The organism is Acidovorax delafieldii (genome assembly GCF_007993815.1).
In the GTDB taxonomy this organism is placed as follows: Bacteria; Pseudomonadota; Gammaproteobacteria; order Burkholderiales; family Burkholderiaceae_C; genus Acidovorax; species Acidovorax delafieldii.
The window spans coordinates 224,715-281,405 of sequence record NZ_VJWE01000011.1 but is presented as its reverse complement, the minus strand read 5'-3'; the positions used below and the strand labels follow the sequence as shown (position 1 = coordinate 281,405).

Sequence of the window (56,691 nt, the reverse complement as noted above, 5' to 3'; positions counted from 1 at the left end):
TGGCGGGCATGGCGAACAAGGTCCTGGCCGGTGTGGCCGACCGCGTGTTCACGGCCTTCCCCAACGTGTTCAAACAGGGGCAGTGGGTGGGCAACCCGCTGCGCACTGCCTTCACGCAGCAGCCCGGCCCCTCGGAGCGGTTTGCGGGCCGCAGCGGCCCGCTGCGCCTGCTGGTGGTGGGCGGCAGCCTGGGCGCACGTGCGCTCAACGAGATCGTGCCCCAGGCCATCGCGCTGATGCCTGCCGACCAGCGCCCCACCGTGGTCCACCAAAGCGGTGCGGCGCAGATCGATGCGCTGCGCGCCAATTACGCCGCCGCCGGGGTCGAGGCAGAGCTGACGCCTTTCATCGACGACACCGCCAGCGCGTTTGCAGCGGCCGACATCATCGTTTGCCGGGCGGGGGCGAGCACCGTCACCGAGATCGCGGCCGTGGGCGCCGCGTCCATCTTTGTCCCCTTCCCGTCGGCCGTGGACGACCACCAGACCACCAACGCGCAGTTCCTCGTGAACGCAGGGGGCGGCTGGCTGGTGCAGCAGCGCGACCTGACGCCGCAAGGGCTGTCTGAAATGCTATTGAAATTAGAGCGGCCCACACTTGTGGATGTGGCGCTCAAGGCCAAAAACATGCAAAAAATCAACGCCACCCGCGAGGTGGTGACTGCCTGCGAGGAGTTGGCCCAACCATGAAACATGCGATTCGCCACATCCATTTCGTAGGCCTCGGCGGCGCCGGCATGAGTGGCATTGCCGAAGTGCTGTTCAACCTGGGTTACCGCATCTCGGGCTCGGACCTGGCCGACAGTGCCACGCTGCGCCGCCTGGCAGACCTCGGCATCAAGACCTGTCTCGGCCACGCGGCAGCGCACATCGATGGTGCCGATGCCGTGGTCACGTCCACAGCCGTCACTTCGGACAACCCTGAAGTGCTGGCCGCACGCGAAAAGAAGATCCCCGTGGTGCCGCGCGCACTGATGCTGGCCGAGCTGATGCGCCTGAAGCAGGGCATTGCCATCGCGGGCACGCACGGAAAGACCACCACCACCAGCCTCGTGACCAGCGTGCTGGCTGAGGCGGGGCTGGATCCGACCTTCGTCATCGGCGGCAGGCTTAACAGCGCGGGCGCCAATGCCAAGCTGGGCAGCGGCGACTACATCGTGGTCGAGGCCGATGAGTCCGACGCGTCGTTCTTGAACCTGCTGCCCGTGATGGCCGTGGTGACCAACATCGACGCCGACCACATGGAGACCTATGGCCACGACTTCGGCCGGCTCAAGGGCGCGTTTGTCGATTTCCTGCACCGCATGCCGTTCTACGGCACGGCCATCCTGTGTGTGGATAGTCCCGCCGTGCGCGACATCCTGCAGAGCGTGACCTGCCCCATCACCAGCTACGGCTTCTCGGAAGACGCGCAGGTGCGCGCCATCAACGTGCGCGCCGAGGCGGGCCAGATGCGCTTCACCGTGCAGCGGCGCAACGGCGTCACGCTGCCCGACATGGAGATCGTGCTCAACCTCGCGGGCGAGCACAACGTGCTCAACGCGCTGTCGGCCATTGCCGTGGCGGTGGAGCTGAACATCCCCGACGACGCCGCGCAGCGCGCGCTGGCTGGCTTCAAGGGCGTGGGCCGACGCTTCCAGCGCTATGGCGATCTGCCCGCGAAGGACGGCGGCACCTTCACCGTCATCGACGACTACGGCCACCACCCTGTGGAGATGGCTGCCACGCTGGCGGCCGCACGCGGCGCGTTCCCCGGGCGGCGCCTGGTGCTGGCCTTCCAGCCGCACCGCTACACCCGCACGCGCGATTGCTTTGAAGATTTCGTCAAGGTGATCGGCCATGCCGACGCGGTGCTGCTCACCGAGGTGTATGCCGCAGGCGAGGCGCCAGTCGTGGCCGCCGATGGACGCTCGCTAGCCCGTGCCCTGCGTGTGGCAGGGCGCGTGGAGCCGGTGTTTGTGGACAACGTGGCCGATCTGCCCCAGGCCATTGCCGACAACGCACGCGCGGGCGACGTGGTGATGTGCATGGGAGCCGGCTCCATTGGTGCCGTGCCCGGCAAGGTGGTTGAGATGCTACAAAATAATGAGCTGAAAGCGCATGGAGGGAGCGCACTATGACCCTTCCTAAATCGAATATCGATGTGAAGTCGCTGGGCAAGGTTGCCGTCCTGATGGGCGGGGACTCGGCCGAGCGCGAGGTGTCGCTGATGTCGGGCAGCGGCGTGCTGCAGGCGCTGCGCTCGCGTGGCGTGGATGCCCATGCGTTTGACCCCGCACAGAACGCGCTGGGCGACTTGAAGCGCGACGGCTACGCCCGCTGCTTCATCGCACTGCACGGCCGCCATGGCGAAGACGGCACGGTGCAGGGCGCGCTGGAGCTGCTGCGCATTCCGTACACCGGCCCCGGCGTGATGGCCTCGGCCATCGCCATGGACAAGGTCATGACCAAGCGGGTGTGGCTGGCCGAGGGCCTGCCCACGCCCCGCTATGTGTGGCTGGCTCCCGACCGGCAGCAGCGCGAGGTGGTGCGCACCGTGCCCGACGAGCTGGGCCTGCCGCTCATCGTCAAGCCGCCGCGCGAAGGCTCGTCCATCGGCGTGACCAAGGTGCGCGGCTATTCGGACATGCAGGAGGCCGTGCAGCTCTCTGCCCAGTACGACCCCGACGTGCTCTGCGAAGAGTTCATCGAGGGCGAAGAGGTGACCTGCCCCGTGCTGGGCCAGGGCGCCAGCGCGCGTGCGCTGCCGGTGATCCGCATCGTGGCGCCCGATGGCGCCTACGACTACCAGAACAAGTACTTCACCGACGACGTGAAGTACCAGTGCCCAAGCGGCCTGCCCGAGGCCGAAGAGCGCGAGATCCAGCGCATCGTGCTGGAGGCTTACCGCACCCTGGGCTGCCGGGGCTGGGGCCGTGCCGACCTGATGATCCGCGCGAGTGACCGCAAGCCCTTCCTGCTGGAGATGAACACATCCCCTGGCATGACGGGGCATTCGCTGGTGCCCATGTCGGCCCGCGCCTCGGGCATCAGCTACGAAGAGCTGTGTCTGCGCATCCTCGCCGATGCGGCCCTCGACACGCCCGCAAAACCAAAGGCCGCCTGATGACCCAGACGCTGCCCGCACCCCTGGACGTCAAGCTCATGAACCTGACCGCGTCGGTCCTGTTCGTGGGCTGCGCCCTGGCCGTGCTGGCGGCGGGGGTGGGGTGGGTGCTGCGCTACCCCGGCTTTGCCATCGCACGCATCGTGGTGCAGGGCGAGCTGGTGCACAACAACGCGGTGACCCTGCGGGCCAATGTGGCGCCACATCTGGTGGGCAACTTCTTCACCGTGGACCTGCGTGCTGCCCGCGAGGCCTTCGAGCAGGTGCCCTGGGTACGCCGCGCGCAAGTGCGTCGGGTGTACCCCGGCAGCTTGCGTGTGGAGTTGCAGGAGCATGACGCGGTGGCGTACTGGGGGCCGGACACCGGCTCAGCGCTGGTCAACAGCCAGGGCGAAGTCTTCGAGGCCAATGTGGGCGACGTGGAGCAGGAGGGCCTGCCGCGCCTGCAGGGGCCTACAGGCAGCTCGGCCGAGGTGCTGCAGATGTATGGGCTGCTGGAGCCAGTGTTCAAACCTCTGGGCCTGGACGTGGAAGAGCTGCAGTTGACCGGGCGAGGCGGCTGGCGCGCGACCCTCGACAGCGAGGCCGTGGTGGAGCTGGGAGGCGGTACGCCGCAGGAAGTGGTGCAGCGCACGCAGCGTTTTGTACGCACCCTGACCCAGGTGGCCGCGCAGTATGGCCGCCGCGTGGACGCGCTGGAGTCTGCGGACCTGCGCCACGCCGGGGGCTACGCCCTGCGCCTGCGGGGTGTGGCCACAGTGACTGCAGACGCAACCGGCGCGACGGCCGTGCGCAAGAGGTAATGGCATGAGGCAAGACAGAGCAAAACGCAGCACTCTGCGGGCCCCGAGAGGGCGGTGCGAGGGGTTGGTGGGACAGCGGGACAGAACCGAGAAGGGCAGAGACTGATATGGCAAGAGAATACAAAGACGTCGTCGTGGGGCTGGACATTGGCACCGCCAAGGTCATGGCTGTGGTGGCCGAGGTTCTGCCCAATGGCGAGCTCAAGCTCGCAGGCTTGGGCGTGGCCCCAAGCAACGGTCTCAAGCGTGGGGTGGTGGTCAACATCGATGCCACCGTGCAGAGCATCCAGCAGGCGCTGAAAGAGGCCGAGCTGATGGCGGACTGCAAGATCCAGCGCGTCTACACCGGCATCACGGGCAGCCACATTCGCGGTCTCAACTCCAGCGGCATGGTGGCGGTGAAGGACAAGGAAGTCACGTCGGCCGACGTGGCCCGCGTGGTGGAGACGGCCAAGGCCATCAACATCAGCAGCGACCAGCGCCTGTTGCTGGTGGAGCCGCAGGAATTCGTGATCGACGGGCAGGATGTGAAGGAGCCCATCGGCATGAGCGGCATCCGCCTGGAGGCCAAGATCCACATCGTGACCGGCGCGCAGAGCGCGGCCGAGAACATCATCAAGTGTGTGCGCCGCTGCGGCCTGGAAGTGGAGCAGCTCATGCTCAATCCGCTGGCCAGCAGCCAGGCGGTGCTGACCGACGACGAGCGCGAGCTGGGCGTGGTGGTGGTGGACATCGGCGCGGGCACGACCGATGTCGCCATCTTCACTGGCGGCGCGATTCGCCACACCGCGGTGATTCCGATTGCGGGCGACCTCATCACCAGCGACATCGCCATGGCACTGCGCACGCCGACCAAGGACGCGGAGGACATCAAGGTGGAAAGCGGCTACGCCAAGCAACTGTTGGCTGACCCCGAGGCGCAGGTGGAAGTGCCCGGCCTGGGTGACCGCAGCCCGCGCATGCTGAGCAAGCAGGCGCTGGCCGGTGTGATCGAGCCGCGTGTCGAAGAAATCTTCTCGCTCGTGCAGCAGGTGGTGCGCGAGTCGGGCTACGAAGAAGTGCTGTCGTCGGGCATCGTGCTCACGGGCGGCAGCTCGGTCATGCCGGGAATGATCGAACTGGGCGAGGACATCTTCCTCAAGCCCGTGCGGCGCGGCATGCCGAAGTATTCCAGCGCCCTGGCTGACATGGTGGCCCAGCCCCGTGCAGCCACCGTGATGGGGCTGCTTGAAGAAGCGCGCCTGGCACGTCTGCGCGGCTTCAAGGTGGCTCAGAAGAGTGGGTCCATGAAGACCGCATTCGGGCGCTTCAAAGATTTCATCGTGGGGAATTTCTGACCATGAAATACCCCCTGTGGCTAGCGCGTGGGAGCCCTCACCCGATACCGCGCGAGCGATGGCGATGTACAGGACCGCCGCGCACTACAAGAAAAATGATCCCATCTCTCAATTGGCAATTGCATACGAATTTAGAACCAGGAGCTCCAAGATGACCATCGAAATGATCGAAGCCGAAGAATTCAACCAGGGCACCCAGATCAAGGTGATCGGTGTGGGCGGTGGCGGCAGCAATGCCGTCGAGCACATGATTGCCCGCAGCGTGCAGGGCGTGGAGTTTGTCAGCGCCAACACCGATGCACAGGCGCTCACGCGCAGCTCGGCGCACCGCGTCATCCAGCTGGGCAACAGCGGCCTGGGTGCTGGGGGCAAGCCCGAGAAGGCCCGCGATGCGGCTGAGGCGGCGGTGGCCGATATCCGTGAAGCCATCTCTGGCGCCCACATGCTGTTCATCACGGCGGGCATGGGCGGCGGCACGGGCACGGGCGCTGCGCCCGTGATCGCGCGCGTGGCCAAGGAGATGGGCATCCTGACGGTGGGCGTGGTCACCAAGCCTTTCGACTGGGAAGGCGGTCGCCGCATGAAGAATGCGGACGATGGCCTGGCCGAACTGGAAGCCAACGTGGACTCGCTGATTGTTGTGCTCAACGAGAAGCTGCTGGACGTGCTGGGCGACGACATCACCCAGGACGAGGCCTTTGCGCACGCCAATGACGTGCTCAAGAACGCTGTGGGCGGTATCGCTGAGATCATCAACGAATACGGCCAGGTGAACGTGGACTTTGAAGACGTGCGCACCGTGATGGGCGAGCCGGGCAAGGCCATGATGGGCACGGCCACGGCCAGCGGCCCAGACCGCGCACGCATCGCAGCCGAGCAGGCCATCGCCTGCCCGCTGCTCGAAGGCATCGACCTGTCGGGCGCCAAGGGTGTGCTGGTGCTGGTCACGGCCAGCAAGGGCAGCCTCAAGCTGTCCGAGTCACGCCAGGCCATGAACACCATCAACGCCTACGCATCGACCGACGCGCACGTGATCTTTGGTGCTGCCTATGACGAAAGCCTGGGCGACGAGATCCGCGTGACCGTGGTGGCCACGGGTCTGTCGCGTGCCAATGCGCGCCGGCAGCCCATCTCGGTGGTGCAGGGTGGCCTGCGCACTGGTACGGACAACATGGCCTACCAAATGCCTGTCGCCGGTGTGGGTACGCTGGGTGGTGCCGTGGGCGTGCAAGGCGGCCACACGGGCAGCGCGCAGGCCGACTATGGCAGCATGTCGGTACCCAGCGTGTGGCGTACCAACCGCACGCAGGCCGCAGCCCGCGTGGATGCCCTGTCGTCCGGCGGTATGGATGACCTGGAAATCCCCGCCTTCCTGCGCAAGCAAGCGGACTGACAACCGCGCAGATCGCACCCTGCGGCCCCCTCCCGGAGGCTGCAAGACAAAAAGCCCTGCCGGCGCAAGCTGGTAGGGCTTTTTGACTGGGCGAACGTCAGCAGGCTCTCAGGCCTGGGCCGCCCCAGGCCTCTGAGTGGTCAGAAAGATTCCCAGTCATCGTTATTGTCAGCCGCAGGCTTGGGGCTGCTTGCCTTGGGGGGCAATGCCGCCGCTGGCGCGGGTGAAGGCGCAGCAGCACGAGGGGCTGCCGGCGCCTTGGCCAGGGCCGGGCGGGGCGCTGCCGCACGCACGGCAGGTGCCACGGCGGGGCGGGGCGCAGCTGCGGGGCGGCTGGCCGGGGCGGGCGCGGAGGTGCTGCCGTTCACGCGGAACAGCGCCACCACCTGGGTGAGCTTCATGGCTTGCTCGCGCAGGCTGTCTGCTGCTGCAGCCGACTGCTCCACCAGCGCTGAGTTCTGTTGGGTCATCTGGTCCAGCTGGTTCACGGCGGTGTTGACCTGGGCAATGCCCTGGCTCTGCTCCGAGGTGGCCGAGCGGATTTCTCCAATGATGTCCGTCACGCGTTGAACGCTGTCCACGATCTCGGTCATGGTGGCGCCTGCATTGCCCACCAGTTGTGTGCCCGATGCCACCTTCTCCACGGAAGCGTCGATCAATGTCTTGATTTCCTTGGCGGCTGCAGCGCTGCGCTGTGCCAGGCTGCGTACTTCGCTGGCGACCACCGCGAAACCGCGACCCTGTTCACCTGCGCGCGCTGCCTCGACGGCGGCGTTGAGCGCCAGGATGTTGGTCTGGAACGCGATCCCGTCGATGACGCCGATGATGTCGCTGATCTTGTTGCTGCTGGCGTTGATGTCCTGCATGGTGGATACCACTCGGGACACCACTTCCCCTCCGCGCGCCGCCACGGCAGCCGCTGAAGTTGCCATCTGGTTGGCGGTTTGCGCGGAGTCCGATGTCTGCTTCACGGTGCTGGTGAGCTCCTCCATGCTGCTGGCGGTGGTTTGCAGGTTGCTGGCCGTGTCTTCGGTGCGGTGGGCCAGGTCGTTGTTGCCCTGGGCAATTTCCCCCGACGCCGTAGCAATGCTGTCCGTGGCCGACCGTACCTCGGTCACCAGCTTGCGCAGCGAGGCCACCATGTGGGCCAAGCCATCGAGCATGGAGCCCGGTGGGGCGGCAGGGATCTGGGCGTCGAGGTTGCCTTCGGCCACTTCGGACATGATGGCAATGGCGTGGGTGGGTTCGCCACCAATCTGGCGCAACACCGAGCGCGACACCAGCAGGCCGATCACCCCCACCGCCACAAACACCGCCACCACCAGAGCAAGGCTCGACCACAGGGCCTGGCGCAGCATGGCATCGACGTCGTCCGTATACAGCCCGGAGCCCACCATCCAGTTCCAGCCGTCCACTTTGACGATGTACTGCAGCTTGGGCACGGGTGTCTGCTGGCCGGGGCGCGCGAACATGGTGGGCACAAAGGCCTTGCCGTCCTTGCTGCTGCGCATGCCGTTTACCAGCAGGCCGATGATGTCCACGCCCGAACCATCCTTGACCTTGCCGAGCATGTCCTGCCCGTCCCACTCGGTCTTGAAGGGGTGCATCACGCCCACGCCCTCGGTGGTCCAGATGTAGAAATATTCGGTCTTGCCCTCGGGGCCGCCGTAGCGTGCAATGCGCAGGGCGTCCTTGGCAGCCTTCTGCGCGTCTTCCACCGACATGGCGCCGCTCGCGGCCTTGGCCTGGTAACCGACCACGATGCTGTGTGCGGACTGGACGGCGGTGGTCAGCAGGTCCTTGCGGGACTCGGTGATCAGTCGCCGCTCCTGGAGGAGTGACAGGATGGCCATGATCAGCAGCGCCGTGAGCGCGGTGCCGATCATGAGCATGACTTTCATCTTGAAACTGAGTTTGCTCATGGGAGTCTCCTGTGGGGCGGGTGTCGTGTGTTCATGTTGTGGTTGTTAAGGCCCTCTGTACCAAATTGTGCGGCGAACCATGGGGCCTGCACAGTAGGTGAAAACGCGGCGGTAGCTCTACGTACGCGTTGCTTTGCGGAGCGACAAGACCTCGGCACGTGCGGGGCGGTGCCGCAGAAACTAAAATGCGCAGATGCTCCAGCAACGCACCCTCAAGACCCTGACCCGCGCCGTAGGCGTGGGTCTGCACAGCGGCCAACGGGTCGAGTTGACCCTGCGGCCCGCGCAGCCGGACACAGGCATCGTGTTCCGGCGGGTGGATCTGCCGCAGCCGGTGGACATTCCCATCCGTGCCGAGGCTGTGACGGATACGAGGCTGGCGTCCACCATCGCGGTGGGCAATGCCAAGGTGCACACGGTGGAGCACCTGATGTCGGCCTGTGCGGGGCTGGGCATCGACAACCTGTACGTGGACATCACGGCCGAAGAGGTCCCCATCCTCGATGGGTCTTCGGCCTCGTTTGTGTTCCTGTTGCAAAGCGCCGGGGTGGAGCTGCAGAACGCACCCAAGCGCTTCATCCGCGTCACCCGGCCCGTGGAGGTGCGCGAGGGCGAGGGCGCCAACGCCAAGTGGGCGCGCCTCACGCCGTACCACGGCTACAAGCTCAGCTTCGAAATCGACTTCGACCACCCGGCCGTGGACTCCACCGGCCAGCGTGTGGAGTTTGACCTGGGGCAAGGCAACTACAGCCGCGACATTGCCCGCGCCCGCACCTTCGGCTTCACCCGCGATGTGGAGATGATGCGCTCCAACGGCCTGGCGCTGGGCGGCGGGCTGGACAACGCCATCGTGATGGACGACTACAAGGTGCTCAACAGCGACGGCCTGCGCTATGACGACGAGTTCGTGAAGCACAAGATCCTGGATGCCATGGGTGACCTGTACCTCATCGGCAAGCCGCTGCTGGCCGCCTACAGTGCGTTCCGCTCGGGCCATGCCATGAACAACCTCTTGCTGCGCGAGCTGCTGGCCCAGCGTGATGCCTGGGAGGTGGTCACGTTCGAGGACGAGCGCCAGGCTCCCACCGGCTTTGCGCAGCCTGCGCGCGCCTGGTAGGGCCCGTTTGCCATGTTGATCTTTCGCTGGCTGGCCATGCTGCTGCTCCTGGCGGCGGCCGTGTCGTTCGCGTTTTACGCGGGCACAGGGCAGCCGCGCTACAAGCGCCTGGGGCTCGTCATCCTCAAGTGGACAGTGATTGCCGCCGTCTTTTTCTTTGCGGTGATCCTCATCGGCCGCCTCGCCTGATGCGCGGGCTCTGCACCGCCGTTTTTTCTCTGGCCTATACTCGCGCCTGCTCCGGGGTGTGCTGATGCGCTGAGATGCAAGAGTCCTGAAGGAATTCAGGCGAGCTTGCGAACCCGACGAACTTGATCCGGTTCATACCGGCGGAAGAAGAGCCGACCTCCTTGTCCCCGTGCCCGCACTCCCTGTGGACACGCCTTGCCTCAGGTGCTGCCATGCGCAGCCACCCGAGGGGCGCACAGGTCCATTCCGGAGCAGACCCACCGCCACCGGAACCAGGAGACCTGCCCATGAACGCCCCCGACCCCCACGCCACACTGGCTGCCCCTGAAAAGTTCGCCGAGCTGCTCGCACGCACCCGCGAACCCTTCCCCGCATCCCGCAAGGCCTATATCCCCGGCCATCTGCACACCGACCTGCGCGTGCCCGTTCGCGACATCGCGCTCACCAACGGCGAGCTGGTCAGCGTATACGACACCTCCGGTCCTTACACCGACCCTGAAGCCGTGATCGACGTGCGCAAGGGCCTGGCCAGCGTGCGCGGTAGCTGGATCGCCGGCCGTGGCGATGTGGAGCACTACGAAGGCCGCGCCCCCGTAGCGCTGGACGACGGCCAAAAGAGCGAAGATGCCACCCGCCTCGCCCAGCTGCGCGCCGAGGCCGCCGCCTTGCAGCGCAAGCCCCTGCGCGCCAAGGCGGGTGCCAATGTCACGCAGATGCACTACGCCAAGAAGGGCATCGTCACGCCCGAGATGGAATACGTCGCCATCCGCGAAAACGGCAAGCGTGAGTGGATGGAACAGTACATGGCCGACGCAGGCCGTGAAAAGCGCCTGATGGGCAACCCGATGGGCGCGAGCATCCCGCGCATCATCACCCCCGAATTTGTGCGCGACGAAGTGGCTCGGGGCCGCGCCATCATCCCCGCCAACATCAACCACCCCGAGGTGGAACCGATGGCGATTGGCCGCAACTTCCTGGTCAAGATCAACGCCAACATCGGTAACTCGGCTGTCACCTCCAGCATCGAAGAAGAAGTGGAAAAGCTCGTCTGGGCCATCCGCTGGGGGGCCGACAACGTGATGGACCTGTCCACTGGCAAGAACATCCACACCACACGCGACTGGATCGTGCGCAACAGCCCTGTGCCCATCGGCACGGTGCCGATCTACCAGGCGCTCGAAAAAGTGGGTGGCGTGGCCGAAGACCTGACCTGGGCGATCTTCCGCGACACGCTCATCGAGCAGGCCGAGCAGGGCGTGGATTACTTCACCATCCATGCGGGCGTGCGCCTCGCTTACATCCACCTCACGGCGCAGCGGCGCACGGGCATCGTCTCGCGCGGCGGCTCCATCATGGCCAAGTGGTGCATGGCGCACCACCGCGAGAGCTTTTTGTACGAGCACTTCGAAGACATCTGCGACATCATGAAGGCGTACGACGTGTCGTTCAGCCTGGGTGACGGCCTGCGGCCTGGCTGCGCGTCCGATGCCAACGACGAAGCGCAATTTGCCGAGCTGCACACGCTGGGCGAGCTGACCCAGGTGGCCTGGAAGCACGACGTGCAGACCATGATCGAAGGCCCGGGCCATGTGCCCATGCACATGATCCAGGCCAACATGACCGAGCAGCTCAAGACCTGCCACGAGGCGCCTTTCTACACCCTGGGCCCGCTGACCATCGACATCGCCCCCGGCTACGACCACATTGCCTCGGCCATTGGCGCGGCCATGATCGGCTGGATGGGCACGGCCATGTTGTGCTACGTGACGCCCAAGGAGCACCTGGGACTGCCCGACCGCGACGACGTGAAGCAGGGGATCATTGCCTACAAGATCGCCGCCCACGCGGCCGATGTGGCCAAGGGCCACCCCGGCGCTCGCTCGCGCGATGATGCGCTCAGCCAGGCGCGCTTTGACTTCCGCTGGCAGGACCAGTTCAACCTGGGCCTGGACCCTGAGACCGCCAAGGAATACCACGACGAGACCCTGCCCAAGGACTCGGCCAAGGTGGCGCATTTCTGCTCGATGTGTGGCCCCAAGTTCTGCTCGATGAAGATCACCCAGGAGGTGCGTGACTTCGCCGCCCAGAAGGGTGTGGCCGAGGCTGACGCCCTGGCCCAGGGCATGCAGACCAAGGCGGCGGAGTTCCAGAAGGGCGGGGGCGAGCTGTACATCCCGCTCAAGCCCGTGTGACAGCAGCGCAATAAGCGCAGCTACTGGCCCCGAGGATTCCCTGAAACAGGGCCCCGGGGCCGTGCTTACCCTGTGCGGTGGACCGTCTTGCCCGGCATATAGTCCCGCCCACCCCCGGCCCAGAAGGCGGGGGGTGTGTGTGGCACCAAATTTGCTATGCTGGACTGTCTGTTAAAAAATGTAAGGAAGAGCCATGAATGCTCTCGGCCGCTTCTCCATCCGCACGCGTCTCTACTTCGGAACCGTCTTTTCCCTGATCCTTCTGGTCGTCATTGGTGCCATGGGCTACGTGGCCCTGGACCGAACGCGCGGCACGCTGCAGGTGCTGTTTTCAGAACGCGTGCAGACGCTGACCGACATGTCCGAGCTGCGCACCACCCTGGGTGACCTGCGCCGGACCGAAAAAGACATCATCATCAACTTCAACAACTCGGTCGAGGTCTCTGCCCTGCGCGAGTCCTGGGCCAAAACCCTGACCTCCCTGCGCAAGCGCCTGGCCGATGTGCGGCAAGTGCAGTCGGGCGATGCCGAGTTTGTGGCCTCGATCGACAAATCGCTCGATGAGATCAAGCAGTACGAAACCGGCATCTCACCCATCTTCGAAAAGATCGAGGGCGCGCAGCTCGACGGCGCAGGGGGCGGCGCCTACGCCGACCGCCTGAAGGTCCACATGGAAGCCACCGACAAGCTGTTCTCCAGCCTGGCGGGTTCGGCACGTGCGCAGATGGACGAGGCCCGCGCGGGTGTCGAATCGCGCACCTCCACCATGGCCGCACTGATTGGTGTGGGCCTGGTGCTGGCGCTGGCGGTGCTGATTCCGCTCACGTTCTTCAGCGTGCGTTCCATCACCAAGTCCCTCGGACAGGCACAGGAGCTGGCCGAACGCATTGCCAGTGGCGATTTGTCGCGCGATGTGGCAGCCATGAACCAGGATGAAGTGGGCCAGCTGGTGGGCGCCATGGGCCGCATGCAGGACTCGTTGCGTGACCTGGTGCGCCAGGTGCAGGACGCGGCGGGCAACATCTCCACCGCCAGCTCCGAGATCGCCAGCGGCAACCATGACCTGAGCCACCGCACCGAGCAGACAGCGGCCAACCTGGAAGAGACCGCCTCGTCGATGGAGGTGCTGACCAGCACCGTGCAGCAAAGCGCCCAGGCCTCGCGCCAGGCCAGCGACTTTGCCTCGTCCGCCGCCGAGGTGGCTGCGCGCGGTGGCGCCGTGGTGTCGCAGGTGGTGACCACCATGGACCAGATCACCACCAGCTCGCGCAAGATTGCCGACATCACGGGCGTGATCGATTCGATTGCGTTCCAGACCAACATCCTGGCGCTCAACGCGGCGGTGGAAGCCGCCCGTGCCGGTGAGCAGGGCCGTGGCTTTGCGGTGGTGGCCAGCGAGGTGCGCAACCTGGCGCAGCGCAGCGCCGAAGCGGCCAAGGAGATCAAGGGCCTGATCGGTTCGTCGGTGGAGCGGGTCGAAGACGGCTCGCGCCTGGTAAGCCAGGCCGGCCAAACCATGACCGAGATCGTGAGCAGCGTGCGGCGCGTGTCCGACATCATTGCGGAGATCACCGCTTCGTCGGCCGAGCAAAGCGACAACATCGGCCAGATCAGCCAGTCGGTCACGCAGCTCGACCAGATGACCCAGCAGAACGCGGCACTGGTGGAGGAGTCCACCGCAGCGTCCGAGTCGCTGCGCGAGCAGGCGCACCACCTCAACAGCGCGGTCAGCCAGTTCAAGCTGCAGGATGGCGCGACGGCATCCCCGGCGTTTAGCACCTCGGCACCTGCAACGCCCGCCGCACCTGCGATGGCCCAGGTGGGGCGCCGGCCCGCGCTGCAGATCCGGTAGTTTGAAGTGTTTTTGGCTGGTAGCGCTAGTGCTTCATGCGCTAGCAGCTATCAAAAACGTAGCAAATCAGTCCCGCGTCACCCGCAGCACTTCTTCGCGGCTGGTGATGCCGGCGGCAATCAGGCGTTCGCCATCGTCCCGCATCAGCGCCATGCCACCCGCCAGCGCTGCGGTGCGGATGTCGGCCTCTGAGGCCTGGTTGTGGATCTGTGCCCGGATCGCGTCCGTGGTCACCAGCAACTCGAACACGCCCGTGCGGCCGGTGTAGCCCGTCTGGCCGCAGTGCTCACACCCGCTGCCGTGGCAGTGGCTGCAGAACTTGCGCACCAGGCGCTGGGCCAGCACGCCCAGTAGCGACGACGACAGCAGGAAGGGCTCCACACCCATGTCGGTCAGGCGCGTGACCGCGCTGGCCGCGTCGTTGGTGTGCAGGGTGGCCAGCACCAGGTGACCCGTGAGCGAGGCCTGGATGGCAATCTGCGCGGTCTCGAAGTCGCGGATTTCACCAATCATGATGATGTCCGGGTCCTGCCGCAGGATGGCGCGCAGCGCTTTGGCAAAGGTCAGCTCGATCTTGCTGTTGACCTGGGTCTGGCCCACGCCCGGCAGCTCGTATTCGATGGGGTCTTCCACCGTCATGATGTTGTTGCGCGTGGCGTCGAGCCGGCCCAGCGCCGCATACAGCGTGGTCGTCTTGCCCGAGCCCGTGGGGCCGGTGACCAGGATGATGCCGTGCGGCTGGCCGATCAGGCCCTCAAAGCGGCGCAGGGTGTCGCCCTGCATGCCCACGGCCTCCAGGCTGAGCTTGCTTTCACTCTTGTCCAGCAGGCGCAGCACAGCGCGCTCGCCGTGCGCGCTGGGCAGGGTGGAGACGCGCACGTCGATGGCGCGCGTGCCCAGGCGCAGGCTGATGCGGCCGTCCTGGGGCAGGCGTTTTTCGCTGATGTCCAGGTCGGCCATGATCTTCAGGCGCGAGATCAATGCGGCGTGCAGCGCGCGGTTGGGCTGCACCACTTCGCGCAGCGTGCCATCCACGCGAAAGCGCACGCTGCTGTGGCGCTCGTAGGGCTCGATGTGGATATCGCTCGCGCCGTCGCGCGCGGCCTGCGTGAGCAGGGCGTTGAGCATGCGGATGATGGGCGCGTCGCCGGCTGATTCCAGCAAGTCCTCGACGGCCGGCAGCTCCTGCATCATGCGCGAGAGGTCGGCGTCGCTCTCGACCTCGCTCACCACGGTGGCGGCGCTCGATTCGCTGTGCGAATAGGCCGCGCTGATGCGCTGGGCCAGGGCCGGGGCATCGAGCGCAAGCAGTTGCTGCACCGGGTGCTTGCGCAGCACTTCGGACAGCGCGCCCGCGTCGGGGCTGGGGCCGTGCCACAGCACCAGCTGGTGGCCGTCGTCCTCCAGCAGCAGCTGGGCGGTGCGGGCAAAGGCGTAGGGCAGGGGGTGGCGCATGGGTGGCGGCTCTTCTCTTCTTCAGCGTGGCGAAGTCTCTGCGGGCAGCGGGGCCAGCGGCTGCGCAGGCACCGTGGCTGCGCCGGGCTCTGCGCGCTGTGGCAGCGCGGGCAGGATGGGCGCGCCGGACACCGACTTCATCACCACGCTGGGCGCGGGCTGGGTGGTCTGCTGCAGCGCGCGGATGGCCTCGTAGCGGTCCATCATCAATGCGTCGCTGGTGGCGTTATCACGCACCACAATGGGGCGCAGGAACACCATCAGGTTGGTCTTGTTGCGGGTGCGGTTCTCGCTGCGGAACAGGTTGCCCAGCACCGGGATGTCCCCCATCACCGGCACCTTGTCCTGGCCTTGCGAGTAGCTGTCTTCCAGCAGGCCGCCAATCACGATGATGCTGCCATCGTCCACCACCACGTTCGACTCGATGGAGCGCTTGCTGGTGGTGGGGCCGTTGGCGTTGCTCAGCGTGGCGGTGTCGATCTTGGAGACCTCCTGGTAGATCGCCATCTTCACCGTGCCGTTCTCGCTGATCTGCGGACGCACCTTGAGCATCAGGCCCACGTCCTTGCGCTCCACCGTGGTGAACGGGTTCACCGTGCTGCTGCCGGTGCTGTTGGCGTACGAGCCGGTCACGAAGGGCACGTTGTTTCCGATGATGATGCGCGCCTCTTCGTTGTCCAGCGTCATCAGGTTGGGGGTGGAGAGCACGTTGGCATCGCCGCTGTTCTGCAGGAAGTTCGCCAGCGCGCCCAGGTAGTACTGGCCGTTGATGCGCGGTGCGAGCGCCAGGTTCAGGCCCTTGCCCAGCGAACTGGCCGCCGTCGCGATGGAGTTGGTGGAGCCCGAGGCCAGGGCGGCTGTCACGTTCAGAATGTTGGCACCGGCCGCGCCGGAGTTGGTGCCGATCACGCCCACGGTGCCATCGCCGTTTTTGCCCAGAATGCCCTGCCACTGGATGCCGAACTCGGCCACCTTGTTGGCAGAGACCTCGACGATCAGGCTCTCGACCAGCACCTGCGCGCGGCGGCCGTCGAGCTTGTCGATCACGTCGCGCAGCTGGCGGTACAGCGGCTCGGGCGCGGTGATGATGAGCGAGTTGGTGGTGGGGTCGGCCTGGATCTGACCGCCGGTGGAGGGCTGGTTGTTGTTGGTGCTGCTGGTGCCCATGGCGCTGGTGCTGGATCCCAGGCCGCCGCTGGTGCTGCTGCCGGACGAGCTGCCGTTGGTGGACAGCATGCCCCCGGTGCTCAGCCCGGTGCTGGGTGCGGGCGAGCTGGCACCGCCACCGCTGCTGGCCGCACCGCCATTGCCGCCACCCATGGCCGCCATGGCGGCGCGCAGGGTGGTGGCCAGCTTGGTGGCGTCGGCGTTCTTGAGGTAGACCACATGGATGTTGCCGCTGGCCGCGCTGCTGCCGGGCGCGGGGGCCTGGTCCAGCTGGGCCACCAGTGCGCGCACCTGGGCCACGCGGGCCGGGTTGGCGGCACGCAGGATCAGCGAGTTGCTGCGCGGCTCGGCGATGAGGGTGGTCTTGAACGCGGTGTCGGCCTGGCCGGGCGCGGCCGCGGCTGCGGCACCCCCGTTGGCGCTGCCGCCGTCGATCAGGCGCGACACCAGCGGTGCCAGGTCGCTGGCAATCGCGTTCTTGAGCGGAATCACCTCCACATCGCTGGCGTTGGACACATCCATGGCCGCCACGATGCGCGCCAGGCGCTGCAGGTTGTCGGCATAGTCGGTGATCACCAGCGAGTTGTTGCCGGGGTTCACGTTGATGGTGTTGTTGGGGCTGATGAGCGGGCGCAGCACCGGCACCAGATTGGCGGCGTTTTCGAAGTTGAGCTTGAAGATCTGCGTGACGATCTGCCCACCGCCGGGCGCGCTGCCCGCGTTGCCCTGCACCACGCTCACGCTGCCGCCCTGCAGCTTGGCGTCGGCCTCGGGCACCACCTTGTACAAGCCGGCCGCCTCCACCACCGTGAAGCCTTGCAGGCGCAGCGCGGCCAGGAACTGCTGGAACGCGGCGGCAGGCGTCACCGCGCGCTCGGTCACGAGGTTGAGCTGGCCTTTGACCCGTGGGTCCACCACCACGTTGCGGCCGGTGATGGTGGCCATGGTGCGGGCCACGGCCTCGATCTCGGCGTTGGCAAAGTTGAGCGTGACGGGTTCGCTGGGGCGTACGCTGCCGGTGCGGGTGTCCACCGCCGTCTGGGCGCCAATCTGGCCACAGGCGCAGGTAAATATTGCGCTGGCTGCTATGGTTTTGAGAGTGAAACGCAGACGTGGAGCAAACAGGAAAGTCATAGATTCAACCCACGGTGATGATGGAGCGCGCGCCATTGCGCCGTCCGATGATGTTCAGAAGATTGGACAGTGCGGCCTCCCGCTCGGGGGTGGCGCTGGCCTCGCCCGCAAAGCGCAGGCGGTTGCCCACCCACTGGCCGCTGCCGCTCAGTTGCAGGGCCCCGTCGAGGGTGCTGAGGGCAAGCGTGGGCACCTCGCCGCCCTGCAGCACCAGCCGGTAGCTGCCCATGGGGCGCAGGGTGGACAGGCGCGAGGACATGGCCCGCGCATCCATCTGGGCCTGGCCCGACAGCACCATGCGGCCAGCAGCCCATTGCGCCGTCAGCGCGCGTGTTTGCAGTGCCAGCTGCCCCTGCGGCTGCAGTGTGTTCCAGGGGGTGCCCAGGCCCGCCAGCAAGGCCGCCGGCCACTGGCTCTGGCCGTCGGCCACAGTGATTTGCGGGCCGGCCCAGCGCAGGTGCACCTGGGCCCGCAGGGGCTCGGGCGTGCAGCAGCCTGCGTGCAGTTGGGCGCTTAGCCCGCCCCAGGTGGGGCGCAGCTGCCAGTCCACCCGGCCGGGCAGGGCGGCGCTGTCTTTGCTGGCCTGGCCACCAGTCAACACCAGTTGGGCCGAGCCGGTCCATACCGTGCCCCTTGGCTGCAGCAACAGCACCTGTCCCTGGGTAGCGCGTGCCACGCCGCCGGCCAGCCAGTGCGCGGGCGCAAAGGCTGCCACGGCGGGTAGCACGCCGGCCAGCGCACCGGCCCATGCCCAGCCCCACGCCGTGCGGGGGGCGGAGCTGGGGGCTGGACGTGTCGGACGGAGGTTGCGGGCCACGGGGGGAATGTGTTGTTCAGGTCAGTCCGCGGGTCAGCGGGCCGGGGCGACGGGCAGGGCCAGCACCACGGTGCCATCCCAGCGGGGCATGGCCACGGGCGCGCTGCCCAGGGTGATGGGCGCATTGCCGGTGGGCGCCGCAGCAGCAGGGGCTGCGCTGCGGGTCAGCCGCGCTTCCAGCGGCGTGGCGCGGGCGTTGCTGCGGGCTTGGGCCAGCCATTGGGCCAGCGCGTCGGCCGAAGCCCCTTTGAGCGTGACCGTGGCGCGGTCGCCCGCCACGTTGAGCTGTGCCGTGTTGCCCATGCGCTGCGTGAGGGCGGTGCGCAGCGCACCCACGGCATCGCCTGGGCTGGTGGCGGGTGTGGCCTGCAGCTGCTGGGCCTCCGCCTGCAGGCTTTGCATGCGCTGCAGCTGGGCGTCGAGTGCGGCGTGCCGCGCGGGCGCAGCACGCAAGGTGCCGAGTGCTGGGGCGACGGCCACCCACCACAGCAGGGCCAGCGCCACCACCGCGGCGGCGGCCAGCACCAGGTTCTGCTCGCGGGGCGCCAGGGCTTTCCAGCGGTCCTGGAGGGCGGAGGATCGGGTCATGGGCTCACCTCGGTGCGCAGCAACAGGCTGCCATCGTCCACGCGGGCGCGGTATCCGGCGGCTTGCAGGCGGCCGGACACCACAGATTCTTCATCGGGCGCCAGGGTCACGCCACGCAGGCGCAGCTCGCCGGGCGTGTATTCGATGCTGCTGGGCAGGCGGCCATCGGGCAAGGCCGCTCCAGCCGCCGCCAGCAGGGGCTCCAGGTCGCGCGCCGAGACACTGCCGGCAGCCTGCCGCAGCTGGGCGAGTTCGCGCTCCATCTGCACCGGCGCATCGACCACCACCTGCACTTTGGGGAAGGTCTGGGTCAGGGTGTTGCGTACGCTGGCCTGCTTGGCAGTCAGCGCCTGCCGTTCTTGCCAGGCCCAGGCATTGAGCCCCACCAGGTGCGCCACCACCAGCACGCCCGCGCCCCAGCGGGCTGCACGCCACTGCGGGGCATACAGCGCCGCGCTCAGCGCGCTGCCCACTTTGCGCAGCGCGCGGGTGCTGCTGGTGCTGGACAGGTCGAACTGCGCCAGGTCCCAGTCGCCGCGGGCGGCATCGAGCGCGCGCTGGCTGGTGGTGTGCAGGGCAATGCGTTGGCCTTGCTGGCCCAGGGTGCGTTCGGCCAGCGCAGCCACGGCGGGCTCGGCGCGGACCGTGAGGGCTGGGTTGTCGCCGCTATCGGCGGCTGGCAAGCCGGCGCGTGCCAGGGTCAGGGCCATGGGGGTCAGCGGCAGCACCGCCACGCCTTGGTCGGCGCCATGGCCGGTGAGCACCACATAGGCCTCTTCGGGCGTGCCCAGGGCACACAGCTCGGGCTGGCCGCTAGCCGTGGGGCCCGGCGCAAATTCGGGCACCACGCGGGCCACGCGGCGGCCTGCGGCCTCCAGCGCCTGCAGGTGTTCGCGCAGCCAGGCGCGGTCGCACACGGCCACCCACACCGGTTCGCCAGCCTGCGCACGACTTTGTGCGCCGGGTTGCAGCGCAAAGTGCAGCTGGCTGGCATCGTCCAGCACGCGGTCTTCGAGCAGGCCTTCGAGCACGGATCGCAGCCGGGGCGTCTGCTGGCCGGCACCCAGCGGCACGCCGGCCGGAATGGTCACGCGCTGCCACGACAGCGCCCGTGCGGGCACCACGGCCACGACCTCGCCGCCGGGGCGGGTGGGCTCGGGCAGCAGGGCAGCGGGTGCGGTGGCGTGCTGGAGGGCGGAATGGCCGTCTGCCGTGAGCGTGTAGGCGTACTCGGAGGCGGGTCCCGGGCGGGCCGGCGGCAGGAAAAGGATCAGGGTGCTCATGGGCGGGTTTTGCGGGCCATTTTAGGGGGCGGGCGTGACGCAGCGGCGGTGTCGGTGGGTGCAGTGTGAGGGTTGTTACACCCTCAGCGCTGTGCCCCGGGCAGCAGTTGCGTGGTTTCCCGGTCGAAGGCGCCGCGTTCGCGCCACAGTGTGGTCACGTCGATGCCCTGTTTGCGCACCAAAGAGCGCTCGTCCACCATCGCATCGCCCAGGCGCAGGCGGCCCCGCACTTCGAAGTACGAAGAGGCCACGGCGTGGGCACTTTCGTTGATGTCGATGCTGGCGCCCACCAGGTCGCGCACGTCGCTGAGGGTGCGGAAGTGCCGCGCCTCGCGCGTCTGCACGATCTTCTGGGCCGTGGCGCTGTCCAGCCCGTCGATGGCGGCCATGAGCACGTTGATGTCGGCGGTGTTCAGGTTGACCGGGGTGCGCACAGGCAACAGCGTCACATGCGGGGCGAGCGCCGCCACTGTGGCCGGGGTCAGGCCCAGCCACCCCAGCTGGGTCACGCTGGGCGGCAGAAGGGGGGCGGAACCGCTGTCGGTGCCTGCACCCGCCTGCGCCCGGCGCAGGCCGTCGATCAGGGTGCTCAGTTGTTGTCCGGGCAGGCCCAGGCGCTCGAACAATCGGGTGAACTGCCGCAGTGCCACGGCCTGCACCTGCCCGCCCTCCGCGAGGTTGGTGATGTTCAGGCGGCCCTGCAGGTCGGTGATCTGGCCGGACAGGAAGGCCTCGGTGGTGTCGGTGCTGGCATCGTCCACCTGGGTCACGTTCTTGTCGGCCGCGAGGAAGGTGGACAGCCGGGCCTCCTGCAGAGGGATGGCCCAGGGCTCGGCCAAGTGGTCGGCCCCGCCGGAGCGCCCATCCTCGCGCAGGATGAGCCGCGACCAGTCGAGCGCACCGACCAAAATCCAGGTGGACTGCACGTGGCCGCGCTCGGCCGTCTCGACCTCCACCGCGCGCCACTGCTGCCACATCGCGGCCGCCGCAAAGGTGGCGACCAGCGTGACGGTGAGCATGGCGGCGAGCAGGGCGGCGCCGTGCTCCTTGCGTCTGTGCCACTGGCACCGCCAACGCGCGAGCCGGTGGGTGCTCATGTCCTGCCTCCGCCCAGCACCGGGTTGACCCAGTCTCGCGTGAGCTGGCCCGTCAGCGCCAGGCCCGGGGGCAGGGTGATCTGCAGGCGGATGCCGTCCGGGATGGCCGAGGTGCTGTCGCCCGTCGGGGTGCCCGTGCTCGACTGTGGGTTGGACCACGCGCCACCCCGGTAGTAAAAGATCTGCCAGTTGTCCAGCGGCAGCAGCGTCACCTCGTAGCGCCGCTCGGCGTCGCCCGGCGTACGCGCCCACTGGGCGGCCTGCTCCCAGGCCTGCCGCCAGTCGGCTCGGGTGCGCACTGGCGGCGACTGCCAGCGCAGCCACTGGCCCACGCCCTGGTTGTTGTTGCGGCGGGTCCAGGCCACCACCAGCGCACCCTCGTCGGGTACGGCGCTGCTGCGGCGGGTGAGGCGCAGCACCTGGCCGTCCCAGTCCAGCGGCGTGGTGTTGGCAACGGGCATCAGGGCGTCCAGGTCCGTACCCCACTGCCCCAGCGCAGCCTGCAGCACCAGCATCTCGTCTGCCCGCTGGCGCGTGGACTCCTGCGCCCGCACCATGCCATCGAGCCCGCGCCAGCTCAGGATGGCGATCAACGCCATGACGCTGATCGCGACCAGCAACTCGATGAGTGTGAAGCCGCGCGGGGCCGTGCCCCCACTGCTGAGGCGCCGGCGCGAGGCCTGAGCAACTGGCGCGGCCCAGGCCAGCGGACGCCGCGCAAGGGTCGCCCCGCCGCGCTGGCGGCGACCCCCTGCCCGCATTGCACAGCAATGCGAGAGCGGGGGGAAGGCCCGCAGGGCCTCAGGGGGGTGTTCCATCAATACCTTCCAATGATGGTGGAGAGGCGCAGGATGGAGTTGTCCCCGTCCAGCACCTGCGCATCGATGCGCCGAAAACTCGGGTTGGGCGTAGGCCGCACGATGGTCACCACCTGCAGCTGGCGCCCGGCCTGCTCGCAGGTCAGGTTGCTGTCACCCACACTGGGCATCTGGCGCGAGAGCCGGGCCTTGACCAGCTCGTTCTCCGCGCACAGCTGCGCGAGCACGATGTCGGACTGCCGCAGGGCGTTGCGCGTGAGCGCCGTCGTGGCCTGCAGCCCCGCCATGAGGGCAATGGCCACGATGGCCAGCGCCACCAGCACTTCCACCAGCGTGAAACCCCGGTGGCCGATGAGAGGGCGGCGCATCCTCACTGCACCGCATCCACGGAAAACGGGCGCACACCGTCGGTGGCAATGCGCAGGGTGCGGTCGGGGGAGGACTGGTGGGTGATCAGCACCTGCTGCGGGCCGATCAGGGGCTCGGGGCCCAGTAGCAGCACTGCCGGCCCGCGCACCACGGTGCCAGGGTCCAGCCACTGGTTGGGCAGAGCGGCCTGCGCGCTGCGCGGCAGCCCTTCAAAGCGGAAGCCCCCCGGCAGCGCGCGCCAGCGCACGGGGATGCCCCCTGCGCGGGACTGTGCACGCGCGGATTCGAGCAGCGCCGCCAGCCGTGCGGCTTCCCGCTCCAGCTGCGTCTGTCCGCCATCGCGCATCGCCAGCCCCACGCCCGCCGTGGCCAGCGCCATGATGCTGATGACCACCAGCAGCTCCAGGAGGGTGAATCCGCGCGAGCGGTTCATGAAGCTGCGCGATGGGCGGTCGCAACGGTGACGGCGCATCCACCAGGCGCACGGCCGCAGCGCCGGGCCGCCCCAAGCAAGGCCCGGCCCCATGCACCAGCGAAGCGCGGGGCGAGCCTGCTGCGGGGAGCAGGGAGTGACACGCCAGTGCACGACCGTGGGGACCACATCTCTTTACTGCCAGCTGCCAATATCGGCGTCCTTGCCTTCGCCGCCCGACTGGCCATCGGCGCCGAACGACATCACGTCGATCTCGCCCTTGATGCCGGGGTTGAGGTATTGGTAAGGGCGGCCCCAGGGGTCGTTGGGCAGCTTTTCCAGGTACAGCTTCCAGTTGCCGGGTACGGGGCCCGCAGTGGGCTTGATGACCAGCGACTGCAGGCCCTGCTCGGCCGTGGGGTAGCGCTGGTTGTCCAGGCGGTAGAGCTTGAGCGCCTGCATGATGTTGGTGATGTCGGTGCGGGCGGCCGTCACGCGGGCATCGTCGGCACGTTCGAGCACGTTGGGTACGATCAGCGCGGCCAGCACGCCGATGATCACCAGAACCACCATCAGCTCGATGAGGGTGAAACCACGGACCACGGACTTGGCAACGCGGCGGGGGGCGGAACGCACGAGGAGGGAGAAAGAAGTGTTCACTGCTGGCGGTCTCTCGGATGGTCGAATCGCGTGAATCATAATCCCCGCATGGTGACCAATACGTACAGCAAATGGGGCGTCCGCCTGGGGACTCTGGTGCTCTGGGCAGCAGCCGGCGCCAGTGTGGTCTATTGGGGGCTGCGCCTGTCGGCGCCTTCGTCCGCTTCCTCCGCCTCGGCAGTGGCGCCCGCCCCGGTGGCCATGGACGCGCAGGCGCTGGCGCGTTTGCTGGGTGCTGCGCCTGCAGCCCCTGGCGTGGCAGCGCCGGTGGCACCCACCGCGAGCCGGTTCACGCTGATCGGGGTGCTGTCGGGGCGCAGCAGCGGCGGCGGTGCGGCACTGATTGCCGTGGACGGCAAGCCCGCCAAGCCCTTCCGTGTGGGCGCTGCGGTGGACGAAGGCCTGGTGTTGCAGGCCCTGGGCCCCCGCCAGGCGCAACTGGGGACCAGCATGGGCGGACCCGCTACGGTGACGCTGGACATGCCGCTCAAGAACTAGGCCCCTGCTGGCCTACAGCTTCAGGCCAGTTCCCTGATTTCCCATTCCCCCCAGCCCGGTGCCGCCACCGGCCAGTCCTCTGAGCGGGGCAGGGCGCTCTCACCCCGCTCCTGCAACCAGGCCACGCAGCGGGCCACTCCGGCGTGGGTGATCCACACCACCTCCTTCACGCCCTGTTCGGTGCGCCACGCCTGGGCGGTCTGCAGGGCTGCTGCCACGCGGTGCAGCATGTGGGCCAGGCTTTCGCCCCCGCCGGGTGTGTGGGTGGCGAATCCGGCCACCCAGGTGTCGATGGCACTTTTGCCGATGGCGTCCCAGGGCTGCCCTTCCCAGCGGCCGAAGTCCATCTCGCGCAGCCGGGCGTCGGGAGTGAAGGTCAAATCCGGTCTGAGCGCTTGTAATTCATGCGCCAGCAGCTCACATCTTTGTAGCGTGGAATACGCCACGCACGCAGCGCGCCCCTCGGGGGGAAGGGCCGTTGCCAAGCGCTCTGCCGCAGCGCGGGTGGCCTGCGCGTCGGCAGGCACGTCCCACGCGCCATAGCAAGTACCCCGGGGAACCAGCGGGGCTGCATGGCGCACCAGCCACAGGCGGCTGCTGGTGGCGGCAGGGGGGGGCGTCATAGCCATCGCAGTGCGATGGCCACGCCCAGGTAGAACCCGATCTCGCTCACCTGCTGCGTGGCGCCTAGGCAGTCGCCGGTGAAGCCTTGCAGCCGTCGGGCGAACCAGCGCGCCATCCAGCCCGCGCAGAGCGCGCTGAGAGCGATGGGCGCTACCAAAAAAAGAGCTGTCTGGGCATATCCGACTAGCGCAAGGGGCGGAAAACACCATAAAAGTGCCGCAACCAGTGCCTGGCCGGAGATCTGGTCGGCCAGCGGCTTGCTTTTGGAGCGCGCCGTGTCACCCACATGCGGCAGGCTGCGCACGATGAGCAGGGGCCAAAAGCGCGACAACACGTGCGCGCCGACCAGGGCCGCCAGTGCCACCGGCAGGCTGTGCGCCCCCAGCAGCGCCAGCAGGCTGAGCTTGGCCAGTAACGCCAGCACTAGCGCCATGGCCCCGAAGGCGCCGATGCGCGAGTCCTTCATGATGTCCAGCGCGCGTTCGCGGTCGTAGCTGCCGCCCAGGCCGTCGGCCACGTCGGCCAGGCCGTCTTCATGAAAGCCGCCGGTCATCAGCACCGTGGCGATGGTGCAGAACACGGCGGCCACGGCCGGGGCAAGCGGGTTGGGCGCCAGCGCCCAGTGCAGCGCGGCATACACGGCCGTGGACAGAAGCGCCGCCAGCCAGCCGATGCCCGGAAAGTGCGCCGCGCTGGCCCGCAGCATGGCCGGGCTGTAGCCCACCCAGTTCGCCAGCCGCCCAGTGACGGGGATGCGGGTGAAGAACTGCACGGCCAGCAGGTAGTGGCGCAGGGCTTGCATGGTGTGCAGCTGGTGCTCGATGCTTCTGATTTGATAGCTGTCAAGGCATTTTCAACTAGCGCTTGCAGCCATTTTTGACATTATTTGGAGCGCAGGAACAGGCGGTAGGCCGGGTTCAGCGTTTCTTCCACATAGGGGTAGCCCAGCGTGGCCAGGAAGGCGTCGAAGGCCGCCTTGTCTTCGGGCGGCACCTGCATGCCCACCAGGATGCGGCCATAGTCCGCGCCCTGGTTGCGGTAGTGGAACAGGCTGATGTTCCAGGTCGGCTGCATCAGGCTCAAAAATTTGAGCAGCGCACCGGGCCGCTCGGGGAAGGTAAAGCGCATCAGGCGCTCGTCCTGCGCCAGCGCCGAGTGCCCGCCCACCAGGTGGCGCAGGTGTTCCTTGGCCAGCTCGTCGTGCGTCAGGTCCAGCGCCTCGAAACCGTGGCGGTTGAAGTTCTTGGCGATCTTTTCCGATTCGCCTTTGCCATTGGTGGTCAGGCCCACGAACACATGGGCGCGGGCGGCGTCGCTGATGCGGTAGTTGAACTCGGTCACGTTGCGCGGGCCGCCGGGCAGGCCGCCGACCACCTCGCAGAAGCGGCGGAAGCTGCCGCGCTCTTCCGGAATGGTGACAGCGAGCAGCGCCTCGCGCTCCTCGCCCACCTCGGCCCGCTCGGCCACGAAGCGCAGCCGGTCGAAGTTCATGTTGGCGCCGCACAGGATGGCAGCGTAGGTCTCGCCCTTGGTCTTGCGTTGGGCCACGTACTGCTTGATGGCAGCGACAGCCAGCGCCCCGGCGGGCTCGACGATGCTGCGCGTGTCCACAAAGATGTCCTTGATGGCGGCGCAGACGGCGTCGGTATCGACGGTGATGTAGTCATCCACCAGGCCCTGTGCCACGCGGAAGGTTTCCTCTCCCACCAGCTTCACGGCCGTGCCGTCGGAGAACAGGCCCACATCGGCCAGCGTCACGCGCTCATGGGCCTGCACCGACTGGATCATGGCGTCCGAGTCGTTCATCTGCACCCCGATCACCTTGATCTCGGGGCGCACGGCCTTGATGTAGTTGGCCACACCCGAGATGAGTCCGCCGCCGCCAATGGCCACGAACACGGCATCGAGCTGGTTGCTGCCCAGGCTTTGCAGCTGGCGCAGGATCTCCATGGCGATGGTGCCCTGGCCGGCAATCACGTCCGGGTCGTCGAACGGGTGCACGAAGGTCAGGCCCTGTTCCTTTTCCAGCTGGACGGAATGGCCGTAGGCGTCGGAATAGCTCTCTCCAAACAGCACGACCTCGCCACCGAGCGTCTTCACGGCATCAATCTTGAGCTGCGGCGTGGTGGTGGGCATCACGATCACGGCGCGCGTGCCCAGCCGGTGGGCGCTCATGGCCACGCCCTGGGCGTGGTTGCCGGCCGAGGCGCAGATCACGCCGCGCTGCAGCTGCTCGGGCGTGAGGTGCGCCATCTTGTTGTAAGCGCCCCGCAACTTGAAGCTGAACACGGGCTGCTGGTCTTCGCGCTTCAGGAGTACCTTATTGTGCAGGCGGCGGCTGAGGTTCTTGGCGGGCTCCAGCGCCGACTCCACCGCCACGTCGTACACGCGGGCAGTCAGGATTTTCTTGAGGTAGTCGGCGGGGGTGAGGTGCTGGGTCATGGCAGGTGCAGGAGGAGAGCCCCACCGGCGCAGGGCGGCGGGCGGGGGCCCACATCATAGGGCGTCGCCCTGGCGAGGGGCCGAGGCATCCGGGACGGCAACCTGCCGTGGGACGGTGCGAGCGGGCAAAAAAAAGCCCCGGGCCGTGAGGCCTGGGGCTAATCCATCCTTTGAGGAGATGGAGGAGACAATCGGTGCGAGGCAAGTGCCGGGTTCCGGGCTTCTTGCCGCCTGCCGGTTCCTTTCTGTTCGAAAGCGGCAGCGCATGGACGAAGTTTAGCGCGAGTCTTGTTGCGATGCAGCAAAATTCGCATCAAATTCTTTTCGTTTCGGTTTTCCGTGCGAAAAAAACCACGTGTCACACAGGAGAAACACAAATGGAATGCACAGTCAGTTGGACCGGCGGGGCGGGAACCCGTTCTGGCATGGGTTTTGTGGCCGAAACCGGCAGCGGCCATGTTTTGACCATGGATGGCGCCCCCGATGCCGCCAACCCCGCCAACGGCGGCCAGAACCTGGCGCCCCGGCCCATGGAGACCGTGCTGGCGGGCACGGGCGGGTGCACCGCCTATGACGTGGTGCTGATCCTCAAGCGCGGCCGCCATGACGTGCGCGGCTGCAGCGTCAAGTTGACGACGGAACGTGCGCAGACCGACCCGAAGGTGTTCACCAAGATCCACATGCACTTCACCGTCACGGGCAAGGGCATACCCCCAGCCGCCGTGGAGCGCGCGATTGCCATGAGCCACGACAAGTACTGCTCGGCCAGCATCATGCTGGGCAAGACAGCCGAAATCACCACCGGCTTCGAAGTGCTGGAGGTCTGAGGGGGCGCGTGTAGTGGTCTGGACTGCCAAGCTGAGCGGGTTGCGGCGCGTATGTTTTGGTGCGCCTGCTGCCTGCGTGAGCCAGCTTGGGGTTCAAAGATAGTGCGCCGTGGTGGTCATGACCTTGGCGGCGCCTTTCATGGCAAGGCGGACCGGGGCGGGCAATTCCAGCGCACCGGCGGCGCGGGCCTGGTCTGCGTGCCGCTCCTCGTCCTGCTTCATCCGGGCGACCACGGCCCTTGACGCCTGGTCTTGCTCGGGAAGCCTGTCGAGGTGGCTTTGCAGATGCGCGGCCACCTGGGTTTCCGTCTCCACCACAAAACCCAGGTTGGCCCGGTCGCTGACCTTGGCAGCCACCAGCCCGAGCGCAAAAGCCCCTGCGAACCACAGAGGGTTGAGCAGGCTGGGGCGTGCGCCCAGTGCGTCCAGGCGCTGTTGTGTCCATGCCAAATGGTCGGTCTCTTCGCGCGCCGCTGCCTGCAGGTGGTCCCGCAGGGCGGGGTCACGGGTGACGGCCGCCTGCGCACTGTAGAGTGCCTGGGCGCACACTTCCCCCACATGGTTCACACGCATCAGGGCTCCCGCCAGCTTTCTCTGCGCAGGATCCAGCGACGCCTCGGGCACGCCGTGTGCCGGTGTCTGTTCGGAAGCGCGGGGTTGGGCAAACAGTGTGCGCAGCGCGTTGTCTGCGGCAGTCAAAAAAGCGTCCATGGAAAGCTCTCGAATGGCAATGGCGTTGAAACACAAATTGCACTTGGATACAAAAAACCGCAAGGCAAGGCACAGGAGTTGCATGCAGCAATTGTGATTTTGCCCGTGCGCACTGAAATGTTGCAACACTGCAACGAATTTCCCCTTTCGGGGCGATTGTGGGTGAATTCCTTTGCGAAACCCGGCCGGGTCTGGTGCAATAAGAGCAACTTCCCCACCAGGAGGTTGGCCCGGGAAACCGGCGGGACTGTGCAGGTGCTTTCACCATAGACCCCCCGTACCGGAGCCCGATGTTTAACCTTGGAGTAACTCGCAATGAAAAAATCCCTGATTGCCCTGGCTGTGCTGGCTGCTTCCGGCGCTGCAATGGCTCAATCTTCCGTGACCCTGTTCGGCGTGGTTGACGCAACCTACGCTTACGGTTCCGGCAGCGTCTCTAACAAGTCGCAACTGACGAACTCCGGCTACAACAGCAGCCGTCTGGGTTTCCGCGGCGTTGAAGACCTGGGTGGCGGCATGTCCGCTTCGTTCTGGCTCGAAGCTGGTCTGAACAACGACAACGGCACCGGCGGCGTTACCAACACCAACAACCAAGCAGCTACCAGCACTGGCGGCGGCCTGACTTTCAACCGTCGCTCGACGGTTAGCCTGAACGGCGGCTTCGGTGAAGTGCGTCTGGGCCGTGACTACACCCCCCAATTCTGGAACCTGACCGTGTTCGATCCGTTCGGCACGAACGGCGTGGGCACCACCCAAACCCTGAACTCCAGCCTGGGCGGCCCTACCACCATCCGCGCGTCGAACTCCATCGGCTACTTCCTGCCTGGCAACCTGGGTGGTTTCTACGGCCAAGCCCAGTACTACATGGGTGAGAACAACAGCAACGCTGCCAACAAGAAGGACGGCAACGGCCTGGCACTGCGCGCTGGTTACGCTAACGGCCCCATCAACGCCGCTATCGCTTTCTCCGAAACCAAGTTCCTGACGGGCAACATCAAGGCTGTGAACCTGGGCGGTCAATACGACCTGGGCGTGGCCAAGATCATGGCTCACTACAACCAAGACAAGATCAGCGGCGGCAACGACGGCAAGGGCTTCCTGATCGGTGGTCTGGTGCCCGTGGGCGCTGGCGAAGTTCGTCTGGCCTACTCCACCTACAAGATCGACACCGTTGGTGCTGATCCCCGTTCCAACAAGCTGGCTCTGGGCTATGTGCACAACCTGTCCAAGCGCACGGCTCTGTACGCAACGTACGCTCACCTGACCAACAAGAACGGCGCTGCACAAGCTCTGAACGGCGCTGTGACTGGTGTGAACAGCAACTCCAACGGTTACGACTTCGGTATCCGTCACAGCTTCTGATATCGTCAGCTGGCTTTGGCCAGTTGTTGATATACAAGCTCAAAAGCCGCCCTCGGGCGGCTTTTTTCATTTCTCGGGTTGCTTGTTTGTTTTGTCCCTGAGAGAGCCTTTGTCGGTGTGTTTGGGTTGATTCCAATTGACTCCCTGGTTGGTGTTCCAAGGAGGAACGCTCATGCGGAGCTTTGGCTGTGTTTTGCGGCCGATTGCCTCCATGCGCCCGGTGTTCCCGTAGCGACTAGGGGCTCAAGAACCGCGGTTAGGAGGCCCAACGTCGGTACATCGGCCCAAAATTTATTGAAAAGGTGCCGAGGCGATATCGCCCTCGTGAGCAACCGCATGAGTGCCAATGGGTACTCGCGAAAGCAAAGTTTTAGCTGGCACCAACCTTGCATGACGAAAGCGTTGCCAGCGCAGTTATAGGCCCTTCATGGCATCGGGGATTCAGGGATTTCCCGTTGGCTATAGAGCAACCTTTACTGCATAGTAAAACTTTTAATGAAGAGGGTTCCATGAAACTCAACCACAGTCTTTTGTCGGTGGCTGCTGCCGCCGCGCTGCTGTTTGCGCCATCATTGCAGGCCAAGCCCTTCAAATGGGCCAGTCAGGGGGAAATCGCGACCTGGGACATTCACTCCCAAAATAATGCGCTGCAAAACGGCCTTCATGCCAATGTGTATGAAAGCCTGGTGTACTACAACAGCAAGACGTTCGATGTGGAACCCGTGCTGGCGACGGCCTGGAAGGAGATCAGCCCCACGCAGGTGCGCTTCACGCTGCGTCAGGGCGTGAAGTTCCATGATGGTTCGCCGCTGACCACCGACGATGCGGTGTACTCCATCCAGCGGGCCATGGCCAAAACGTCCAACTTCACCCCCTACGTTCAGGGGATCAGCAAAGTGGTGAAGGTGGATGCGCAGAACTTTGACGTCATTCTGTCCTCGCCCAATCCGGTTCTGCTGCGTCAGATGACCGAGTTGCGCATCATGAGCAAGGCTTGGGCGGAAAAGAACAAGTCGGTAGAGCCCAAAGACATCAAGGGCACCGACGAAAACTTTGCCCACCGCAACGCCATGGGCACAGGCCCTTACACCCTGGAGTCGTGGCAGCCTGATGTGAAGATGGTGTTCAAGCGCAACCCCAACTGGTGGGGCAAGATGGACGGCAATGTGACCGAGATCGTCTACACACCCATCAAGTCTGCAGCCACACGCATTGCTGCACTGTTGTCGGGTGAAGTGGATCTGGTGCTCGACCCGTCACCCCAGGATCTGGGTCGCTTGCGCGCCAGCCCTGACTTGAAGGTGATTGATGGTGTGGAGAACCGCACAATTTTCCTCGGCATGGACCAGTTCCGGGAAGAGCTGCCGGGCTCGAACATCAAGGGCAAGAACCCGCTCAAGGATGTACGGGTGCGCAAGGCGCTCTACCAGGCGATTGATGCAGAAACCATCTCGCGCAACATCATGCGCGGTCTGGGCAAGCCCACGGGCACCATCGTTGCGCCGCAAGTGGCTGGCTACACAGAGGCTGTTGGCAAGCGTTTCCCATACAGCGTTGATGCATCCAAGAAGCTGCTGGCCGAGGCGGGTTACCCCGATGGCTTTGAAGTGGATTTCGCCTGCCCTAACAACCGCTACATCAACGACGAAGCCATCTGCCAGGCCGTGACGGCCATGTGGGCGCGCGTGGGGGTGAAAGCCAAGCTGCGCACGCTGCCGCTGGTCAACTACTTCCCGATGATCCAGCGCTACGAAGCCAGCATCTACATGCTGGGCTGGGGCGTGCCGACATTCGACGCGCTGTACAGCCTGCAATCGCTGGTGCGCACCGTGGGCCAAGGCGGTGACGGCAACTACAACGTGGGTCGCTACAGCAACCAGCGCATGGACTACTTGGTGGACCGCATCAAGGCCGAAACCGATGCACCGGTGCGCGCCCGCATGCTGACCGAGGCGCTGCAACTGTCCAACGACACTGTGTCCCACATTCCTCTGCATGACCAGGTGATCCCATGGGCCATGAAGAAGAACATCGAACTGGTGCACCGTGCCGATAACCGCGTGGACATGCGCACCGTCAAGGTGAACTGATTTATTCTTGACAGACTGAAAGCAAGGGCCGTGCGGCCCTTGCTTTCTTTGGTATATCTGACGATGTATTGACCCGCAGTGCCTCAGCCACCAAAAGTGGCGGCGGCACTTCCATCGAACACTCACTCGACTCTCTGATGCTTGCCTTTATTTTGCGCCGCCTGATACAGGCTGTGATTGTCATGGTCACGGTGGCCTTCATCTCCTTCATGCTGTTCCAGTACGTGGGAGACCCCGTGGTGTTCCTGCTGGGCCAGGACGCCACCCCCGAGCAGATCCGCGAGTTGCGCAGCGCCCTCGGCTTGGACAAATCCTTCTTTGTGCAGTTCTGGCACTTTCTGGTGAATGCAGCGCAGGGTGAGTTTGGACTGAGCCTGCGCCAAGGTGCCAAGGTGTCGCGCCTGATTGCCGAGCGCTTCCCGGCCACTCTCGAGTTGGCGCTGGTAGCGGCCCTTCTCGCCCTGGTCATTGGTGTGCCGATGGGCGTGTATGCCGCCCTCAAGCGCGGCACCTTCACCAGCCAGCTGTTCATGACACTGTCCCTGCTGGGAGTGTCCCTGCCCACCTTCCTGATCGGCATCTTGTTGATTTTGGTGTTTGCCGTACACCTGGGCTGGTTCCCCAGCTTTGGTCGGGGTGAGGTCGTGCAGCTGGGCTGGTGGAGCACCGGCTTGCTCAAGGCCAAGGGCTGGCACCACATCACCCTGCCTGCGATCACGCTGGCCATCTTCCAGCTCACGCTGATCATGCGGCTGGTGCGGGCCGAAATGTTGGAGGTGCTGCGCACCGACTACATCAAGTTCGCCCGGGCTCGTGGCCTGTCCAATCGGGCCATCCATTTTGGCCACGCCCTCAAGAACACTCTCGTGCCCGTGCTGACCATCACAGGTCTGCAACTGGGTGGCCTGATCGCCTTTGCCATCATTACCGAGACGGTGTTCCAGTGGCCAGGCATGGGCCTGCTGTTCATCCAGGCGGTGACCTTCGCTGACATTCCCGTGATGGCCGCTTACCTGTGCCTGATTGCGTTGATCTTTGTGGTGATCAACCTGGTGGTGGACCTGCTGTACTTCGCGGTCGATCCTCGACTGCGCGTTGGCAAGGCAGGAGGCCATTGATGCAAGGCCCCCGTTTGAAAGCTGGTGGCCGCGCCTTCGCTCACATCGCGCAGTACCACCCTGAGTTGACGGCACTGCGGCGTGACCTGCATGCCCATCCGGAGCTGGGTTTTGAAGAGATCTACACCAGCAAACGCGTCAAGGAAGCGCTGAAGCTCTGCGGTGTGGATGAGATCCACGAAGGCATCGGGCGCACGGGTGTGGTGGGCGTCATTCGTGGGCGCAGCAGCGCCAGCGGTAGCATGGTGGGCCTGCGCGCCGACATGGATGCCCTGCCGCTGACCGAGCACAACGACTTCGCCTGGAAGTCCTGCAAGCAGGGCCTCATGCACGGCTGCGGCCATGACGGTCACACCGCCATGCTGATTGGCGCTGCGCGCTACCTGGCCGAAACCCGCAACTTCGATGGCACCGCCGTGCTGGTGTTCCAGCCGGGCGAAGAAGGCTTTGCCGGTGCCCGCGTGATGATGGAAGACGGGTTGTTTGACCGCTTCCCCGTGCAGTCCATCTTTGCCATGCACAACTGGCCCGCAATGAAGCCCGGCACCGTGGGGATCAATGCCGGTCCGATGATGGCAGCCGCCGACCGTTTCACGGTCGAGATCACTGGGCGTGGCGGCCACGGCGCGCACGCCTACCAGACGGTGGACGTTGTGCTGGTCGCGGCCCACATCATCACCGCAGCGCAGAGCATCGTTTCGCGCAATGTGCGGCCCATCGACAGTGCGGTGGTCAGCCTGTGCGCGATGCAGGCAGGCGACCTGGGTGCCTTCAGCGTGCTGCCCGGCACGGCCACGCTGGTGGGCACCGTGCGCACCTTCGACCCGCTGGTGCAGGAGATGGTGGAAAAGCGCCTCAAGGAGTTGTGCAGCGCCATTGCGCTCGGCTTCGGTGCCACGGCCACGGTGCACTACGAACGCATCTACCCCGCCACCATCAACAGCGAAAGCGAAGCCATCTTCGCGGGCGATGTGGCCGAGTCGCTGCTGGGGGCCGACCACGTGGTGCGCGACCTGGAGCCCAGCATGGGCGCTGAAGACTTCTCTTTCATGCTGCAGAACAAGCCGGGGGCCTACCTGCGCATTGGCCAGGGCACAGGATCGAGCGGCAGCGCCTTGCACAACAGTCGGTATGACTTTAACGATGACATCCTGCCGCTGGGCGCTGCGCTGCATGCCAGCCTGATCGAGCAGGCCATGCCGCTGCCCGCGCTCTGATCAGGCGCGGGCGTCTGACTTCTCCACGCACACACCGCTCACCCACCGGAAGTCTTCGTACCCTTCCATCCCACCCTTTCACTACCAGGAGATTTCCATGAAATTCCAGAAAAAAGTCGCTGTGACCGCTCTCTTCGCTGCGCTGGCTGCGACGAGTTTGGTAGCTCAGGCACAGACCGTTCGCATCGCCAACCAGGGCGATGCCCTGTCGATGGACCCGCACTCACTCAACGAGTCGCTACAGCTGAGCGTGACCAGCAACGTTTACGAACCGCTGGTGGGCCGCAACAAGGACCTGAGCCTTGCGCCCGCATTGGCTACCAGCTGGAAGCAGATTGCCCCCACCGTGTGGCGCTTCGAACTGCGCAAGGGTGTGCAATTCCACGACGGCACGCCGTTCACGGCCGACGATGTGGTGTTTAGCTTCGCCCGCATGAAGGGCGATGGCTCTGACATGAAGGCCACCAACAGCGACATCAAGCAGGTGCGCAAGATCGACGACCACACGGTCGAGATCGACACCATGGCTCCCCAGCCCATCCTGCCAGACGTGATCACCACGTCCTACATCATGAGCAAGAAGTGGTGCGAGACCAATCAGGCCACAACCCCGGTAGACCGCCGCAAGGGCATCGAGAACGCGGCGTCGTTCCGCGCCAATGGCACCGGCCCCTTCCGCCTGCGTGAGCGCCAGCCCAACGTGCGCACGGTGTTCGTGCGCAATGGCGCTTACTGGGACAAGATCGAAGGCAACGCCACCGAAGTTGTGTTCACGCCCATCGGCAACGATGCCACGCGCGTGGCGGCCCTGCTGTCGGGCGAAGTGGACGTGATGGAGCCTGTGCCCGTGCAGGACATCGAGCGTATCAACGGCAGCGCCAATGCCCGCGCCATCACTGGCCCTGAGCTGCGCACCATCTTCCTGGGCATGGACCAGAAGCGCGACGAGCTGCTGTACTCCAACGTCAAGGGCAAGAACCCCTTCAAGGACAAGCGCGTGCGCCAGGCCTTCTACCAGGCCATCGACATCGAAGGCATCAAGAAGACCGTGATGCGCGGCGCCTCCAACCCCTCCGCGCTGATGGTGGGCCCCGGCATCAACGGCTTCCAGCCGGATGTCAAGCGCCTGCCCTATGACGTCGAAGCCGCCAAGAAGCTGATGGTTGAAGCCGGTTACCCCAACGGCTTTGAAGTCACCATGAACTGTCCCAACGATCGCTACGTGAACGACGGCCGCATCTGCCAGACGGTGGCTGCCAACCTGTCGCGCATCAACGTCAAGATCAACCTCGCGGCCGAGACCAAGGGCACGTACTTCCCCAAGGTGCTGCGCCGTGACACGAGCTTCTACATGCTGGGCTGGACCCCCACCACCTACGACTCGCACAACGCCCTGAATGCGCTGATGATCTGCCCCGACGACAAGACCGGAGCGGGCCAGTTCAACCTGGGTGCGTATTGCAACCCCAAGCTGGACGAACTGACCAAGAAGATCCTGGTCGAGACCGACAAGCCCAAGCGCGATGCCATGATCAAGGAAGCCTTCGATGTGCACACCGCCGACGTGGGGCACCTGCCGCTGCACCAGCAGGCGCTGGCCTGGGGGGTGAGCAAGAAGGTCAAGCTGGTGCAGATGGCCGACAACTACATGCCTTTCAAGTGGATCACCGTGAGCAAGTAATCCTGCTTGTTCCCGCCTGATCGATACGACGACTACAACAACGACAACGCCATCGGCTGATTCAAGCCCGCAACAACACCCGCAGCTACCCGTTGCGCGTGTTGTTGCCTGTTGATTGGTTTCCCACAATGAAAACTACCCTTGCCCGCTGGTTCGACAGCGACGTTGGCTACAGCTTCCGCACATCGCCGGTCGCCATGCTGGCCGCCGCCATTGCGCTGATTTGCCTGTTCTGTTCGGTGTTCGCCGGATGGGTGGCGCCCCACAACCCGTTCGACCTCACCACGTTGGAGCTGAGCGACGCGCGGCTGCCCCCTGCGTGGAGCGAAATGGGCTCCATGAAATACCCCCTGGGCACCGATGACCAGGGCCGTGACATCCTGTCCGCACTGATCTACGGTGCGCGCATCTCCCTCGTGGTCGGCATTGCCTCGGTGCTGCTCTCCGTGGTGGTGGGTGTGGCCTTCGGTCTGCTGGCCGGTTTCCGGGGCGGCTGGGTGGATGCTGTGCTCATGCGCCTGTGCGATGTGATGCTCTCCTTTCCTGCCATCCTGGTCGCGCTGCTGATTGCTGGCGTGGGCCGTGCGCTGTTTCCCAATGCGCACGAGTCGCTGGCGTTCGGGGTGCTGATCCTCTCCATCTCCCTCACCGGCTGGGTGCAATATGCCCGCACGGTGCGCGGCTCCACGCTGGTGGAGCGCAACAAGGAATACGTGCAGGCGGCCCGTGTGACGGGGGTCCCGCCGCTGCGCATCATGCGCAAGCATGTGCTGCCCAACGTGATGGGGCCCGTGCTGGTGCTGGCCACCATCCAGGTGGCCACGGCCATCATCACCGAAGCCACGCTGTCCTTCCTGGGTGTGGGCGCTCCGCCCACTTCGCCCTCGCTGGGCACGCTGATCCGCATCGGCAACGACTACCTGTTCTCGGGCGAATGGTGGATCACCGTGTTTCCTGGCGCCATGCTGGTGCTGATTGCGCTGTCGGTCAACCTGCTGGGTGACTGGCTGCGCGATGCCCTGAACCCGCGCCTGCGTTGAGCCACAACAAGAACAAGAAAAGCGATATCTCCATGAGCCTTCTCGAAGTCAAAAACCTCGTTGTCGAATTCCCGGGTCGCCGCGGTACCCTGCGCGCCCTGGACGACATTTCCTTCTCCATTGCGCCCGGCGAGATCCTGGGCGTGGTGGGGGAGTCCGGCGCCGGCAAGTCACTCACCGGCGCGGCCATCATCGGCCTGCTGGAGCCGCCGGGCCGTGTGGCCTCGGGCCAGATCCTGCTGGAGGGCCAGCGCATCGACAACCTCAGCAATGAGGAAATGCGCCACATCCGCGGCCGCCGCATTGGCGCGATCTTTCAGGACCCGCTGACCTCGCTGAACCCGCTGTACACGGTGGGCCGACAGCTCACCGAAACCATCCTGGCGCACCTGCCGGTCAACGCCGCTGAAGCGCGCCAGCGTGCCATTCAGTTGCTCAAGGACACCGGCATCCCGGCAGCTGAAGAGCGCATTGACCACTATCCGCACCAGTTTTCCGGTGGAATGCGCCAGCGTGTGGTGATCGCCTTGGCCCTGGCGGCCGAGCCCAAACTCATCGTGGCCGACGAGCCCACCACGGCGCTGGATGTGTCCATCCAGGCGCAGATCATCACGCTGCTCAAGAACATCTGCAAATCGCGCGGTGCAGCTGTGATGCTGATCACCCACGACATGGGCGTGATTGCCGAAACCTGTGATCGCGTGGCCGTGCTGTACGCCGGTCGCGTGGCCGAGATCGGCCCGGTGCACGATGTGATCAACCAGCCATCGCACCCCTACACCAGCGGTCTCATGGCCTCCATCCCCGACATGACGATGGACCGTGAACGTTTGAACCAGATCGATGGCGCCATGCCGCGCCTGAACGCCATTCCCCGTGGCTGCGCCTACAACCCCCGCTGCCCCAAGACCTTTGACCGCTGCATGACCGACCGCCCCGACCTGATGGATGCAGGCGCTACACGCGCTGCATGCTGGCTGCACGCTGGTGCCGCGACCCAAGCCGAGGTGACCGCATGAGTGCCACAGCAACGAAAAGCAAGGCCCTGGTCCAGGCGCACGACCTGGCCAAGACCTTTGACGTCTCCGCTCCCTGGCTCAACCGTGTGATCGAACGCAAGCCCCGCACCCTGTTGCATGCGGTGGATGGCGTGAGCTTCGAGATCGAGAAGGGCAAGACGCTGGCCCTGGTGGGCGAGTCCGGCTGCGGCAAGAGCACCGTGGCCCGCCTGCTGGTGGGGTTGTACGAGCCCACCCGCGGCGGCCTCACCTTCGACAACCAGGACGCGCACGCCGCCTTCAAGGGCAACGATGCCAAGGCCATGCGCCGCCGCATCCAGATGATCTTCCAGGACCCGTACGCCAGCCTGAATCCGCGCTGGCTGGTGGAGGACATCATCGGAGAGCCGCTGAAAGAACACGGCCTCATCACCGACAAGGAACAGCTCAAAACCCGCGTGGGCGAGTTGCTCAAGTCCGTGGGGCTGTCGCCGCTGGACATGGTCAAGTACCCGCACCAGTTCTCGGGCGGGCAGCGCCAGCGCATCTCGATTGCACGCGCCCTGGCCACCGAACCCGAGTTCCTGGTGTGCGACGAGCCCACCAGCGCGCTCGATGTGTCGGTGCAGGCACAGGTCCTCAACATCATGAAGGACCTGCAGCGCGAACGGCAGCTCACCTACCTGTTCATCAGCCACAACCTGGCCGTGGTGCGCCACGTGAGCGATCAGGTCGGCGTGATGTACCTGGGCCGGCTGGTCGAGCTGGCCGACAAACACACGCTGTTTGATACGCCGCGTCACCCCTACACGCGCATGTTGCTCGATGCCATCCCCAAGATGCACGACACCGGCAAGGCCCGCACCCCCGTGCAGGGCGAGGTGCCGAACCCGCTGAACCCGCCGCCCGGTTGTGCGTTCAACCCCCGCTGCCCGCATGTGAACGACCGCTGCCGCACCGAGCGCCCCCAGCTCCTGAGCATTGGCGGCATTCGCATTGCGTGCCATGCGGTGGAGGAAGGGCGGATCTGATGCCAGCCGCCACGCGGGTGTGCTGACGCGCGGCGGAGGGACTCATCCGGCATTGCTACTGGCACAGTAGCGATTGCTATCAATAAAATAGCTGCTAGCGCAATGAACACCTGCGCTTGCGGCTATTTTTGCTTGTAAACGCGCAGAAGATGCTCATCCTGGCTCCGCAGTCACTCCTTGGCCGGCTGCCGGCAGGGCCCGCCCCAGCAGGTAGTCAATGCAGGTGCGCACTGCCCGGGTCTGGTGGCGGTTGGGCATGTAGAGCATGAACATCTGGGTGCCAAAAATGCTCAGTCGCCAGTCGTCGAGTGTGGTCAGCACTTCGCCGCTGGTCACGGCGTCCTGCACCACGTAATCCGGTACCAGCCCTACGCCCAGCCCTGCCAGGATGCCCTGGCGCAGAAACGGAAAGTGCTCCGAAATGAGGGTGGGCTCCAGCATGGCTTCCTGGCGCTGGTCACCCCGGTATCCGCGCAGGCGCAGCTGCTTGCCTACCACCCCTGCGGTGATCACCGGCGCGGCCTGCAGAGCTTCGAAGTCCTGGGGCAGCCCATGCGTCTCGGCGTACTCGCGCGATGCGCAGGCGATGTAACGCACGCTGCCCAGGTCGCGCGCCACCAGCGTGGGCGGGGGCTCGGGCATCACGCGGATGGCGATGTCCACCTCATCGCGGATGAGGTCGTCCACCCGGTTTTCGAAGCGCACATCCAGCACGATGCCGGGGTACAGCCGCTTGAAGTCGATCAGCCAGTCCGACATCACCATCTGCCCATAGCCACTGGGCACGCTCAGGCCCACGCGGCCCTGCAGGCCTTGGCCCAGCGTGGCAATCGTCTCGCGCGCGGCCAGCATTTCGTTCTGAATGGCGCGGCCATGGGCGTACAGGCGCAGGCCCACCTCAGTGGGTTCCACCCGGCGCGTGGTACGGCGCACCAGCTGCACACCCACCGATTTTTCCAACTGGTGCAGGTGGTAGCTCACATTCGCACGCGTCATCTTCAGGTTGCGCGCGGCCTGACTCAGGTTGCCAGCATCAAGGATGTCGACCAGCACGGTGAGGGAGGTGAGTTCCATAGGCGAGATAGGTGGGGCGGCGCCTGAACGCTCGCTTGCCTCAGTTTGTCAAAGAAAGTTTGACAGTCTGTCAATGGGCTATGTAATTGTCAAGATTACTTCGCGCATCAACAATCCCCCGGTCATCAACAGGCACAGCCATTGACCAGGAGACTTCCCCGTATGCACGCCGCCGCTGCCGCATCTTCCGTTGTCACGACCGCGCTGCATGGCGATGTTCTGGTCGTCACCATCGACAACCCGCCCGTCAATGCCCTGGGCGCCGCCGTCCGCCAGGGCCTGTTGGCGGCCATGCAGCAGGCGCAGGCCGATGCCGCCGTGGTCGCCGTGTTGCTGGTGGGCGCCGGCAAGGCCTTTATTGCCGGGGCGGATATCCGCGAATTCGGCAAGCCACCGGTTGCTCCCATCCTGCCCGAGGTCTGCCGCGCCATCGAAAACCTGAACAAGCCCGTGGTCGCCGTGCTGCACGGTGCTGCTCTGGGCGGCGGGCTGGAGGTGGCTTTGTCGGCCCACTACCGGCTGGCCTTGCCCGCTGCCACAATGGGCCTGCCCGAGGTGAACCTGGGCCTGCTGCCCGGCTCGGGCGGCACGCAGCGTGCCCCGCGCCTGATGGGTGTGCAGGCGGCCACCACTCTCATGCTCAGTGGCCAGCCTCTCAAGGCACAGGCCGCGCTGCAGGCAGGCTTGGTCGACAAGCTGGTGGAAGGCACCGACCCGCTGGCCGCAGGCTTGGCCTACGTGCGCGAACTGCTGGCTGCCAACGCCCCCGTGCGCCGCACGCGTGACCTGGCCATTGCCGAGCCGCAGGCTGCGCTGGCTTGGCTGGAAGAGCAAAAGGCTGAGACGGCCAAGAAGTCGCGCGGCCTGTTCTCTCCCCTCAAGATCATCGAATGCGTGCAGGCAGCACTGCAACTGCCTTTTGACGAAGGCATGGCTCGCGAGCGTGCGCTGTTCATGGAATGTATTGACAGCCCGCAACGCGCCGGGCTCATCCACGCCTTTTTTGCCGAGCGTGAAGTGGTCAAGGTGCCCGAGGCCCAGGCCGCACAGCCGCGGCCCGTGGCCAGCATTGCCGTCATCGGGGGGGGCACCATGGGCGCGGGCATTGCCGTGGCGGCGCTGGATGCGGGCTTGCCGGTGACCATGATCGAGCGCGATGCCGAGTCCATTGCCCGGGGCCGTGCCAATGTCGAAAAGGTCTACAACGCCCTGGTGGCCAAGGGCCGCATGACCGATGCCGCCCAGGCCGCCGTGATGGCGCGCTACACCGGCAGCACCAGCTATGCCGACATCGCCCAGGTGGACCTGGTGATCGAGGCCGCGTTTGAAGACATCGAAGTCAAGAAGACCGTGTTCCGCGAGCTGGACCGCGTGTGCAAGCCCGGTGCCGTGCTGGCCACCAACACCTCCTACCTCGACATCGACGCCATTGCCGCTGCCACCGGCCGCCCGCACGATGTGATCGGCCTGCACTTCTTCAGCCCCGCCAACATCATGAAGCTGCTGGAGATCGTGGTGCCCGCGAAGGTGGCGCCCGATGTGGTCGCCACGGCGTTCGAGCTGGCTCGCAAGCTGAAAAAGGTGCCCGTGCGCGCCGGTGTGTGCGACGGCTTTATCGGCAACCGCATCCTGGCCGTGTACAAGCAGGCCGCTGACTACCTGCTGGAAGACGGCGCAAGCCCCTACGAGATCGACGCTGCCGTGCGCGGCTTTGGTTTTGCCATGGGCCCGTTCCAGGTGACCGACCTGGCCGGTGGCGACATTGGCTGGGCCACGCGCAAGCGCCGCGCTGCCACGCGCGACCCCAAGGCCCGGTACGTGGAGATTGCCGACCGCATCTGCGAACGCGGCTGGTTTGGTCAGAAGACCGGGCGCGGGTTCTACCTGTACCCCGACGGTGCCCGCACCGGCCAGCCCGACCCTGAGGTGCTCGCCATTGTCGATGCCGAGCGCGCCAAGAAAGGCGTCACGCCCCGCCGCTTCAGCGCCGACGAGATCATGCGCCGCTACATGGCCGCCATGGTCAACGAAGGCGCCAAAGTGGTGGCCGAAGGCATTGCCCTGCGCCCGCTGGATGTGGACGTGACCTTTGTCGCGGGCTACGGCTTTCCGCGCCACCGGGGCGGCCCGATGAAGTGGGCCGACATGACGGGGCTGGACAAGGTGCTGGCCGATATCCGCGAGTTCGCCCAGGAAGACCCGCTGTTCTGGCAGCCCGCGCCGCTGCTGGAAAAGCTGGTAGCCGAGGGGCGCAATTTCGACAGCCTGAACAAGGCTGCATAGCGCAGAGTCTGCCTGACCTGCATTGCACGCGAAGCGTTTTCAGTCAGTCCCACCGTATTCGAGTCATATTGGCCTCTAGCGCTTTATGCATAAGCGCAAAAAGCTATCAAATCAGGAGCAAATCATGCGTGAAGCCGTCATCGTTTCCACCGCCCGCACCCCATTGACCAAGTCGCACCGGGGCGAATTCAATGCCACACCCGGCCCGCAGCTGGCGGCCTTTTCCGTCAAGGCAGCGGTCGAGCGCTCGGGCATTGACCCCGAGCTGATCGAAGACCTGGTGATGGGCTGCGGCTACCCCGAGGGCATCACCGGCAAGAACATTGGCCGCCAGACCGCGCTGCGCGCGGGCCTGCCCCTTTCGGTGGCGGGCATGGTGGCCAGCCGCTTTTGCGCGTCGGGCCTGCAGTCGGTAGCAATTGCGGCGGGCCGCATCGTGGCCGAAGGCGTGCCCGCCATGGTGGCTGGCGGGGTGGAGAGCATCTCTGCCATCCGCGCAGGTAACCCGGCAGACATCGACCCCTGGCTGCAAGAGCACAAGCCCGACCTTTACATGGCCATGATCGACACCGCCGACATCGTGGCCCACCGCTACGGCATCAGCCGCGAAGACCAGGACCTGTTTTCGCTGCAAAGCCAGCAACGCACCGCCGCCGCACAGCAGGCCGGCGTGTTTGCCGACGAGATCGTGCCCTGCACCACGCGCATGATGGAAAAGAACAAGGAGACCGGCGAGGTCACCTATCGTGAAGTGACGGCCACGCACGACAACTGCAACCGTGCCAGCACCACGCTCGAAGGCCTTGCCAAGCTGGAGCCGGTGAAAGGTCCGGGCCAGTTCATCACCGCAGGCAATGCCTCGCAACTGTCCGACGGCTCCAGCGCGTGCGTGCTCATGGAAGCGAAAGAAGCCGAGCGCCGTGGCCTGCAGCCGCTGGGTGCCTTCCGTGGCTTTGCGGTGGCGGGCTGCGAGCCCGACGAAATGGGCATTGGCCCCGTGTTTGCCGTGCCCAAGCTGCTGGCACGCCACGGCCTCACGGTGCAGGACATTGACCTGTGGGAGATGAACGAGGCCTTTGCTTCGCAGGCCCTGTACTGCCAGCGCCGCCTGGGCATTCCGTCCGAGCGGCTGAACGTGAACGGCGGGGCCATCGCCATTGGCCACCCCTTCGGCATGACCGGCGCACGCCTGGTGGGCCACCTGCTGCTCGAAGGCCGCCGTCGCAAGGCGAAATACGGCGTGGTGACGATGTGCATAGCCGGTGGCATGGGCGCTGCAGGCCTGTTTGAAATCTTCTGACCCCGCGCCACACCACCGAACTCTGCAACTGCAAGCGACCCGATATGGACCTGAATTTCACCCCCGAAGAAGAAGCCTTCCGCGCCGAGGTGCAGGCTTTCTTGAAAGCCAAGCTGCCCGAACGCATTGCCACCAAGGTCAAGGCCGGGCAGCGCCTGTCCAAGGCGGACCAGGACGAGTGGCACGCCATCCTGAACGAGCGCGGCTGGCTGGCCAACCACTGGCCCCAGGAATACGGCGGCCCCGGCTGGGGTGCGGTCGAGAAGTTCATTTTCGACACCGAATGCGCCCTGGCCGGTGGCCCGCGCATCGTGCCCTTTGGCGTGAACATGCTGGGCCCGGTGCTCATCAAGTTTGGCAACGAGGCGCAGAAAAAATACTGGCTGCCGCGCATCCTGAGTGGCGAGGACTGGTGGTGCCAGGGCTACTCCGAACCCGGCGCGGGTTCGGACCTGGCATCGGTCAAGACCACGGCGGTGCGCCAGGGTGACCACTACATCGTCAACGGCCAGAAGACCTGGACCACCCAGGGCCAGCACGCCAACATGATCTTCTGCCTGGTACGCACCGACCGCGAAGCCAAGGCGCAGTCGGGCATCAGCTTCTTGCTGGTGGATATGCAATCGCCCGGCGTGGAGCTGCGCCCCATCCGCACGCTCGATGGCGACAAGGAGGTCAACGAAGTGTTCTTCACCGACGTGAAGGTGCCGGTAGAAAACCTGGTGGGCGAGGAGAACAAGGGCTGGACCTACGCCAAGTACCTGCTGACCTATGAGCGCACGGGCATTGCAGGCGTGGGCTTTTGCATTGCCGCACTGGCCAAGCTCAAGGTGGTGGCCGCCAAGGTGATGAAGAACGGCCATCCGCTGGACCAGGACCCGCTGTTTGCCGCCCGCATGGCCCAGGTCGAGATTGATCTGGAGAACATGAAGACCACCAACCTGCGCGTGATTGCCGCCGTGGCCGGTGGCGGCGTGCCCGGGGCTGAAAGCTCCATGCTCAAGATTCGCGGCACCGAGATCCGGCAGGAGATCCTCTCGCTCATCCGCCGTGCGGTGGGCCCGTACGCGCTGCCTTTCATCGAAGAGGCGCAGTACGAAGGCTATGCCGACGACCCCGTGGGGCCTAAAGAGGCGGCCACGGCAGCCGCCAACTACTTTAACTACCGCAAGCTGTCGATCTTTGGCGGCTCCAATGAAATCCAGAAGAACATCATTTCAAAAATGATTTTGGGCCTGTGAGGTTGCCGCGATGAACTTTGAACATACCGAAGACCGCCGCATGCTGGCGGACACCCTGAATCGTTTTGTGGCCGAGCAGTACGGGATCGAGACGCGCAACCACATCGCCTACGGCGACAACGGCATGGACGCGGCGCTGTGGAGCCGCTTTGCCGAGCTGGGCGCGATTGGCGCACTCTTCCCCGAAGCCGATGGCGGCTTCGGCGGCGCAGGCTTTGATGTGGCCGTGGTGTTTGAAGCCCTGGGCAGCGGCCTGGTGGTGGAGCCCTTCGTCGGCGCGCTGGTGGTGGGCCGGGCGCTGGGCCTGGCGGGCAGCGCAGCGCAAAAGGAGCACCTCGCCAGCATCATCGACGGGAGTACGGTCGCCACCCCGGCGCATGAAGAGCCCGGTGCGCACTATGCGCTCAACCGCGTCACCACCCGCGCCGTGCGCAGTAGCGACGGCTGGTTGCTCACCGGCCACAAAGCCGTGGTGCTGCATGGCGACCAGGCTCAACTGCTGTTGGTCAGTGCCCGCACCTCGGGCGCCGTGGACGATGAAGAGGGTATCTCGCTGTTCCTGGTGCCCGCCGATGCCGCGGGCCTGAGCCGCCGTGGCATGGGGCGCATTGATGGTGGCCGTGTGGCAGAAGTCAGCTTACAGAATGTGCAGGTCGGCGCAGGGGCTTTGCTGGGCGCTGAAGGGCGGAGCTACGCGACGTTGGAGCACGCGGTGGGCTGGGGCATTCTGGCCGTGTGTGCCGAGGCGCTAGGCGCGATGGAAGTCGCCAAGAAAAATACGCTGGAATACCTGCAGACCCGCAAGCAGTTTGGCGTACCCATTGGCAGCTTTCAGGCCCTGCAGCACCGCATGGCCGACCTGCTGCTGGAAGTGGAGCAGGCACGCTCGGCCGTCATCAACGCCGCCGCCGCCATGGACAGCACCGACCGCACCGAGCGCGAGCGTGCGCTGTCCGCCGCCAAGGTCACGATGGGCCGCATTGGCGCGCTAGTGGCGGAGGAAAGTATTCAGCTGCACGGCGGCATTGGCATGACGTGGGAGCTGCCCCTGTCCCACTACGCCAAGCGCCTCGTCATGGTGGACCACCAGTTTGGCGATGAAGACCACCACCTGGCGCGCTTTATCGCGCTTGGCCGGAGCTGAAGCCATGGAGCAGCCACAGCCTCTGCTGCAACGCCGCGAGGGCGCGGTGCTCGTGCTCTCCAACAACAACCCCGCTGCGCGCAATGCGCTGTCGCCCGCGTTTTACGCGGCGCTGACCGAGGCCTTGGCGCAGGCCGAGGCTGACCCCACCGTGGGTGCCATCGTGCTCACGGGCGAAGGCGGGCACTTTTGTGCGGGCGGTGACTTGCGCCAATTGGCCAAGCGACGTGAGCTGCCCATTGAAGAGCGCCGCGCCAAGCTCGAAGGCCTGCACGACCTGATCCGCACCGTGCGCGATTGCCGCAAGCCGGTGATTGCAGCGGTGGAGGGCGCAGCGGCCGGTGCGGGCCTGTCGCTGGCGCTTGCCTGTGACATGCTGGTGGCTGCGCGCAATGCCGTGTTCTCGGTGGCCTATGTGAAAGTGGGCCTCACGCCCGACGGCGGCGCCACGGCTTTCCTGGCCGAGTTCGTGTCGCGCCAGGTTCTGACCGAGCTGTGCCTCACCGGCGAACGCATCTCTGGCGAGCGACTGCATGCGCTGGGCCCGGTCAACCGACTGGCCGAACCGGGTGAGGCGCTGACGCAGGCATTGGCATTGGCCGCGCAGGTAGCCACCGGGCCGGACCTGGCCATGGGCCGCATCAAGGCGCTGTGCCGCAGTGCCTACGTCCAGCCACTGGACGACCAGCTGGAGTTGGAAGCACAGCTCATGGTGCAGTCGCAAGCCACCGAAGAATCCCGCGAAGGCATCGGTGCGTTTCTGGAAAAACGCCCGGCCGATTTCGCCCGCCTGCGCCAGGTCAATACCGCTGGCGCGGGTACACAAGACACTACGCAATGACCTCCACCACCCCCACACCCCCATTGCCCGAGGGCATGGACTTCCCGCTCGAAGGCGTGCGCGTGCTCGACCTCTCGCGTGTGTTTGCGGGCCCGCTGTGCGGCCAGGTACTGGCCGACTTTGGTGCCGACGTCATCAAGGTGGAACACCCCGGCCGGGGTGACGACACCCGCGACTGGGGCATGCGCATCGGCAAGACCGAGACCACCTATTACAACAGCATGAACCGCAACAAGCGGTCCATCACGGTGGATTTGCAGACGCCCGAAGGCGTGAGGATCATCCGCGACCTGCTGCCGCAGTGCGACGTGGTGGTCCAGAACTTCAAGACCGGCGGCGCCGAGAAGCTGGGCCTGGGCTACGAGCAGCTCAAGGCCATCAAGTCCGACCTCATCTACTGCTCGGTGGCGGGCTACGACAGCTCCGGCCCCGAGGCCAAGCGCCCCGGTTACGACCTGGTGATCCAGGGCGAGGCGGGTCTGATGGCCATCAACGGTGAGGCCAACCAGCCCCCGCTGAAGTTTGGCGTGGCCGCGGTGGACATGATGACCGGCATGTATGCGGCGCAGGCCGTGCTGGCCGCGCTGTTCCGGCGGGAGCGCACGGGCAAGGGCCGCCACATCGAGATGGCGCTGTACGACTGCGGTCTGATGATCACCGGCTACTACGGCCTGGACGCCATGCTGCTGGGCCATGACCCGCAGCGCTACGGCAACGCCCACCCGTCCATCGTGCCCTATGGCATGTTCGAGGCACAGGATGGTCCGCTCATCATCGCCGTGGGCAACAACAGCCAGTTCGACAAATTCTGCCGTCAGGTGGTGATGCGCCCGGATATCGTGGAAGACCCCCGTTTTGCCACCAATGTCGAGCGTGCCCGCAATCGACTGACCTTGCTGCCCGAGATGAAGGCGTTGATTGCCAGCTTCCCGCGTGATGTGCTGCTCGAACGCCTGACCGCTGCAGGCATCCCTTGCGGCCGCGTGGCCGGCCTGCATGAGGCACTGACCAGCGAGCGCACGCGCCGCGGCGGCCTGTTGCAGGAAATGCCCCACCCCGTGGCGGGCACCACGCATGTGTTTGCGCCACCTTACCGGCTGGATGGCCAGCGCCTGCCCATCCGCAACGCACCGCCCACCCTGGGCGACGCCACGCGCGATGTGCTGCAGCAGCTGCTGCAACTGCCAGAGGCCGAGCTTCAGGCCCTGCGCGACAAGGGGGTGCTCACACTTCCCCCGCTTTAATAGCTATAAAAAAGATAGCGAAATGCGCTTGCAGAACAAGCGCTATCGACCTTTTCCTATTGCCATCCGGAGACAAACATGAACTTCTTCCGTATTCCCCGCCGCAGGGTGCTGCAGGGCCTGGCCGCCCTCATCAGCACCGGCCTGCTGGGCTCGGCCCTGGCCCAGGCGGGCAAGGACGCCTGGCCTGCCAAGCCTATCAAGCTGATCGTGCCGTACCAGGCCGGTGGCGCCACCGACATCACCGCCCGCGCGCTGGGCGAGAAGCTCTCGGCCCGTCTGGGCCAGCCTGTGCTGGTGGACAACCGCGGCGGAGCCGGCGGGGTGACCGGCACCGACCAGGCGCTCAAGTCGCCAGCCGACGGCTACACCCTGCTGGTGTCCCTGGGCACCACCATGCTCATCAACCAGTTCCTGTACGACCGCCTGCCATACCAGCCGCAAAAGGACCAGGCCCTCATCACGCAGATCGCGCTGGCGCCGGTGGTGCTGTTGGTCAACCCGCAGCTGCCGGTCAACAACGCAGCGGAGCTGATGGCCTACATCGACCGCAACAAGGGCAAGATCGCCTATGGCTCGTGGGGCATGGGTTCGTACGCCCACCTGGCGGGTGCATGGCTGTCCGACAAGCACAAGGCCGACATGAACCATGTGGCCTACAAGGGCGAGGCCCCCATGCTGCAGGACCTCGTGGGCGGGCAGTTCCAGATGGCGTTTGCCAGCCTGCAGTCGGCCCGGCCGTACATCGAATCGGGCCGCCTCAAGCCACTGGCCGTGACCGGCGCGCAGCGCATGGACGCGTTGCCCAAAGTAGCCACGATGGCTGAGCAGGGTATCAAGGACGAGGTCTTCCAGGTGACGGGCTGGGTGGGCATGAGCGCACCCGCCAAGACGCCGCCCGAAGTCGTAGCCCGGCTTGGCGTTGAGCTGCAGGCCGTGATCGCGATGCCCGAAGTGCGCGACCGCATCCAGCAGATGGGTTTCATCCCCGTGGGTAGCAGTCCCGAGCAGTTCAGCGCCCAGTTCAAGAAGGACGCACCGGTGTGGGAGCGCGTGGTGAAGGTGTCTGGCGCAAAGCTCGATTAACACCCCCCTGAGCCGCTGCGCGGCTTCCCCCCGCTCTCGCATGGCTGCGCCATGCGGGCAGGGGGACGCAGCCAGCGCGGCGGGGCGGCCCTTGCGCGGCTGCTCTCGCTTCGGCCTCGCCAGTTTCGGATGGCGTGGGCCTACGCAGCGCTAAGGACCACTGAAAGACAAGACGTTTTCGCCATGAACAAACCATCTCTTTTCCCTGCTGCTTTCTCCCGTCGCACCGTGCTGTCAGCCGCTGCTGCAGTGTCGGTCATGGGCCTGTTGGGCACGGTCCCAGCACACGCTCAGGCCTGGCCCAACAAGATGATCAAGCTCGTGGTGCCCTTCCCGGCAGGGGGGCCCACCGATACGGCCTCGCGCATCGTCGGCCAGAAGCTGGCTGAGCGGCTGAAGCAGCCCGTGGTGGTGGAGAACCGCGCGGGCGCTTCGGGCTCGATTGCCGCGCAGCAGATCGCCAAGACCCCTGGCGACGGCTACACGCTCATGATGCTGGCCACGCCCACGCTGTTGGCTCCGCACCTGTACAAAAAGGCGGGCTACGACACCACCAAGGATTTCGTGTCCGTGGCTACCGTGTACGACCTGCCCATCGTGGTGGTGGTCAACCCGGCGCAGATGCCTACCGTGACCGATCTGCAAAAGCTCATCACCCACGCCAAGGCGCGGCCAGGTCAGCTCAACTACACCTCCTCGGGCGTGGGCAGCTTTGGCCACCTGAGCATGGAGCTGCTCAAGCAGCTGGGTCAATTCGAGATGGAGCATGTGCCCTACAAGGGCGGTGTGCCCGCCATCACCGACACGCTGGGCGGCCAGGTGCCCATGATGTATGCCGACCTCGTGGCAGCGCTGCCCCATATCCAGACGGGCAAGCTGCGCGCCATTGCGGTGGGCTCGCCGCAGCGCGTGGGTGTGATCCCCAACGTGCCCACCATTGCCGAGCAGGGCTTCAAGGGCTTTGATGCCGTGTCGTGGGGCGGCCTGATGGCCCCGCTCGGTACGCCCAAGGATGTGGTTGATCGCATCAGCACCGAAGTCAAAGCCATCCTGGCCGACAAGGAGGTGCAGGACAAGCTGCTCAACGCCGGTGCCATCGCCCACTACCAGGGCCCGGCCCAGATGGCCCAGCGCGTGCGTGGCGATTACGCCAAGTGGGGCCAGGTGATCCGCGACAAGGGCATCGTCTTCGAGTAAGTTGGGCCATGACCAACGCAACTGCCTCTGCCCCTTTTCCCCCGTTCCGCAGGGTCTCCGATCTGCTGCGTGACAACGCGCGGCAGCGCCCGCAGGCCAAGGCCTTGGCCGATGACGACTCCGCGTTGAACTGGGCCGCGCTCGATGCCCTGGTAGACCGCGTCGCCGCATCGCTGCAGCAGGCGGGCCTGCAGTCGGGCGATGTGGTGGCCGTATGCGCCGCGTCGTCGGTGCGTTATGCCTCTGTGTACCTGGGCGCCCTGCGTGCGGGTGTGGTGGTGGCACCGCTGGCGCCATCCGTCACGCCCGAGGCCATGGCGTCCATGCTGGGCGATGCCCAGGCGCGCCTGCTGTTTGCCGATGCGCAGGGCAGGGCGGCGGTGCCGCCTGCGGTGATGAAAGGCGCCGTTGCGCTGCCCCTGGTGGCGCTGGACGATACCGGCGCGGGCACGCCGTGGATTGAGTGGCTCGCTCCCGAAGGCGCCGCACCGCAGCCGGTGGATGTGGGCCCCGAGCACCCGTTCAACATCATTTATTCCTCCGGCACCACTGGCAACCCCAAGGGCATCGTGCAATCGCACGGCATGCGCTGGGCGCATCTGGTGCGCGGCCTGGCGCAGGGCTACGGGCCGGACAGTGTCACGCTGCTGGCCACGCCGCTGTATTCCAACACCACGCTGGTGTCGTTCTTCCCCGGCCTGTGCTGGGGCGGCAGCGTGCGGCTGATGGCAAAGTTCGATGCACTGCGCTACCTGCAGACCGCGCAGCAGATTCGCGCCACGCACTCCATGCTGGTGCCGGTGCAGTACCAGCGCATCCTGGCGCTGCCGCAGTTTGGCGAGTTTGACCTGTCGTGCTTTCGCGCCAAGTTCTGCACCAGCGCGCCGTTCCGTGCCGAGCTGAAGGCCGACATCCTGGCGCGCTGGCCGGGCGCGCTGTACGAGTTCTACGGCATGACCGAAGGCGGCGGCACCTGCATCCTGGCGGCGCACGACCATCCCGACAAGCTGCACACTGTGGGCCAGCCCGCATCCACCAGCGACATCCGCCTGATCGACGAAGAGGGCCATGAGCTGCCGCCCGGTGCCACCGGCGAGGTGGTGGGTCACTCGCCCGGCATGATGACTGGCTACCACCGCCAGCCCGACAAGACGCGCGAGGCCGAGTGGTTTGACGCCACTGGCAAGCGCTTCATCCGCACCGGTGATGTGGGCCGGTTCGACGAGCAGGGGTTCCTCACACTGCTCGACCGCCGCAAGGACATGGTCATCAGCGGCGGCTTCAACATCTACCCCAGCGACCTCGAAGCCGAGCTGCGCAAGCACCCGGCTGTGGAGGACGTGGCCGTGACCGGCGTGCCCTCCGAACAGTGGGGCGAGACGCCGGTGGCCTTCGTGTGCCGCCGACCCGGCGCCACGGAAGACACCGCCCAGATCATGGGCTGGTACAACGCCCGTGCGGGCAAGACGCAGCGGCTGGCCGCGCTGCATTTCATCGATGAGCTGCCGCGCAGCGCGATTGGCAAGGTGCTCAAGCGCGAGTTGCGCGACTTGCACCAGACGCTGTCGAAGTGACCGATTCCCCGTTTTTTCAGAAAGACCCAACCATGAAAGTTCTCGTTCCCGTCAAACGCGTGGTGGACTACAACGTGAAGGTCCGCGTCAAATCGGACAACACCGGTGTGGACATCGCCAACGTGAAGATGAGCATGAACCCCTTTGACGAAATCGCCGTTGAAGAGGCCGTGCGCCTGAAAGAAAAAGGCCTGGTGACCGAAGTCATCGCTGTGTGCTGCGGCGTGGCCCAGTGCCAGGAAACCCTTCGCACCGCCATGGCGATTGGCGCCGACCGCGCCATCCTGGTCGAGACCGACGTCGAACTGCAGCCCCTGGCCGTGGCCAAGATCTTGAAAGCCCTGGTCGACAAAGAGCAGCCTTCTCTCGTCATCCTGGGCAAGCAAGCCATCGACGACGACGCCAACCAGACCGGCCAGATGCTGGCTGCTTTGGCCGACCTGCCCCAGGCCACTTTCGCCAGCAAGGTCGAACTGGCAGCCGACAAGGTCAGCGTGACCCGCGAAGTCGACGGCGGCCTGGAAACCCTGCAGCTTTCACTGCCCGCAGTCATCACCACCGACCTGCGCCTGAACGAGCCCCGCTACGTCACCTTGCCCAACATCATGAAGGCCAAGAAAAAGCAGCTGGACACCGTCAAGCCCGAAGACCTCGGTGTGGACGTGGCCCCCCGTCTCAAGACCCTGAAAGTGACCGAGCCCGCCAAGCGCGGCGCAGGTATCAAGGTCGCTGACGTGGCAACGTTGGTCGACAAGCTCAAGAACGAAGCAAAAGTCATCTAAGGAGAACAAGAAATGACCACCCTCGTTATTGCTGAACACGACAACGCGTCCATCAAGGGCGCCACCCTGAACACCGTCACGGCCGCAGTCGCCTGCGGTGGCGACGTGCACGTGCTGGTGGCCGGCCACAACGCCGGCGCTGCTGCACAAGCCGCCTCCCAAATAGCCGGTGTTGTCAAGGTCATCCACGCCGACGCCCCTGGCCTGGAACACGGCCTGGCAGAAAACGTCGCCGCGCAAGTGCTCGCCATCGCATCCAACTACAGCCACATCCTGTTCCCCGCGACTGCCAGCGGCAAGAACGTGGCCCCCCGCGTTGCGGCCAAGCTCGACGTGGCCCAGATCAGCGACATCACCAAAGTGATCGCAGCCGATACGTTTGAGCGCCCCATCTACGCCGGCAACGCCATTGCCACCGTGCAAAGCCAAGATGCCGTCAAGATCATCACCGTGCGCACCACCGGCTTTGACGCCGCAGCCGCCACCGGTGGCTGTGCCGCTGTTGAAACCGCCGCCGCCACGGCCGACGCAGGCAAGAGCAGCTTCGTGGGCAGCGAAATCGCCAAGAGCGACCGCCCCGAGCTGACCGCTGCCAAGATCATCGTCTCCGGTGGTCGTGCGCTGGGCAGCAAGGAAAAGTTCGACGAAGTCATGACACCCCTGGCCGACAAGCTGGGCGCCGCCCTGGGTGCCAGCCGCGCGGCGGTGGACGCAGGCTACGCGCCCAACGACTGGCAAGTGGGCCAGACGGGCAAGATCGTGGCACCGCAGCTGTATGTGGCCGCCGGTATCTCGGGTGCCATCCAGCACTTGGCGGGCATGAAGGACTCCAAGGTGATCGTGGCGATCAACAAGGACCCTGAGGCACCGATCTTCAGTGTGGCTGACTATGGGCTGGAAGCGGATCTGTTCACGGCTGTGCCTGAACTGGTCAAGGCCGTCTGAGCCCCGCAGATCACAGGCACAGCCCATTTGATGGGATCTGGATGCTTCTAAAAATATAGCTTTTAGCGCTTATCGCATGAGCGCTGAGGCTGCTTTTTATACCTATAAATCAGCAGGAGACAAAACCATGAGCACATTCCTTTCCCGTCGCAGGCTTGTCCAGGCCACTGGCGCAGCGCTGGCCAGTGCGGCATTGCCAGCACTGGCCCAAACCAGTTGGCCCAGCCGCCCGATTCGCATCATCGTGCCGTACACGGCGGGCGGGTTTACCGACCAGATGGCGCGTCTGCTGACGGTAGGCCTGCAAAAGCAATTCGGTCAGTCGGTTGTCATCGACAACAAACCCGGCGCGAACAGCATCATCGGCGTGGATGCCGTCGCCAAGTCCGCCCCGGACGGTCACACCTTTGGTGTGGTCATTCCGGCCTTTACCGCCAACACCACGCTCTACCCCAAGCTGCCCTACAACCCGCGCAAGGACCTGATGGGCGTGTCGCTGCTGGGTGTTTCTCCGTTGGTGGCGGCGGTGGCGCCCAATGCACCGTTCAAGACGGTGAAGGAACTCGTGGCCTATGCCAAGGCCAACCCCGGCAAGGTGAGTTTTGCCTCATCAGGCACAGGCTCTGCCGCGCACCTCACCAGCGAGCTGCTCAAGTCACTGACCAAGACCTTCATGGTCCACATTCCCTACCGCGGCGCAGCCCCGGCGTTGACGGACTTGCTCGGCGGCCAGGTGCCCCTGTTCCTCGACCCTCCGCCCAACCTGATCCAGCCCGCCAAGGCAGGCCGCATCACCCTCATCGGCGTGGCCAGCGAAAAGCGCTTGCCCATGTTGCCTGACGTGCCGACCTTCATCGAGCAAGGCGTGCCCGGCATGCTGGGCAGTACCTGGGCCAGCATGATTGCACCCGCAGGGACGCCGCGCGACATCGTCAAGCGCATGTCGGAAGCCGTGAACGCCATCATCCAGAGTGATGAAACCAAGGCCAAACTCGACACCATGGGGACCTTTGGTGAAGGCACCACGCCCGAGGCGTGCGACGCTTTTCTTGCGGCCGAAACGACCAAGTGGGGCAAGGTGATTCGCGAAGCGGGTGTCACGCTGGACTGAGAAGGCGTGGGCCGGCCTGGCCTGACGGCCAGGATTTACGCGTAACGCTTGGCCCGCAGGTTTTCCTTCATCTGCTGCAGGATCGGCTGCAGCGAGCTGCCGATGCGCAGCGCCACGCAGGTGGCCAGCACGTCGATGATGAGCAAGTGCATGAGGCGCGACACCATGGGGCTGTAGCGGTCGTAGCCCTCGGGGTGGTCGGCCGCCAGATGGATCTGGCAGGTGCTGGCCAGGGGCGAGCCGCTGGCGGTGATGACGATGGTGGTGGCGCCGTTGCGGCGGGCGATGTCTGCCGCGTCCATCAGGTCGCGGGTGCGGCCCGAGTTGGAGATGATCACGGCGCAGTCGCCTGGGCCCAGCAGGGTGGCGCTCATCACCTGCATGTGGCCGTCGCTGCTGGCAATCGAGGTCACGCCCAGGCGGAAAAACTTGTGCTGCGCGTCCTGCGCCACGATGCCCGAGTTGCCCACGCCGTAGAACTCGATGCGTTTGCCTTTCTTCCACGTGTCGGCAATGGCCTCGGCCGCACGTTCGACGGCCACGGTGCTGGCCGCGTTGCGGTATTGCAGGAACGCTGCCACGGCGTTGTCCACCACCTTCACCAGCACATCACCGGTCTTGTCGTCTGCATCCACGCTGCGGTGAATGAAGGGCACGCCTTCGCTCACACTGCCTGCCAGCTTGAGCTTGAAGTCCGCCAGCCCGTCGTAACCCATGCTGCGGCAAAAGCGCACCACGGTGGGCTTGCTCACATGCGCGCGCTCGGCCAGCTCGCGCACGGGCAGGCGGGCGAAGGTGCGGGGGTCGGTCAGCACCAGCTTGGCCACGCGCTGTTCGGCGGGGGCCAGCGAGGGCAGGGAGGCGGTGATGCGGTCGAGCATGTCAGTCTGTGAAGGCAGGGCAGGCTGCGCAGGGGGCCTTGGAAAGGGCTTGGGTGGACGCTTCATCTACCGGCTGTGTGCGCGGTGGTGGGGCCATCTGCGTTTAATGTAACTCGGTTCCCAAAGGTATGGGGTCCGCGCAATCCCTGCCTTTCAACCTGCTTGCACGGGGCCTGGGCGTTTCCCCCCTGGCCCGGGCAGGCCCTGCACGCATAGCATCCTCCATCACGTTATCCAGATACTGAGGAGCCTTCCATGCGCAAACCCTTGCTGACAAAACTTCTGGCCGGTGCGGCCCTTGTGGCCGCTGCATCGGGCAGCTGGGCCCAGGGCCAGGTCAACATCATCTGCTCGGTGCAGGCCGAGTGGTGCAACCTGATGTCCACGGTGTACGCCAAGACCACTGGCACCAAGGTCAACATGACGGCCAAGGGCTCGGGCGAGGCGCTGGCGCAGCTCAACGCTGAGCGCGCCAACCCCAAGACCGACATCTGGTTTGGCGGCACAGGCGACCCGCATCTGCAGGCGGCCGAGCAGGGCCTGACGCTCGAATACAAGTCGCCCCAGCTGGCGCAGCTGTACCCCTGGGCGCAGAAGCAGGCGGGCGATTCCAAGTACCGCACCGTGGGCGTGTACCTG

Annotated in this window: 50 protein-coding genes and 1 riboswitch (2 of these 51 running past the window's edge); of the genes, 33 read left to right on the top strand and 17 right to left on the bottom strand. The window is 65.6% G+C overall.

The window, feature by feature from the left end; translation table 11 throughout:
• The 6 genes from murG to ftsZ form a co-directional block, all read left to right on the top strand.
• Positions 1–689: the 3' portion of an undecaprenyldiphospho-muramoylpentapeptide beta-N-acetylglucosaminyltransferase gene (gene murG / locus ATF69_RS03990; protein WP_146869959.1), read on the top strand. It extends 382 nt beyond the left edge of the window; only the last 689 of its 1,071 coding nucleotides appear in the window; its start codon lies off the left edge, out of view; its stop codon occupies positions 687–689.
• On the top strand, positions 686–2,119 hold the full coding sequence (gene murC / locus ATF69_RS03985; RefSeq protein WP_146869958.1) for a UDP-N-acetylmuramate--L-alanine ligase: 1,434 nt from the start codon (positions 686–688) through the stop codon (positions 2,117–2,119). Before murG ends, murC begins: the two co-directional genes overlap by 4 nt.
• Entirely contained in the window at positions 2,116–3,105 is a 990-nt protein-coding gene (locus ATF69_RS03980) for a D-alanine--D-alanine ligase (protein ID WP_146869957.1), read from the top strand. Before murC ends, ATF69_RS03980 begins: the two co-directional genes overlap by 4 nt.
• A complete protein-coding gene (locus tag ATF69_RS03975) occupies positions 3,105–3,908 on the top strand; it encodes a cell division protein FtsQ/DivIB (RefSeq protein WP_146869956.1) in 804 nt (267 codons plus the stop codon). The genes ATF69_RS03980 and ATF69_RS03975 overlap by 1 nt, the downstream gene beginning before the upstream one ends.
• Positions 3,909–4,015: 107 nt before the next feature.
• Entirely contained in the window at positions 4,016–5,245 is a 1,230-nt protein-coding gene (gene ftsA / locus ATF69_RS03970; protein WP_146869955.1) for a cell division protein FtsA, read from the top strand.
• 151 nt (positions 5,246–5,396) lie between these two features.
• The gene (gene ftsZ / locus ATF69_RS03965; protein WP_056059196.1) at positions 5,397–6,638 is read left to right on the top strand and encodes a cell division protein FtsZ; all 1,242 of its coding nucleotides are present in this window, start codon (positions 5,397–5,399) and stop codon (positions 6,636–6,638) included.
• A gap of 140 nt (positions 6,639–6,778) precedes the next feature.
• Here ftsZ and ATF69_RS03960 read toward each other — a convergent pair whose 3' ends face one another.
• Positions 6,779–8,560, bottom strand: a complete 1,782-nt coding sequence (locus tag ATF69_RS03960) for a methyl-accepting chemotaxis protein (RefSeq protein ID WP_146869954.1) — start codon at positions 8,558–8,560, stop codon at positions 6,779–6,781.
• 193 nt (positions 8,561–8,753) lie between these two features.
• Between ATF69_RS03960 and lpxC the strand changes: the two genes are divergently transcribed.
• The 4 genes from lpxC (at position 8,754) to ATF69_RS03945 (ending at position 13,910) form a co-directional block, all read left to right on the top strand.
• Positions 8,754–9,677 carry a UDP-3-O-acyl-N-acetylglucosamine deacetylase gene (lpxC, locus tag ATF69_RS03955; RefSeq protein ID WP_015012562.1) on the top strand — a complete coding sequence of 308 codons (924 nt, stop codon included), beginning with the start codon at positions 8,754–8,756 and terminating at the stop codon, positions 9,675–9,677.
• Positions 9,678–9,689: 12 nt separating this feature from the next.
• The gene (locus tag ATF69_RS23135) at positions 9,690–9,866 is read left to right on the top strand and encodes a hypothetical protein (RefSeq protein ID WP_015012563.1); all 177 of its coding nucleotides are present in this window, start codon (positions 9,690–9,692) and stop codon (positions 9,864–9,866) included.
• 42 nt (positions 9,867–9,908) lie between these two features.
• A riboswitch (TPP riboswitch) is annotated at positions 9,909–10,032 on the top strand.
• Positions 10,033–10,180: 148 nt separating this feature from the next.
• Positions 10,181–12,058, top strand: coding sequence for a phosphomethylpyrimidine synthase ThiC (gene thiC, locus ATF69_RS03950; RefSeq protein ID WP_099732224.1), 1,878 nt, complete (start codon positions 10,181–10,183; stop codon positions 12,056–12,058).
• Positions 12,059–12,251: 193 nt separating this feature from the next.
• Positions 12,252–13,910 carry a methyl-accepting chemotaxis protein gene (locus ATF69_RS03945; protein ID WP_056059188.1) on the top strand — a complete coding sequence of 553 codons (1,659 nt, stop codon included), beginning with the start codon at positions 12,252–12,254 and terminating at the stop codon, positions 13,908–13,910.
• A 66-nt stretch (positions 13,911–13,976) separates the two neighbouring features.
• On the opposite strand, the gene ATF69_RS03940 is transcribed toward ATF69_RS03945, so the two are convergent.
• From ATF69_RS03940 to gspG, 10 genes are all read right to left on the bottom strand, one after another.
• Entirely contained in the window at positions 13,977–15,365 is a 1,389-nt protein-coding gene (locus tag ATF69_RS03940; protein WP_121941984.1) for a GspE/PulE family protein, read from the bottom strand.
• A gap of 21 nt (positions 15,366–15,386) precedes the next feature.
• A complete protein-coding gene (gene gspD, locus ATF69_RS03935; RefSeq protein ID WP_146869953.1) occupies positions 15,387–17,666 on the bottom strand; it encodes a type II secretion system secretin GspD in 2,280 nt (759 codons plus the stop codon).
• Between the two features lie 4 nt (positions 17,667–17,670).
• Positions 17,671–18,483: a type II secretion system protein N gene (gene gspN, locus ATF69_RS03930; RefSeq protein WP_099731216.1), complete on the bottom strand. Its 813-nt coding sequence runs from the start codon at positions 18,481–18,483 to the stop codon at positions 17,671–17,673.
• Between the two features lie 33 nt (positions 18,484–18,516).
• A complete protein-coding gene (gspM, locus tag ATF69_RS03925) occupies positions 18,517–19,071 on the bottom strand; it encodes a type II secretion system protein GspM (RefSeq protein WP_099731215.1) in 555 nt (184 codons plus the stop codon).
• A complete protein-coding gene (gene gspL / locus ATF69_RS03920) occupies positions 19,068–20,354 on the bottom strand; it encodes a type II secretion system protein GspL (protein WP_099731214.1) in 1,287 nt (428 codons plus the stop codon). The genes gspM and gspL overlap by 4 nt, the downstream gene beginning before the upstream one ends.
• An 83-nt stretch (positions 20,355–20,437) precedes the next feature.
• Positions 20,438–21,451, bottom strand: a complete 1,014-nt coding sequence (gspK, locus tag ATF69_RS03915) for a type II secretion system minor pseudopilin GspK (RefSeq protein ID WP_146869952.1) — start codon at positions 21,449–21,451, stop codon at positions 20,438–20,440.
• Entirely contained in the window at positions 21,448–22,269 is an 822-nt protein-coding gene (locus ATF69_RS03910) for a PulJ/GspJ family protein (RefSeq protein ID WP_208758690.1), read from the bottom strand. The genes gspK and ATF69_RS03910 overlap by 4 nt, the downstream gene beginning before the upstream one ends.
• Positions 22,269–22,637 (bottom strand): type II secretion system minor pseudopilin GspI, encoded by a 369-nt coding sequence (gene gspI, locus ATF69_RS03905; RefSeq protein WP_056059169.1) that lies wholly within the window; start codon positions 22,635–22,637, stop codon positions 22,269–22,271. Before gspI ends, ATF69_RS03910 begins: the two co-directional genes overlap by 1 nt.
• A gap of 2 nt (positions 22,638–22,639) precedes the next feature.
• Positions 22,640–23,071, bottom strand: a complete 432-nt coding sequence (locus tag ATF69_RS03900; RefSeq protein ID WP_056059165.1) for a prepilin-type N-terminal cleavage/methylation domain-containing protein — start codon at positions 23,069–23,071, stop codon at positions 22,640–22,642.
• Between the two features lie 174 nt (positions 23,072–23,245).
• A complete protein-coding gene (gene gspG / locus ATF69_RS03895) occupies positions 23,246–23,686 on the bottom strand; it encodes a type II secretion system major pseudopilin GspG (protein ID WP_146869951.1) in 441 nt (146 codons plus the stop codon).
• Between the two features lie 72 nt (positions 23,687–23,758).
• Here gspG and ATF69_RS03890 point away from each other — a divergent pair, with 72 nt between their 5' ends.
• Positions 23,759–24,208: a type II secretion system protein N gene (locus ATF69_RS03890; protein WP_146869950.1), complete on the top strand. Its 450-nt coding sequence runs from the start codon at positions 23,759–23,761 to the stop codon at positions 24,206–24,208.
• A gap of 20 nt (positions 24,209–24,228) precedes the next feature.
• On the opposite strand, the gene ATF69_RS03885 is transcribed toward ATF69_RS03890, so the two are convergent.
• The 3 genes from ATF69_RS03885 to ilvA all read right to left on the bottom strand — a co-directional run bounded on the left by ATF69_RS03885 (position 24,229) and on the right by ilvA (position 27,274).
• Positions 24,229–24,831: a histidine phosphatase family protein gene (locus tag ATF69_RS03885; RefSeq protein ID WP_146869949.1), complete on the bottom strand. Its 603-nt coding sequence runs from the start codon at positions 24,829–24,831 to the stop codon at positions 24,229–24,231.
• Complete coding sequence (cobS, locus tag ATF69_RS03880) at positions 24,828–25,634, bottom strand: adenosylcobinamide-GDP ribazoletransferase (RefSeq protein ID WP_146869948.1); 807 nt, start codon at positions 25,632–25,634, stop codon at positions 24,828–24,830. Before cobS ends, ATF69_RS03885 begins: the two co-directional genes overlap by 4 nt.
• A gap of 80 nt (positions 25,635–25,714) precedes the next feature.
• Positions 25,715–27,274: a threonine ammonia-lyase, biosynthetic gene (ilvA, locus tag ATF69_RS03875; RefSeq protein WP_015012579.1), complete on the bottom strand. Its 1,560-nt coding sequence runs from the start codon at positions 27,272–27,274 to the stop codon at positions 25,715–25,717.
• Positions 27,275–27,651: 377 nt separating this feature from the next.
• Here ilvA and ATF69_RS03870 point away from each other — a divergent pair, with 377 nt between their 5' ends.
• The gene (locus ATF69_RS03870) at positions 27,652–28,101 is read left to right on the top strand and encodes an OsmC family protein (RefSeq protein WP_056745242.1); all 450 of its coding nucleotides are present in this window, start codon (positions 27,652–27,654) and stop codon (positions 28,099–28,101) included.
• A 93-nt stretch (positions 28,102–28,194) separates the two neighbouring features.
• On the opposite strand, the gene coq7 is transcribed toward ATF69_RS03870, so the two are convergent.
• Positions 28,195–28,812 carry a 2-polyprenyl-3-methyl-6-methoxy-1,4-benzoquinone monooxygenase gene (gene coq7, locus ATF69_RS03865; protein ID WP_146869947.1) on the bottom strand — a complete coding sequence of 206 codons (618 nt, stop codon included), beginning with the start codon at positions 28,810–28,812 and terminating at the stop codon, positions 28,195–28,197.
• 315 nt (positions 28,813–29,127) lie between these two features.
• Here coq7 and ATF69_RS03860 point away from each other — a divergent pair, with 315 nt between their 5' ends.
• The 8 genes from ATF69_RS03860 (at position 29,128) to ATF69_RS03825 (ending at position 39,349) form a co-directional block, all read left to right on the top strand.
• Positions 29,128–30,174: a porin gene (locus ATF69_RS03860; RefSeq protein ID WP_146869946.1), complete on the top strand. Its 1,047-nt coding sequence runs from the start codon at positions 29,128–29,130 to the stop codon at positions 30,172–30,174.
• 509 nt (positions 30,175–30,683) lie between these two features.
• Positions 30,684–32,264, top strand: coding sequence for an ABC transporter substrate-binding protein (locus tag ATF69_RS03855; protein ID WP_116748959.1), 1,581 nt, complete (start codon positions 30,684–30,686; stop codon positions 32,262–32,264).
• Between the two features lie 137 nt (positions 32,265–32,401).
• Entirely contained in the window at positions 32,402–33,382 is a 981-nt protein-coding gene (locus ATF69_RS03850; RefSeq protein WP_015012584.1) for an ABC transporter permease, read from the top strand.
• The gene (locus tag ATF69_RS03845) at positions 33,382–34,599 is read left to right on the top strand and encodes a M20 aminoacylase family protein (RefSeq protein WP_015012585.1); all 1,218 of its coding nucleotides are present in this window, start codon (positions 33,382–33,384) and stop codon (positions 34,597–34,599) included. The genes ATF69_RS03850 and ATF69_RS03845 overlap by 1 nt, the downstream gene beginning before the upstream one ends.
• Before the next feature lie 97 nt (positions 34,600–34,696).
• The gene (locus tag ATF69_RS03840) at positions 34,697–36,280 is read left to right on the top strand and encodes an ABC transporter substrate-binding protein (RefSeq protein WP_056059145.1); all 1,584 of its coding nucleotides are present in this window, start codon (positions 34,697–34,699) and stop codon (positions 36,278–36,280) included.
• Between the two features lie 128 nt (positions 36,281–36,408).
• A complete protein-coding gene (locus ATF69_RS03835) occupies positions 36,409–37,320 on the top strand; it encodes an ABC transporter permease (RefSeq protein ID WP_056059141.1) in 912 nt (303 codons plus the stop codon).
• Between the two features lie 32 nt (positions 37,321–37,352).
• Positions 37,353–38,339, top strand: coding sequence for an ABC transporter ATP-binding protein (locus tag ATF69_RS03830; RefSeq protein ID WP_108498609.1), 987 nt, complete (start codon positions 37,353–37,355; stop codon positions 38,337–38,339).
• Positions 38,336–39,349: an ABC transporter ATP-binding protein gene (locus tag ATF69_RS03825; RefSeq protein WP_056059138.1), complete on the top strand. Its 1,014-nt coding sequence runs from the start codon at positions 38,336–38,338 to the stop codon at positions 39,347–39,349. The genes ATF69_RS03830 and ATF69_RS03825 overlap by 4 nt, the downstream gene beginning before the upstream one ends.
• A 153-nt stretch (positions 39,350–39,502) precedes the next feature.
• Here ATF69_RS03825 and ATF69_RS03820 read toward each other — a convergent pair whose 3' ends face one another.
• Complete coding sequence (locus ATF69_RS03820) at positions 39,503–40,423, bottom strand: LysR family transcriptional regulator (RefSeq protein ID WP_146869945.1); 921 nt, start codon at positions 40,421–40,423, stop codon at positions 39,503–39,505.
• Between the two features lie 162 nt (positions 40,424–40,585).
• Here ATF69_RS03820 and ATF69_RS03815 point away from each other — a divergent pair, with 162 nt between their 5' ends.
• The 12 genes from ATF69_RS03815 (at position 40,586) to ATF69_RS03760 (ending at position 55,171) form a co-directional block, all read left to right on the top strand.
• The gene (locus ATF69_RS03815) at positions 40,586–42,706 is read left to right on the top strand and encodes a 3-hydroxyacyl-CoA dehydrogenase NAD-binding domain-containing protein (protein ID WP_146869944.1); all 2,121 of its coding nucleotides are present in this window, start codon (positions 40,586–40,588) and stop codon (positions 42,704–42,706) included.
• A gap of 124 nt (positions 42,707–42,830) precedes the next feature.
• On the top strand, positions 42,831–44,006 hold the full coding sequence (locus tag ATF69_RS03810) for an acetyl-CoA C-acyltransferase (protein ID WP_146869943.1): 1,176 nt from the start codon (positions 42,831–42,833) through the stop codon (positions 44,004–44,006).
• 44 nt (positions 44,007–44,050) lie between these two features.
• Complete coding sequence (locus ATF69_RS03805; RefSeq protein WP_146869942.1) at positions 44,051–45,247, top strand: acyl-CoA dehydrogenase family protein; 1,197 nt, start codon at positions 44,051–44,053, stop codon at positions 45,245–45,247.
• A gap of 10 nt (positions 45,248–45,257) precedes the next feature.
• Complete coding sequence (locus ATF69_RS03800) at positions 45,258–46,391, top strand: acyl-CoA dehydrogenase family protein (RefSeq protein ID WP_146869941.1); 1,134 nt, start codon at positions 45,258–45,260, stop codon at positions 46,389–46,391.
• 4 nt (positions 46,392–46,395) lie between these two features.
• Positions 46,396–47,232, top strand: a complete 837-nt coding sequence (locus tag ATF69_RS03795; RefSeq protein ID WP_099732221.1) for an oxepin-CoA hydrolase, alternative type — start codon at positions 46,396–46,398, stop codon at positions 47,230–47,232.
• Complete coding sequence (locus tag ATF69_RS03790) at positions 47,229–48,476, top strand: CaiB/BaiF CoA transferase family protein (protein ID WP_146869940.1); 1,248 nt, start codon at positions 47,229–47,231, stop codon at positions 48,474–48,476. The genes ATF69_RS03795 and ATF69_RS03790 overlap by 4 nt, the downstream gene beginning before the upstream one ends.
• Before the next feature lie 78 nt (positions 48,477–48,554).
• Positions 48,555–49,562 (top strand): Bug family tripartite tricarboxylate transporter substrate binding protein, encoded by a 1,008-nt coding sequence (locus ATF69_RS03785; RefSeq protein ID WP_056059118.1) that lies wholly within the window; start codon positions 48,555–48,557, stop codon positions 49,560–49,562.
• A 183-nt stretch (positions 49,563–49,745) separates the two neighbouring features.
• Complete coding sequence (locus ATF69_RS03780; protein ID WP_146869939.1) at positions 49,746–50,759, top strand: Bug family tripartite tricarboxylate transporter substrate binding protein; 1,014 nt, start codon at positions 49,746–49,748, stop codon at positions 50,757–50,759.
• 8 nt (positions 50,760–50,767) lie between these two features.
• Positions 50,768–52,333: a class I adenylate-forming enzyme family protein gene (locus tag ATF69_RS03775; protein WP_146869938.1), complete on the top strand. Its 1,566-nt coding sequence runs from the start codon at positions 50,768–50,770 to the stop codon at positions 52,331–52,333.
• A 32-nt stretch (positions 52,334–52,365) separates the two neighbouring features.
• Complete coding sequence (locus ATF69_RS03770; RefSeq protein WP_146869937.1) at positions 52,366–53,115, top strand: electron transfer flavoprotein subunit beta/FixA family protein; 750 nt, start codon at positions 52,366–52,368, stop codon at positions 53,113–53,115.
• A gap of 12 nt (positions 53,116–53,127) precedes the next feature.
• Positions 53,128–54,060 carry an electron transfer flavoprotein subunit alpha/FixB family protein gene (locus ATF69_RS03765; protein ID WP_146869936.1) on the top strand — a complete coding sequence of 311 codons (933 nt, stop codon included), beginning with the start codon at positions 53,128–53,130 and terminating at the stop codon, positions 54,058–54,060.
• A 127-nt stretch (positions 54,061–54,187) separates the two neighbouring features.
• Complete coding sequence (locus ATF69_RS03760; RefSeq protein ID WP_146869935.1) at positions 54,188–55,171, top strand: tripartite tricarboxylate transporter substrate binding protein; 984 nt, start codon at positions 54,188–54,190, stop codon at positions 55,169–55,171.
• 35 nt (positions 55,172–55,206) lie between these two features.
• On the opposite strand, the gene ATF69_RS03755 is transcribed toward ATF69_RS03760, so the two are convergent.
• Positions 55,207–56,052, bottom strand: coding sequence for a MurR/RpiR family transcriptional regulator (locus ATF69_RS03755; protein WP_146869934.1), 846 nt, complete (start codon positions 56,050–56,052; stop codon positions 55,207–55,209).
• A gap of 255 nt (positions 56,053–56,307) precedes the next feature.
• On the opposite strand from ATF69_RS03755, the gene ATF69_RS03750 reads away from it, so the two are divergent.
• Positions 56,308–56,691, top strand: the beginning of a protein-coding gene (locus ATF69_RS03750; RefSeq protein WP_116748974.1) for an ABC transporter substrate-binding protein. It continues 645 nt past the right edge of the window; only the first 384 of its 1,029 coding nucleotides appear in the window; the start codon lies at positions 56,308–56,310; the stop codon falls past the right edge of the window.

What these genes read in the sequence shown, in the direction of transcription:
- ATF69_RS03775 (WP_146869938.1), top strand. Translation starts at nt 50,768, where the DNA reads ATGACCAACGCAACTGCCTCTGCCCCTTTTCCCCCGTTCCGCAGGGTC.
- ATF69_RS03870 (WP_056745242.1), top strand. Translation starts at nt 27,652, where the DNA reads ATGGAATGCACAGTCAGTTGGACCGGCGGGGCGGGAACCCGTTCTGGC.
- ATF69_RS03795 (WP_099732221.1), top strand. Translation starts at nt 46,396, where the DNA reads ATGGAGCAGCCACAGCCTCTGCTGCAACGCCGCGAGGGCGCGGTGCTC.
- ATF69_RS03780 (WP_146869939.1), top strand. Translation starts at nt 49,746, where the DNA reads ATGAACAAACCATCTCTTTTCCCTGCTGCTTTCTCCCGTCGCACCGTG.
- ftsZ (WP_056059196.1), top strand. Translation starts at nt 5,397, where the DNA reads ATGACCATCGAAATGATCGAAGCCGAAGAATTCAACCAGGGCACCCAG.
- gspK (WP_146869952.1), bottom strand. Translation starts at nt 21,451, where the DNA reads ATGAGCACCCACCGGCTCGCGCGTTGGCGGTGCCAGTGGCACAGACGC.
- ATF69_RS03760 (WP_146869935.1), top strand. Translation starts at nt 54,188, where the DNA reads ATGAGCACATTCCTTTCCCGTCGCAGGCTTGTCCAGGCCACTGGCGCA.
- ATF69_RS03815 (WP_146869944.1), top strand. Translation starts at nt 40,586, where the DNA reads ATGCACGCCGCCGCTGCCGCATCTTCCGTTGTCACGACCGCGCTGCAT.
- murC (WP_146869958.1), top strand. Translation starts at nt 686, where the DNA reads ATGAAACATGCGATTCGCCACATCCATTTCGTAGGCCTCGGCGGCGCC.
- ATF69_RS03885 (WP_146869949.1), bottom strand. Translation starts at nt 24,831, where the DNA reads ATGACGCCCCCCCCTGCCGCCACCAGCAGCCGCCTGTGGCTGGTGCGC.
- ATF69_RS03900 (WP_056059165.1), bottom strand. Translation starts at nt 23,071, where the DNA reads ATGAACCGCTCGCGCGGATTCACCCTCCTGGAGCTGCTGGTGGTCATC.
- ATF69_RS03805 (WP_146869942.1), top strand. Translation starts at nt 44,051, where the DNA reads ATGGACCTGAATTTCACCCCCGAAGAAGAAGCCTTCCGCGCCGAGGTG.
- ftsA (WP_146869955.1), top strand. Translation starts at nt 4,016, where the DNA reads ATGGCAAGAGAATACAAAGACGTCGTCGTGGGGCTGGACATTGGCACC.
- ATF69_RS03765 (WP_146869936.1), top strand. Translation starts at nt 53,128, where the DNA reads ATGACCACCCTCGTTATTGCTGAACACGACAACGCGTCCATCAAGGGC.
- ATF69_RS03945 (WP_056059188.1), top strand. Translation starts at nt 12,252, where the DNA reads ATGAATGCTCTCGGCCGCTTCTCCATCCGCACGCGTCTCTACTTCGGA.
- ATF69_RS03890 (WP_146869950.1), top strand. Translation starts at nt 23,759, where the DNA reads ATGGTGACCAATACGTACAGCAAATGGGGCGTCCGCCTGGGGACTCTG.
- coq7 (WP_146869947.1), bottom strand. Translation starts at nt 28,812, where the DNA reads ATGGACGCTTTTTTGACTGCCGCAGACAACGCGCTGCGCACACTGTTT.
- ATF69_RS03980 (WP_146869957.1), top strand. Translation starts at nt 2,116, where the DNA reads ATGACCCTTCCTAAATCGAATATCGATGTGAAGTCGCTGGGCAAGGTT.
- ATF69_RS03910 (WP_208758690.1), bottom strand. Translation starts at nt 22,269, where the DNA reads ATGGAACACCCCCCTGAGGCCCTGCGGGCCTTCCCCCCGCTCTCGCAT.
- ATF69_RS03755 (WP_146869934.1), bottom strand. Translation starts at nt 56,052, where the DNA reads ATGCTCGACCGCATCACCGCCTCCCTGCCCTCGCTGGCCCCCGCCGAA.
- ATF69_RS03825 (WP_056059138.1), top strand. Translation starts at nt 38,336, where the DNA reads ATGAGTGCCACAGCAACGAAAAGCAAGGCCCTGGTCCAGGCGCACGAC.
- ATF69_RS03975 (WP_146869956.1), top strand. Translation starts at nt 3,105, where the DNA reads ATGACCCAGACGCTGCCCGCACCCCTGGACGTCAAGCTCATGAACCTG.
- ATF69_RS03850 (WP_015012584.1), top strand. Translation starts at nt 32,402, where the DNA reads ATGCTTGCCTTTATTTTGCGCCGCCTGATACAGGCTGTGATTGTCATG.
- ATF69_RS03845 (WP_015012585.1), top strand. Translation starts at nt 33,382, where the DNA reads ATGCAAGGCCCCCGTTTGAAAGCTGGTGGCCGCGCCTTCGCTCACATC.
- ATF69_RS03940 (WP_121941984.1), bottom strand. Translation starts at nt 15,365, where the DNA reads ATGCGCCACCCCCTGCCCTACGCCTTTGCCCGCACCGCCCAGCTGCTG.
- ilvA (WP_015012579.1), bottom strand. Translation starts at nt 27,274, where the DNA reads ATGACCCAGCACCTCACCCCCGCCGACTACCTCAAGAAAATCCTGACT.
- cobS (WP_146869948.1), bottom strand. Translation starts at nt 25,634, where the DNA reads ATGCAAGCCCTGCGCCACTACCTGCTGGCCGTGCAGTTCTTCACCCGC.
- ATF69_RS03790 (WP_146869940.1), top strand. Translation starts at nt 47,229, where the DNA reads ATGACCTCCACCACCCCCACACCCCCATTGCCCGAGGGCATGGACTTC.
- ATF69_RS03830 (WP_108498609.1), top strand. Translation starts at nt 37,353, where the DNA reads ATGAGCCTTCTCGAAGTCAAAAACCTCGTTGTCGAATTCCCGGGTCGC.
- ATF69_RS03860 (WP_146869946.1), top strand. Translation starts at nt 29,128, where the DNA reads ATGAAAAAATCCCTGATTGCCCTGGCTGTGCTGGCTGCTTCCGGCGCT.
- gspD (WP_146869953.1), bottom strand. Translation starts at nt 17,666, where the DNA reads ATGACTTTCCTGTTTGCTCCACGTCTGCGTTTCACTCTCAAAACCATA.
- lpxC (WP_015012562.1), top strand. Translation starts at nt 8,754, where the DNA reads ATGCTCCAGCAACGCACCCTCAAGACCCTGACCCGCGCCGTAGGCGTG.
- ATF69_RS03840 (WP_056059145.1), top strand. Translation starts at nt 34,697, where the DNA reads ATGAAATTCCAGAAAAAAGTCGCTGTGACCGCTCTCTTCGCTGCGCTG.
- gspM (WP_099731215.1), bottom strand. Translation starts at nt 19,071, where the DNA reads ATGACCCGATCCTCCGCCCTCCAGGACCGCTGGAAAGCCCTGGCGCCC.
- ATF69_RS03855 (WP_116748959.1), top strand. Translation starts at nt 30,684, where the DNA reads ATGAAACTCAACCACAGTCTTTTGTCGGTGGCTGCTGCCGCCGCGCTG.
- gspI (WP_056059169.1), bottom strand. Translation starts at nt 22,637, where the DNA reads ATGCGCCGCCCTCTCATCGGCCACCGGGGTTTCACGCTGGTGGAAGTG.
- gspL (WP_099731214.1), bottom strand. Translation starts at nt 20,354, where the DNA reads ATGAGCACCCTGATCCTTTTCCTGCCGCCGGCCCGCCCGGGACCCGCC.
- ATF69_RS03835 (WP_056059141.1), top strand. Translation starts at nt 36,409, where the DNA reads ATGAAAACTACCCTTGCCCGCTGGTTCGACAGCGACGTTGGCTACAGC.
- ATF69_RS03800 (WP_146869941.1), top strand. Translation starts at nt 45,258, where the DNA reads ATGAACTTTGAACATACCGAAGACCGCCGCATGCTGGCGGACACCCTG.
- ATF69_RS03960 (WP_146869954.1), bottom strand. Translation starts at nt 8,560, where the DNA reads ATGAGCAAACTCAGTTTCAAGATGAAAGTCATGCTCATGATCGGCACC.
- ATF69_RS03810 (WP_146869943.1), top strand. Translation starts at nt 42,831, where the DNA reads ATGCGTGAAGCCGTCATCGTTTCCACCGCCCGCACCCCATTGACCAAG.
- ATF69_RS23135 (WP_015012563.1), top strand. Translation starts at nt 9,690, where the DNA reads ATGTTGATCTTTCGCTGGCTGGCCATGCTGCTGCTCCTGGCGGCGGCC.
- ATF69_RS03770 (WP_146869937.1), top strand. Translation starts at nt 52,366, where the DNA reads ATGAAAGTTCTCGTTCCCGTCAAACGCGTGGTGGACTACAACGTGAAG.
- ATF69_RS03820 (WP_146869945.1), bottom strand. Translation starts at nt 40,423, where the DNA reads ATGGAACTCACCTCCCTCACCGTGCTGGTCGACATCCTTGATGCTGGC.
- ATF69_RS03785 (WP_056059118.1), top strand. Translation starts at nt 48,555, where the DNA reads ATGAACTTCTTCCGTATTCCCCGCCGCAGGGTGCTGCAGGGCCTGGCC.